We start from the raw sequence: 57,671 nt of genomic DNA on the forward strand, positions 1-57,671 counted from the left end.
AGCCGCCCGCCGCTGCGGCCGCGCCGCCGGCTGAGCAAACGCCGCCGGCCCCTGTTGCTGCGGCAGCGCCGGTGCATAACGCGCTAACCGTCACCATAACCGGGGACTCGAAGCGCGGCGTCCTTCTGAAGGAAGGCTCCGTGCCTTATGAGGAAGGAATGACGGTGATGGACGCGCTCAAGCAGGCAACCAAACAACATAAGATTCAGATGGAATTTCAGGGCAAGGGAGCTTACGCATATGTGCAAGGCATCGATAACTTATATGAATTTGACGAGGGCCCCAAAAGCGGTTGGGTCTACAAGGTGAACGGCAGCGCGCCCGGCGAAGGCGCCGGCGCCTATAAGGTAAAGGCAGGCGACAAGATCGAATGGCTGTACACGCTTGATCTGGGCGAAGACGTGGGAGCGAAGCCGAAATGAACAGCGGCTTCCGGTCCTTTCACCCGTTTCCATGCTTCTTCTATTTTATAGGCGCTATGGTTCTCGGCATGATCGTGACCCATCCGGTTTATATCGCGACCCTCTTGCTCCTTCTGGTCGTGCTGGTTGTCTTGAATCGGGAGCTTCGTACTTTGCTAAGTATGCTTACCTTTTTTCTTCCCATTAGTCTGCTGTATGCGCTGATCAATCCGTTGTTTTCCCATCGGGGGAGTCATATCCTGTTTTATGCGTGGGATCAGCCGGTTACGCTGGAATCGCTCGCGTACGGCTTGTTTGCCACCGTCAACCTGCTGGTGCTGCTGGTCCTGTTCATTTCGTATAATGCGGTGATCACGCCCGCCAGGTTTTTGTATTTGTTCGGGTCGCTGTTTCCGAAAATTGCGCTGCTCATCGTCATGGCGATGCGCTTTGTTCCGCTGCTGAAGCATCGGCTGGCCGGCATTTCGTCGGTTCAGCAGATGAAGGGGATCGATCCCGGTCATGGCAGCCTGCGGATACGGATGACGGACGGCATGAAGCTGCTGCAAATTTTGCTGGCGCTCTGTCTCGAGGAAGCGCTGCAGACGGCCGATGCGATGAAAGCGAAGGGGTACGGCTCCGGCCCCCGCGGACGGTATGAGGAATTTAGAATGCGGCCCCGGGATTGGGGCTTGTTCGGGCTGCTGCTCGGTTTGTTTACAGGCTGTGTCGTGTTCCGGCTTCTTGGTTATGGGACTTACCGGATTTTTCCGTCGCTTGAACCTGTAACGCTGCAGGGCTGGGAGACGTTGTCGTACGGGTGCTTTGCGCTGTTCGCGGCGGTGCCGGTCATCATGGAAACGAGGGAGGTGTGGGTGTGGCGATCCTGGAAATCCAAGATTTAAGCTTTCATTATCCTGCGGGCGAGCAAGCGGTTCTCGACCGGGTCAACCTTGCGGTGGAGCCCGGTGAGTTTGTGCTTCTGTGCGGGACTTCCGGCTGCGGCAAAACGACACTGCTCCGCCATATCAAAAAGGAGCTGGCGCCCTTCGGCGCGAGAAGCGGGGAGCTGCTGTTTCAAGGCAAGCCTCTCTCGTCGTATGACGACCGGTATATATCGAGAAATATCGGCATGGTGCAGCAGAGCCCGGAGAATCAGACGGTGACGGACCGGGTGCTGTCGGAGCTCGTGTTCACGATGGAAAATGTCGGGTTTCCGTCCGATCTGATGCGGAGGCGGGCGGCGGAGCTGTCCCATTATTTCGGACTGGATGCGCTGCTGGGCAAGCATGTCTTTGAGCTGTCAGGCGGGCAGAAGCAGCTCGTGCAGCTTGCTTCCGTTCTGGCTCTGCAGCCGCAGCTGCTGCTGCTCGACGAGCCGACGGCGCAGCTCGATCCGCTGGCCGCGCGGGAGCTGATCCAACTGCTGCACAGGATCAACCAGGATCTTGGCTTGACGATCATCGTCGCCGAGCACCGTTACGAAGAACTGCTGCCTGTCGTGGATCGGGTGATCGCGATGGAGAACGGCGCGATCCGGCACACGGGAACACCGCGTGAAGCGGTCGGGGCGCTCTGGACGGACGCGGATGAGAGATGGAAGGATTTTGTCCCGCCGATTCCGAGTCTGTTTATGCAAGTGCAAGAGACCGACAGCCCGCACGAGGCGGTGCCGCTGACGGTCAAAGAAGGCCGGCAGCAGCTGCGTCGCCTGCCTGGCTTCGGGGCTGCCCGGCAGTCGGCTGCCGCGGATTCGGCGTCGGGCCGTGCGGCGCAAACGACGCGGCCGGAGGGGCCGGTTTTGCTGGAATGCAGGGAGCTGTACCTGCAATACGGCCCCAAGGATGCCGCGCCGGTGCTGAAGCATGCTTCGCTTCGCGTGTATGCCGGCGAGGTGCTGGCGATTCTGGGCGCGAACGGTTCCGGCAAAACGACGCTGCTGAAGGCCATGGCCGGTATGCTGAAGCCGCAAAAGGGAAAGCTCTTTTTTCAAGGGAAAGACCTGGGCAAATGGAAGCCCCATGAACGCGCCGCGCGGATCGGATTTCTCGATCAAAATCCGCTAACGTATTTTATCGAGGACACGGTGGAGCTGGAGCTTCGGCAGGCGGCGGCCCGTGCGGTACACAGGGGGACCGGCTCAGCCGAAGACACCGCGGACATCGTCAACAGGCTGGGACTGGGACGCGTGCTGGAGCGGCACCCCTACGATCTAAGCGAAGGGGAACGTCAGCTTGCGGCGCTCGCCGCGGTGCTGCTGTCAGGCCCCGATCTCCTGCTGCTCGACGAGCCGACCAAAGGGCTCGATCCCGCGGCCAAGCGCCGCTGGGGAGAGCGGCTCCGGGAGCTGCAGCAGCTGGGCAAAACCGTGGTCATGGTTACGCACGACGTGGAATTTGCCGCGGAATACGCGACCCGGTGTGCGATGATGTTTGACGGGATGCTCGCGGCCGATGAAGCGCCATCGTTGTTTTTTCGCGATAACTTGTACTATACGACGGCGATGTGCCAGCTGCTGAGGGAGGTTTAACATGGCGCGCGTCCGTTTCGCTTCGGCTGTCGTCATCCTCTTGTTTTTCGGCTCGCTCGCCTATATGGCGTGGGCGAACGATGAGCAGTATTTGCCCATCGCCTTATTGTTGGTGTGCGCATCGATTGTGCCGTTCTTCCTTCGCTATGAGAGTCGGTCCCTTCAGGCAAGGGAAATCGTGCTGGTGGCCGTACTTTCCGCAATTGCCACCGTCGGGCGCGTTCCTTTCGCCGCTTTGCCGAGCGTGCAGCCCACATCGTTCGTGATCATCGTCTCCGCTCTCGTGTTCGGTTCCGAGACGGGCTTCATGGTCGGGGCGGTGGCCGCGCTGGTCTCCAATATGTTTCTGGGACAAGGTCCCTGGACGCCTTGGCAAATGTTCAGCTGGGGCATGATCGGCTGGACGGCCGGTATGCTGTATCAGCGGGGCTGGCTGAAAAACCGGTACATGCTGATCGCCTTCGGGTTCGTCTGGGGCATCTTGTTCGGGTGGATCATGAATATTTGGCTGCTGGCGGGCATGGGGCAAGATTTGACCTGGGCCTCGGCTCTGGCCGTCTATGCCTCCAGCTTTTATTTCGATTTGGCCCACGCGCTCAGCAATGTGTTTTTTCTGGCCGTCTTGGGTCCGGGGTGGATTAAAATTTTGGAACGGTACAGGTTGAAGTACGGCTTGCTGGATAGCCAGGGCTGGTCATGAAGTCATATACGGCCGCGGACGATGCGTCTGTGGCCTTTCTTCCGCACCCTGGATAATCCGCAAGATACCAAAGTGGATTCCGCAACATCCTTCATAGAATTGCTTGACGGGACGGTCTATAATAGGCTGGGAAAATGGTTGGTTTAACGGTTGTGTTAACGAGGGTTGGAGGAGACTATGTCACAATCAGGACAGAGCATGCTGGTGGAAGCACTTGAATTTCTCTCTGCCAAGAGAATGGACGGTAATGACCCGTGGCCCCAAATATCGGAGCCCTGTGCCGATGTCACTTCTCTCGTATTTATCAAGGGGGGGCGGGGAGAGAGCGTTATCGAGAATGTGACCTACTCCGTCAGAGAAGGGGATATCGTCATCTGCCATCCGCTTGTGCCTTTTCAGCTTCGTTCTTCAGCAGATCATCCGTTAATGATCATTTATTGTACATTCTCGATTCATGTGTCCGGAAAAAACAAAGGACAGCTGCTGGATGCCGGCCAATGTCCGGTCGTACCTCTTCGCAATAACCTTCGCGCGATGGGCAATTATTTCGAAGCCATTGTTCACGAGTATGAGCATCCTTCGGCAGGGTCCAGGGAAATCGTAAACAGTTTAATGAAAACGATTACAATCATGCTGATCCGAATGCTTGAAGCGATGAAAGTCCCCGAATACACGTCGATCACTCAAACCGTAAAAGAATATATCCAGAGTCATTTCGAACAGGAATTAACGCTTAATGATTTGGCTGAGCTGGTATATGTCAGTCCGTATCACCTGGTCCACACCTTTAAGAATGACGTCGGCATGGCGCCTATCCAATATTTGATTCATTGCCGGATCGAAGAGGCCAAGCGTCTGCTGCGGAGTACGGAATTGTCGGTCAGCGACATTTCATTTCGGGTCGGCTACCCTAATTCCAACTACTTTAATCAAATTTTCAAAAAGATGGCGGGAGTCACCCCGGGCAAATATCGAAGCGATGCGAGGCGGTAGCTCCATCACGCGGGCTGCCGGTGCAAGTAAATAGACAGGATGCTGGAGGGCTTTCGGATGCTTGAGCTGCAGGGTATCAGCAAATCGTTCTTAAACAATAAAGCCTTGGATAAAGTCAATTTTTCTTTACAAGCAGGCGAGGTGCATGCGCTTATCGGTCCGAACGGCGCAGGCAAATCGACCTTGATGAAAATATTAACCGGCATGTATGAGCCAGACGAAGGGGCTATCCTGCTCGGCGGACAACCGGTTCAAATTCGGTCTATTCTGGAAGCGCAAAAGCTTGGAATCGCCATTCTTCATCAGGAACCGATGCTCGTTCAGGATATGAGCGTCGTCGATAATATATTTCTCGGTGTCGAACCGCGGATTGCCGGCATGATTCCGAGATTCCGCTATATGAAGGAAGAGAGCAAACGATTGCTCAAAACGTTGGGAGTTCCCCTTCACCCCAATACGCCCGTGAGAAATTTATCGTACAGCCAACAATTCGTCGTTGCCATCGCTAAAGCGCTGTCGTTCAAATCTAAAATTCTTATCATGGATGAGCCGTCTTCCTGTTTATCCGAGTTCGAGAGCGGGCGTTTGTTCGACGTGATCCGCAAGCTGAAACGGGAAGGGGTGGCCATCGTCTATATTACGCACCGCATCAAAGAGGTGATGCAAATCTGCGACCGGGTCACCTTTCTCCGCGACGGAAGACATGTCGCCACGATGGACGTAGCGGGAATGAGCGAAGAAGAAGCGATCAAAATGATGCTGGGAAGAGAGCTGCATCAATATTTTCCTCCAATTTTGGACGAAGCGGGGGAAACGTTGGTCAGGGTACAAGGCCTGACGAAAAAGCCGTTTTTTTATGACATCGATTTTTCATTGCGGGAAGGCGAGATTTTAGGCGTTGCCGGCTTGATTGGATCGGGAACCTCGGAGCTGGCCAAAGCGCTATTCGGCAAAGAGAAGCGGGACCGCGGCAGCATATTTTGGCGCAACCGGGAGCTTCCGTACAAGAAAGGACGGGACGCCTCCGATTTTCGCTTCGGATTCGTCAATCAGGATCGCATTGAGGAGGGCCTGTTTTTGGAGATGGGCGTGAATCGCAATTTAACGATGCCCGGACTGGACAAAATCATGCGGTACCATATTCTAAACGCGAATAAAGAAAATGACGCGGCTTTGGATGCCGTTATCGAAATGGACATCAAAATTCAGCATCTGAATCAAAAGGTGAAATATTTAAGCAGAGGCAGCCAGCAAAAGGTGATGCTCGGGAAATGGCTGGTTCCTCAAAGCGATCTTTACTTGCTGGATGAACCGACACGGGGCGTAGACATTGGAAGTAAAGTTGAAATTTACGCGAAAATTCACGATCTGGCAGCCGCCGGCAAAGGCGTGATCGTCTTTTCGTCCGATTTTGCGGTATTAATGGGGTTGTGCACGCGAATTCTGGTCATGTATCAAGGGCGGATTGCTGCGGAGCTGCATCACAGCGAGGCAAGTGAAAAAAAAATACTGCATTATGCTACGGGAGGATCGCATGATTCGCAAGAAACATAACTTCAAGCCACAATTTTGTTAAGTGTAAGCGGATTCAATATCCAGTATGATAGGCATGTGAGCGCTTATAATAAAGGATTAAAATGAAGCTCGAATAGAAAGGGAGGGTTTATCCTTGTTCAAAACAAAAACCAATTTCCTCATGGTCCTGATCCTGCTGGTTACCGTTGTTACAGCAGGCTGTGGGCAAAATGCCGCTCCACCCGATTCAAATGGCGGGCAAGCCGGCGCCCAGACCGCAGGCAGCGGCAAGGAGGAGGGGCTGGCCAAGCTGCCTCCGCTGAAGGAGGAGGAGGCGCTGGGGAAACCGGCCGGCGTCGATACGCTGGAGCTGACGCCGGAGGAAGCGGCGAAAATCAAAGAGATGAAGCCTGTGATCGGTTATTCCGTTCATTTTGGCGACATCGCATCGGAGAAAGTGATTGGCCAGGCGATTAAAGAAACCGTCGAGTCCTATGGCGGAAAGTACATTTTGACGGATGCGCAAAGGAATCTCAATAAACAAATGAGCGACGTCGAATCGCTCATCCTTCAGAAGGTGAACGGGGTTGTGGCCATTGGGGTTGATACGGCTGCTTTTGGCCCGGCTGTTAAAAAATTAAACGACGCGAAAATTCCCGTCGTGCTTGGCGGCGGGCCTCCTAACCAAGGCGATTTCGTGAGCCTGGTAGACCCGGATGGTTACGGCGGCGGTTTTGCGGCAGGCAAAGCATTGGTCAAAGAGCTGAAGGCCAAAGGGATTGAAAGCAAATCTTTAGCGACGATCGGGCTAAGGGCTTATATTTTGACTTGCGAGCAAAGAGTCAGGGGCTTCGAAGACGCTGTCCGGGAAGACGGCTATAAAATCGTGGCAAGAGGTCAGGCAGACACGGCCGATCAGGCCCAACAAGAGTTTGAAAACATTTTGACGGCGCATCCGGACGTTGTCGGAGCCTTCGGCGTCTATGAGACGCCGGCTTTAGGGATGGAAGCGGCGGTTCGGACTTCCGGACGCAAGGATGTTTTCGTCGTTACCCATGATTTGAACGATCACCTTGCCAAAGGAATGGCGGATGGGAATAAAATTGTGATCTTCACCTCGTCCCAGGACTTGTATGCCGAAGGAAAATACAAAGCGTTGGCGCTGTTAAAGGCCGTAGCCGGCGGGCAAGTTCCTAAATATGTGACGGTAGCCACCTTGCCTACCTCTGCGGAGAACGTGAAGGAGATGTATAAGAAAGTATTCAATAAAGACTGGCCCAATTAATTCGTAGCAAACTAGGGTCCCGGGCTGGATACGATCCGGTCCGGGTTCGTCTATAGGGGAGGTTTACTGTGGCTGAGCATGTACTGGAAATGGCCGGAATCACCAAAGTTTTCCCGGGAGTTAAAGCTGTAGACAACGTAAACTTTACCCTGAGAAAAGGGGAAGTTCATGCTTTATTAGGTGAGAACGGGGCGGGCAAAACGACTTTAATGAAAATTCTTGCCGGCGTTTACCGTCCGGAACAGGGGAAAATTGTAATCGACGGGCAGCCCGTTCAAATCAACTCCAGAAAAAAATCCCAAGAGCTGGGCGTCGGCATGATCTTCCAAGAGCTGAGCGTGCTGCCCAATCTCAATGTAGCTGAAAATTTGTTCCTGGCGAAGGAAAAGAAAAAGGGGATGCTGCTCGACAACTCCCTGATGGAAAAAGAAGCGCAAGCGCTTCTCCAAAGCCTGGGCTTATCTATAAGCCCCAATCAGATCGTGAAAAATTTAAGCATGGGTGAACGCCAGGTTATCGAGATCGCCCGAGCGATTTCAAGCGACGCGAAAATTATCGTCATGGATGAACCGACTTCGGCCTTAACCCATGACGAGCAGGAAAAGCTTTTTGAAATCATTCAGAAATTAAAGGCCAGAGGAACTGCCATTATATATGTATCCCACCGAATGGACGAGATTTTCAAAATTTGCGACCGGATTACCGTACTTCGGGACGGCAAGAAGATCGATACGGTGGATACGAAAGAAGCGGACATCAAACAAATCATCAACATGATGATCGGCGATAACGAAGGGTTTCATGAATCGGTCATTGCGAGGAAGCAAACGGGCAAGCAAACGGCCGCTCCGATCTTACAAGTAGACCGTCTCACCGGCACCAAGTTTAAAAATGTCAGCTTTAAGCTTTATAAAGGGGAGATTCTGGGCATTGCCGGGTTATTGGGCAGCGGCAGGACGGAAATATTACGCGCGATCTGCGGGCTGGACCCGGTCTCATCGGGAACGATAACCATGAATGGAACCGTGCGCAGGATCAAATCGATTCAGGACGCTATCCGGCTTGGCATTATTATGGTTCCGGAAGATCGAAGAAATGAAGGGATCATACCGGGCATGTCGATCAGGGAAAATGTAACCTTAACCAATCTTCCCGCTTTTTTCCCCAGCGGCGTCATTAAGTCCAAAACGGAACATACCGTGGCCCGCCGGAACATCACGGATTTAAAAATAGCGCCCGGAGATCCGGAGAAAAAGGTCGGCAAGCTCAGCGGCGGCAATCAGCAAAAGGTCGTCATCTCGAGATGCCTGAATCTGAATCCCCAAATTCTGCTGCTGGATGAACCGACGCAAGGCATTGATATTGTGGCCAAAACCGAATTGTATAAATTGTTTCGTTCATTAGCCGATCAAGGCATGGCGATCATCGTTGTATCATCGGAACTGCCGGAGCTCGTGTCGATCACGGACCGGACGATCGTCCTTTATGACGGGCAAGTCAAAACAACGCTCGAAGACGCTGAGATCAATAACAAGAGCATCTTGTATCACGCTACCGGGGGGCAATAATTCGCAATGGAACTGGGAGGACAAAAAATGGCTGGTCTGGCAACGGAACAAAGCCCCGCGCTCAAGCTGGGAAAACTACTGGGCAAATCAACGGCAATCATTTTTATAGCGCTCGTGATATTGATTGCCATTTTCAGCTATCTTTCGCCGTATTTCTTAACCTTCAGCAATTTTATGAATATTATCCGGCAAATGTCCATGATTGCGATCGTCGCTTTCGGCATGACGTACGTCATCATTGCCGGGGAAATAGATCTTTCCGTCGGCTCGATTATCGGCATCACCGGCATGGTCGCGGCCATCAATATCAAATCCGGCCTCGATCCGGTTGTTGTTATCTTTTTAACGCTCGCTTTAGGTGCTTTGATCGGTTTATTTAACGGGATCATGGTCGTAAAAGTAAGGGTCACCGCCTTTCTGGCCACCCTGGTTTGCATGTCGATATTAAGGGGGCTGTCGTTGGCGTCAAGCCCCGGCTCGGCGCCTGTTACGATCAGCTCGCCGCTTTTCGTCGATTTGACGACGATGAACATCGGGCCGATCCCGATTGTGCTGATTTATCTCGCTGTCCTGCTGTTTATCACGCATTTTGTATTAAATAAAACGGTCTTCGGCAGACATATTTATGCGACGGGCGGCAGCGCTATCGCGGCTTCATTATCCGGAGTTAACGTCAGCCGGGTCAAGATCATGGTGTTTGTCATCAGCGGTTTATTGTCAGCCTTCAGCGGACTCGTGCTGGCCGGCCGTTTGTCCGCAGGCTTGCCCGATTCCGGTACAGGGTGGGAATTGGATGCCATCGCCGCAGTCGTATTAGGGGGAACCAAGTTCAGCGGAGGCAAAGGCACCGTGATCGGCACGCTCGGGGGAGCGCTTATTATCGGCATTCTCAGCAACGGTTTAACGCTGCTCGGCATGACTTATGCTTACCAGTTAATTATTAAGGGGATTATTATTGGAATCGCCGTTATTTTGGATATTTGGGTTCGCAGGGAAGAAGCTTAACATGAAGCTTAACATGCGTAGATGGAGGGAAAGCGATGAGCGGCTTTAGCCATTTGTTCACACCATTTTCAATCGGGAATGTAACGGTAAAAAATAGAATTGTTTTTCTTCCGCATTTTAATGCGCTTAGCAGCGAGGACGGGATGCCGACGGAAAGGGATGCGCTCTATTTTGCCGAGCGCGCCAAAGGCGGAGCGGGACTCATCATCATGTACGGCATTGCCTGTACGTTATCCGGTAAAATGTCGCAAAAATTTATTCACGGCTGGGATCCTCAAATCGTGCCCGGGTTAAGCCAATATGCCGAATTGGTTCATCAGCACGGCAGTAAAATTTTCGGCCAAATCAACCATGGCGGACACACGACCTTGCAAAATCCTCCGCAGCTCTTGTTTGCCCCTACGCAAATGCCGGAGCCTTCGAGTCCATTTAATACGAAAGAAATGGAAATTGAAGATATTCAAGAGGTGATTGAAGGCTTTGCCAAAACCGCTTTGCATTTTAAGATGGCCGGCTTCGACGGGGTAGAAATTAAAGTCGCCCATGACGGTCTCCTGCGTTCGTTTGTGTCGGAGTTTTTCAACCGGCGTACAGACCAATACGGGGGTTCGTTTGAAAATAGATTGCGGTTTCCGCTGGAAGTCATTCAAGCGATTAGAGACGCAGTAGGCGATGACTATCCGCTCGGCATACGTCTTTGTCTGGATGAATATACGTCATGGGGATACGGGCTTGACTTCGGTCTGAAGCTGGCTAAAGCGTTCGAAGAAACGGGCCAAGTCACGTACATCAATACGGATGCGGGAACCTTTTCCAGCTTTTATATGGAAATTCCGCCCGCTGCGGTTCCGAAAGGCTTTGCCGTGCATATGAGCGCTTCCCTGAAGGATACGATCAAGCTGCCGGTTATCGCTTTCGGCCGCATTAACGATCCGGTTCAGGCGGAGAAAATTTTAGCCGACGGTCAAGCCGACCTGATCGGGATGGCCAGGCCGCTGATTGCCGACCCTGAGCTTCCGAATAAAGCGATGCGGGGGGATGCGGATGATGTGCGCGCCTGTATCCACTGCAACGACGGTTGTATTTTTCAAGTGATGCAGGAAAAGGCTATACGCTGTATTCATAACCCTGCGGCAGGCCGGGAGAAGACGCTTGGCATCGGGACTTTAATGCCGGCTGCCGTGAAGAAACGGGTAGTCGTCATCGGTGGCGGCGTGGCCGGTTTGAAGGTAAGCGAAATCGCCGCTCTGCGCGGCCATCAAGTCACGCTTATCGAGAAAAGCGGCCAGCTGGGCGGCCAGGTGCTGCTGGCAAGCAAGCTGCCCTACAGAGATCAGCTGCTTGAAGTTCCTTCGCATCTCATTAAACGGGTGAACCGGCTTGGCGTAGAAGTGCTGTATAACACGGAAGCTACGGAAGCAAGCGTGCGCTCGCTCCAGCCTGATGCGGTCGTCATTGCTACCGGTTCTTATTCCGGCAAATTAAATATTCCGGGCATAGACCAGGACAATGTTTATAACGTATACGACGTGCTTCAAGGGAAAGCGGCCATCGGCGACAGGGTTCTGCTTATCGACCGTGGCGGGCATTATAAGGGCGCGGGCATGGCGGAGCTTCTGGCTTCCCAAGGGAAACACGTCCATATCGTCACCCCCTTATTGTTCGTAGGAGAGAATCTGGAACCGAGCAACAGGGCGCTGCTCTATCAACGCATTTCCAAACTGGATATCGAAATGACGCCTCATGTGGAAGCCGTGTCCATCCATGGGCGGGATGCCGTCATTCAGCATGTATATTCGGGCAAAGAGCAGCGGCTTAGCGGTTATGACACCTTTATTTATGTGACCTATAACCATTCCAATGAAGCTTTGTATCATGCACTCAAAGGAAAATGCAAGGAAGTATACCGCGTTGGCGACAGTGCGGCTCCCCGCATGATCGAGCAGGCGGTATGGGACGGAGAAGAAATTGGCCGCAAACTCTAGGCGATCGGACAGAACGATAACATAAAGGGGTATTCCAAGGTGCAGAAAATTAAAGCTGGATTTATAGGAACCGGGTTTATCGGGCCTGAGCATATCGAGGCCGTGCGGCGCTTGGGGTTTGTGGATGTAGCGGCCGTGGCGGAGACCAGTAAGGAGAAGGCTGAAAAAAGAGCGGCTGAATTCCATATACCTACGGCATACAGCGATTACCGCGACATGTTGGCAGACCCGGAAATCCAGGTCGTACACAATTGTACGCCCAACCATCTGCATTATCAGATCAGCAAAGATATCATCCTGGCCGGGAAGCACGTCATATCTGAAAAACCGCTGGGCATGACCCGCGATGAGACGGCAGAGCTTGTCCGGTTAGCCCGTGAGAACCATATCGTGCATGGCGTAAACTTCAACTACCGGCAGTATCCGCTCGTCCAGCAATTACGGGCGATGATCGCTCAAGGCCAATTAGGGACGGTTCATCTTGTGCATGGAAGCTACCTGCAAGACTGGCTGCTCTATGATACCGACTACAACTGGCGCCTTGAGCCTGGAGTAGGGGGGAACTCGCGGGCGGTAGCGGATATCGGATCACACTGGTGCGATATTGTACAGCATGTCATCGGTCAGCGGATTACAGAAGTGTTTGCCGATTTAGCGACGGTCATCCCTGTAAGAAAGCGCTCGAAGCAAGGGGTTGTCACTTTTGGCTCCCCGTCACAGCAGGAAGCGGAGTACGATGAAGTGCCTGTTGCTACGGAGGATTATGCTACAGTACTGGTTCGTTTCAACGGCGGCGCAAGAGGGGCGTTTACCGTTTCCCAAGTCAGTGCGGGCCGTAAAAACAGGCTTTCTTTTGAAATCGATGGCAGCCTGTCGGCTGCTTACTGGAATCAGGAAGAACCGGAGAAGCTTTGGATCGGACACCGCGACCGCGCCAATGAGCATCTTCTGGCGGACCCTCCCTTGTTACTGCCGGAGGCCAAAGCGTACATCAAGCATCCTGGCGGACATAACGAAGGGTGGCCGGATGGAATGAAAAATATGATGGCCCATTTCTATAGCTTTATTGCCGAAGGCAAAGACCCGCTCAAAGACAGCGCCAATTTCGCCACGTTTGCCGACGGGCATACGGCGATGTGCCTGATCGATGCTATTCTGGAAAGCAATCAGACTCAAGCATGGGTCAAGGTCAAAACCTAACGAAACAAAGCCCTGAACCAATAAAGTTCAGGGCTTCGTCGCATCCATGATTTGTTAGCCGTTCATTAAACGCCTTGCGGTACAGATAATCCGAGTCCTTCTGCGATACGTTGTCCGAACTCCGGATCTGCTTTATACCAGTGCCCGATTTGACGAAGCTTGATTTCGTCTTTTTCGACAGGCTTCATAGCGCCGACAATGTTTTCAACCAGACGCGCACGTTCTTCTTCGCTTAAGAGACGGTATAAGTCGCCAGGCTGCGTGTAATGGTCATGATGGTCATAACCGACGCTATCGGCTTCGCCGGATACGGTGAAGGCGGCAGGCTTATTCTCAGGCGATTCTGTAGGTCCGCCGTAGCTGTTTGGCTCGTAATATACGGAAGCCCCGCCATTGTTATCGGCACGCATTTGGCCGTCGCGCTGATGGTTGTTCACTTCCGCTACCGGACGATTGATCGGCAGCGTATTGTGGTTAGCTCCTACACGATAGCGATGAGCGTCCGAGTAGGCGAACAGACGGCCTTGCAGCATTTTATCCGGTGAAGCTTCGATTCCAGGGACAAACGACCCAGGAGAGAACGTTGCTTGCTCAACTTCGGCAAAATAGTTTTCCGGGTTGCGATCCAATACCATACGGCCTACTTCAATTAACGGATAGTCTTTCTGGGACCATACTTTCGTTACATCGAATGGATCGAAACGGTACGTATTCGCATCTTCCAACGGCATGATTTGAACATACAGCGTCCATGCCGGGAAATCGCCCTTATCAATGGCATTGAACAAATCCTCGATATGGTAATCCGGATTTTCGCCTGCAAGCTGCGCAGCAAGGTTAGGATCGAGGTTTTTAATGCCTTGCTCTGTTTTAAAGTGATATTTCACCCATACGGCTTGGCCTTGGGCATTGACCCACTTGAAAGTATGGCTGCCGAAACCGTGCATATGCCGGAACGTCGCCGGAATACCGCGATCGGACATCAGAATCGTTACCTGGTGCAAGGATTCAGGGGATAAAGACCAGAAATCCCATACGGCGTTCGGGTTTTTCAGATGTGTTTGCGGATGACGTTTTTGAGTATGAATAAAGTCCGGGAATTTAATCGCATCGCGGATAAAGAAAACAGGTGTGTTGTTGCCGACCAGGTCATAGTTTCCTTCTTCGGTGTAGAACTTGACGGCGAATCCACGCGGGTCGCGAACCGTATCGGCCGAACCGAGTTCGCCGGCAACCGTCGAGAATCGGATGAATAGGGGAGTACGTTTTCCTACCTCTGATAAAAAGTTAGCTTTGGTATATTCCGATACATCGTTGGTTACTTCGAAGTAACCGTGCGCTCCGGCGCCCTTGGCATGAACAACACGCTCCGGAACACGTTCTCTGTTGAAATGCGCTAATTTTTCTAGAAGGTGAACATCTTGAATTAATGTCGGACCACGCGAACCGGCTGTCATTGAGTTTTGGTTATCCCCAACTGGAGCTCCCCAACTAGTAGTTAGATTTTTCTTATTTGTACTCAAAATAGCGTCACCTCATCAGAAATTTTTAATATTTCGTACTCTATATACTATGATAACTATTCTCAACAAAAAATCAATACTTATTTATAATTATTATAAATAACGATAGAAAGTTAGACAAAATTCGCGGTTTGTCAGTGTTTTTCGGCAAAGTATGACTTCGAACTCATTTGAAAATAATTCTAATTATACCATGATATGGACCATTAGACGAGTCATAAAAAATCAATTGACAATTAATAGGAGGTCGCACTATATTTATATTATCGTTAATCGATAATCTATATTAGTTATTTGAAAGCGCTTAATTTTGGGAGGAGGTGGCGGTTATGAAGTGAACGATAAAGATCCAGATGTCGGAACCGGGTCATCCAAAAAAGTTGATTGATGAAGGGGTGCACACATTGAAAAAGTCGATTCGGACAACACTGCTTCTATGTATAGCCTCCATGATGATCGTATTGTCAGCTTGTGGAACGAACAGCGGTGACGGTCAAGGCAGCAAAGGCTCCGGAGGCAGCGGCTCAGGCGGTACGGGGGGCGTTATTAAAATCGGGATGGTAGCCGACCTGACGGGGAAGTCCGCGCTTACCGGCGAGTTTAAGAAAAGAGGGGCGCAAATTGCCTTGGACGAAATTAACGCAAACGTCGGAATTAACGGCAAGACGATTGAACTGGTCATTGAGGATGATCGCGGTACGAACGACGGGACGGTATCGTCCTTTCAGAAAATTGTATCGAATCCGGACGTCATAGCCGTACTCGGTCCGATTACGAGCACGAATGCGAAGTCGATCAGCGATATCGCCAAGAAAACCGGCATTCCGGTCTTGATCGGCGGAACCAATGTCGGGTTGACCACAGAGTTGAAAAATCCATGGTTTTTCCGGATCCGACCGCATGACGGATATTCGGCCCAAACGATCGCAGACTTCACCGCAGATAAAAAAGGTCATCAAAAAATCGCGATCATCTACGATACGGATGCATTCGGCACAGCCGGCAAAGACATGCTGATCAGCGAATATAAGAAAAAGGGAATTACGCCTACAACGGTTGAGGGGATTACGGCAGGTACCAAAGACTTCACGCCGACCCTTGAAAGCATCCGCAAATCCGGCGCTGAAGCGATCAATACGATGATGACGGCATCCGCGGACGTCGCACAGCTGGTCATCCAAATGAGGCAGCTTGGGATCAATACCGATTTGGTAGGCTCATCATCGGCAGCCCAAACGACAACCGTGAAATTGGCCGGGGATAAATTGAACGGAATTTACGGGGCTAACGACTTTGCTCTGGATCAGAGCGAGGAAGCCAAGCAATTCGTTGATAAATTCCAGAAGAAATATAATGAGCTTCCGGATCTGTATACGGGATGGGTGTATGATTCCCTACATATTTTAGCCAAGATCATCAAAGATAAAGGAACGGATCCGGAGCAAATGCGGCAAGGGATATTGGCTCTCAAGGGCTTCAAAGGGGTGGAAGGCGAATATAACTTTGACGAAAATGGCGACGGCTTGCATCAATACTCCATCGTGAAGGTCGAAAACGGCAATTTTGTAACACAAAAATAACACAAGGGCCATGGGTTGAATTCGGCGGCGCAGGCTTGGCCGGATTCGACCCATAGAAGAGGAAGGGGAACAATATGGAACAGTTCAATATGCCCCTGCAGCTCCTGGTCAGCGGACTGGCGATCGGCAGCATATACGCGCTGGTAGCACTGGGATTTGTGTTGACTTACGTATCGGTGAATGTGGTTAATTTTGCACAAGGCGACTTTACGATGATGGGGGCTTTCGTAGCATTTACGCTTGTGGTTGGCGGCGGCCTCCCGGTGTGGGCCGGGCTTTTGATCGGGATTGTCATCATCGGGGGAATCGGATATTTGTTTCAGCTCAGCGTGTACCGGCCTTTTGTGAAACGGAACAAAGCTTTTTTGCCGGTGATGATCAGTACGCTTGGGGCGTCGATGATTATTCAAAATATTTTCTTAATCATTTACGGCCCCTACCCGCAGAAGCTGTCTCCGCTTTTTAGCAAGGAAACGATTAAAGTCGGGGAAATCGTCATTTCGGTGCAGTACTTAGCGATTCTTTGCTGCGCCGTCCTCCTCCTCGTGCTGCAGTACTTGTTATTTGAGAAGACGCGCCTCGGCAAAATGATGCAGGCGACTGCCCAGGACCCGACCACTGCCAAATTGATGGGAATCAAAGTCACCTCGATGCAAGCGCTGACCTTTATTTATAGCGCGGCATTAGGCGGAACGGCCGGTATTTTGGTTGCGCCGGTTTTTATGATTAACCATACGATGGGAGCGATTATCGGGCTTAAAGCGTTTGCGGCTTCGATCGTAGGCGGTTTGGGCGATGTGAAGGGAGCCATCTTCGGAGGCTTGATGATCGGGGTTATCGAAACCTTTGCGGCTGCTTATATTTCAGGACCTTATAAAGACGGCTTTGCGTTTTTATTTTTAATTATTTTCCTGATCTTTAGACCGTATGGGATTTTTGGAGAAAAAGTCGGAACGAAAGCCTGATGCCCTGACGAATCCAAATTTCTGGGGAGTGTTGAAATGCAAACCATAAAGCTTAGTGAAGCGAATGTAAGAAGCGGCAAAACGAATAATTCCCTGCTTATCGCCGCCGGTCTTCTGCTGATCGTTATTGCGTTTTGTCTTCCGTATCTGCTGCCGGGCGGGCGGCTCGGCAACTACTATATGACCGAGGTTATTAAAACGACCGTATTTTGTTTGGCTACCCTCGGCCTCACGGTAGGTATGGGCTACGGGGGGCAAATCTCGCTTGCCCAAGCCGCGTTTTTCGGCCTCGGCGCCTATTCGCTTGCGTCGGCCACCGTGCTGTTCGGATTGCCTTATTGGGTGGGAGTGCTGTTGGCCCTTCTCGTACCCGTTGTCTCCGGGCTGCTCCTCGGTGCCATCTCTCTGCGTGTCGTCACTCACTATTTGGCGCTGGTGACCATCGGCTTTCAAATTATCGTCCAGCTGGTCATGCATAACTGGAAAATTGTTTTTGGCGGCGCCGACGGCGTGGGCGGCATCCCTCGTCCCTTCGGCATTGACGATCTGAAGGCTTATTATTGGGTCTGTCTGACGGTTTTACTCGTCTGCATGTTGTTCGTGTACCGGATGAGAAGATCAAGACTCGGACGGGCTTTGTTCGCCTTGCGGGAAGACGAACTGGCGGCCTCGGCCATCGGCATTGACTTGTATCGGACGAAAATGATGGCGTTCTCCGTATGTTCGGCCTTAGGCGGCGTAGGCGGTCTCCTGTATGCCTCCGCTTATCAGTACATCAGCCCGGATGTATTCAGCTTTGAGCAGTCGGTTACCTTCTTCGCGATGCTGATTACCGGAGGAGCGGATTCCATCATCGGCACCCTGGTAGGCACCGTCTTATTGACCTGGCTGCCGGAATGGCTTCGATCCTTTAAAGATTATTACCTGGCGATTTACGGCGGCTTGATTATTGCGGTGCTGATCTTCGTGCCCAACGGGATTTGGGGCATCGTCAGCAGTCTGTATCTGATGGTCATGAAGAAGAAGGGCAGCGGCAATGCGGCTTCGGGAACGATAAAATTTGTAGAAGGAAAAAGACTGTCGTATCTGGAACGGCAGGACGCTCCAGCGATAAAGTCCCGGCAGCCTGTTATTTTCGAGGTGAACGGATTAAAGAAGCATTTTGGCGGAGTTAAAGCGGTTGACGGCGTCGATTTTCACATCCGGAAAGGTGACATCCACGTGCTCATCGGACCGAACGGATCGGGCAAAACGACTGTTATTAACGTTCTGAGCGGACTATACACGGCAACAGAGGGAACGGTCAGCTACCGCGGCAATCCGATCGCCAATTTGCGGCCGCACCTGATTGTCAAGCAAGGCATCGCGAGGACGTTCCAGAACATCCGGTTATTTCCCGAGCTCACCGTGATCGAGAACGTGATGATCGGCCAGCATATCCGGACGAAATCGAATTTGGGGAGCATATTTTTCAATATCAGGTCTTTCCGGGATGAAGAGAAAAAAATTAGAGAACGGGCGGAAGAAGCGCTCGCGTTTGTAGGGTTTGAGAATTACGCGGAAAAGGTAAAAAATTTGGCATACGGTCAGCAGAGATTGGTGGAAATCGCCAGAGCGCTGGCAACCGAACCGGAATTGCTATTGTTGGATGAGCCGGCCGCAGGTATGAATCCGGAAGAGACGCAGGAGCTTGTCAAGCTGCTGAAACGAATGAATGAGCTGGGCATTACGATGCTGCTGATCGAGCATGACATGAATTTGGTGACGCAGGTTGCCGATTCGATTACCGTACTGAATTTCGGCAAAAAAATTAGCGAAGGCTCACTCGAGCAAGTATTGGATGATGCGGAAGTCATTAAAGCCTATCTCGGGGAGGAATTTGTTCGTGCTGAGGCTTAACGGAATCGAAACCAGATACGGTAAAATTGTCGCTTTGAGAAACATGTCTCTGGAGGTTAGAGAGGGAGAAATCGTGGCTCTGCTCGGTATGAACGGAGCAGGCAAATCGACAACCTTGAAAACCATCTCCGGGCTGCTCCGTCCGAAAGCGGGAACGATTGAATTCATGGGCCAGCCGGTTGACCAGCTTTCCCCGGAAGAAATTGTCCGGCGCGGCATTATTCACGTACCGGAAGGCAGGAAGATTTTTCCCGGACTGACCGTGAAGGAAAACTTGATTCTGGGGGCAACCAGCAGAAAAATTTCCATGACTCAGGTGAAACAGGAACTCCAGGAGATTTTGGACATATTCCCCGAACTGATTCCGTTGCTGGATCAGCTTGGCTGGTCTCTATCCGGAGGGCAGCAGCAAATGTGCGCAATCGGAAGAGGTCTGATGGCCAAACCGAAGCTGCTCATGCTTGACGAGCCTTCGCTTGGGCTGGCTCCGTTAATCGTTCAGAACATGTTTCATACGATTCAGAAAATTAACCGGAACGGGACAACGGTGCTGTTGGTCGAACAAAACGCAAGACAAAGCCTGGCCATTGCCCATCGCGGGTATGTAGCGGAAGCCGGTAAAATCGTCGCAAGCGACGAAGCGTCGAATCTGCTTAACGGGATCCATCACGCCTATTTGGGCGCAGCCAAATAAGAGAGCTTACCTTTCAAAAATTATCTTTACAGATTGTGGGTAATTTTGGTAACATCAAATTATTATATTATCGATAATCGATAATTGATAAAAACACGATAAGGGCGTGACGTCATGAATCTTGTTCTGGACTCCTTTGAATTTGGTTTACACACTCAAATTTACTACGGCGTTAATAAATTAAATGACCTCCCTCATCTGATCCGCAGGTACAACTACAGCAAGGTTTTGATATGCACGGATAAAGGGATTGTGCAGTCCGGCAATTTGATTCGACTGGAAAATATGCTGAAAGAAGCCGGGATTGATTTCTTCACCTTCACCGATGTGGAGCCGGACCCGACCATCGAGATCGTCCAGCATGTGAAAAGCTTGTTTATCGAAAACGGATGCGACGCGCTTATCGGCCTGGGCGGAGGCAGCTCGATCGATACGGCCAAGGGCGTTTCCGTTGCCGTAGCGAATCCCGGCGACCTTAGCCAATACGAGGGGAAGGATAAGATTCCACACAAGGGACCCGACCTGATTGCGATTCCAACGACGGCGGGGACCGGCTCCGAGGTCACCCATGCTACCGTATTAAAGGATAAGAAGCGTCAATATAAAATGGGCATTTTAAGCCATACCTTGCATGCCAAGGCGGCTATCCTGGATCCCCAATTGCTGACGACGGTTCCAAGAGGCGTTGCGGCGGTAACGGGGATGGATGCCTTAAGCCATGCCATCGAATCGTACACATCCAATCAGGCGCAGCCGATTACGGAAGCGCTCGGCCTGCACGCCATTCGATTAATCGGCCAAAATTTGCGCCCCTTCGTCGCACGCAGAGCCGATCTTCAAGCCGCCTCCCAGATGATGCTGGCTTCCACCATCGCCGGAGCGGCCTTCATCTGGGGAAGAATCGCCGCCGTCCATGCCATCTCCCATCCGCTCGGCGGTCGGCTCGGGGTCGCGCACGGCATGGCAAACTCGCTGCTGCTGCCTGCCGTGATGCGCTACAACGTCAGTACGAACTACGAAAAATTCCGCGATATCGCGATCGCGCTCGGCGAACCGGTGGAAGGATTAAGCTTGCGCGAGGCTGCAGAGCGCTCGATTCACGCGGTGGAGCAGTTGATTCACGACCTGGAAATTCCGACCACACTGGCTGCTCTTCAACTGCATCCGACCGATGAGGAGCTGGATATCATCGCGAAGGAAGCGATGGATTCCGGGATGACGGCTGCGAATCCGAAGGAATGTACGGTGAAGGATTTACGCAAAATGCTCGAAGAAATTCGATAGGGGGCATGGAGAGATGGGAAATGCACAGCAAACCGCGATTCAAGTGAAAAGCTATATCGGAGGCCGGTGGGCGGCGTCCAAGGGAGAGCCGGTCCAGAGGGAAAATCCGGCCAATACGAATGAAATTGTCGCTGTTGTCAGCAGCGCTACGCAGGAAGACGCGATTCAAGCGATCGAATCGGCTCATGAAGCGTTTCAAACGTGGTCCAAAGTTCCGGCAGTGAAACGAATCGAAACGATTTATAAATTCCTCGAACTGCTGGAGAGAAGAAGACAGGAAATCGCCGAGCTGCTCACCAGGGAGATGGGCAAGCCGATCCACGAAGCGAACGGTGAAATCACGAAAGCGATCAACGAGGTGCGGTTCTCTGCCGGCGAAGCTCTTCGATTGACCGGAGAAACGCTTCCGAGCGAGCGCCCCGGCATTCAGGTGAGAACGGTGCGCGTGCCGAAGGGGGTCATCGCCGCCATCTCTCCGTGGAATTTCCCGCTTGTCACGCCGATGCGTAAAATCGCTCCTGCACTAGCCGCCGGAAATACGGTTGTCTTTAAACCGGCAACGGTGACGGCAGCGATGGGGGCGAAAATTGTGGAATTGTTCGAAGAAGCGGGCCTTCCTGCGGGTGTGCTGAATCTGGTTGTCGGTGCGGGCCGAAGCGTAGGCCATACGCTTGTCTCGCATCCGCTCGTCAAAGGGGTGACCTTCACCGGATCTACGGCGGTCGGCTCCGGCATCTATAAACTGGCTGCGGAGCGCCTCATTGAGGTGCAGCTGGAGATGGGCGGCAAGAACGCCGGTATTATTTATGAGTACCCGGATGTGAAAGGTGCGCTTGACCAGATTTTGTCCGCCGCATTCGCCGCAAGCGGGCAGCGGTGCACATCGATCAGCCGCGTGGTCGTCCAAAGATCGATAGAAAACGAGGTCACAAGCTACTTGAAGGAAAAGCTGGGCTCCTATGTCATTGGCGACGGAATGTCCGGAAACGTCAATATGGGCCCGCTGGTCAGTCAAGACCAACTGGAAACCGTCGAGCACTATGTCCGCATCGGACTGGAGGAAGGCGCTACGCTGGCGGTTGGCGGCAAGAAGCCGACCGGAGTCGAAGGCGGTTATTATTTCGAGCCTACGGTATTCACCCAAGTAACGCCGGAGATGAGAATCGCCAAGGAAGAAATTTTTGGCCCTGTCCTCGTCGTCATCGCGGTAGACAGCTTTGAAGAAGCCGTTCAGGTTGCAAACAACAGCGAATACGGATTGGCCGTATCCTGCTTTACGCACAACATGCAGTACGCGGAGAAAGCGGCCGTGGAAATTGAAGTAGGCATGGTTCATATCAACAACGGGACGATCAGCGAGTCGCACGTTCCATTCGGCGGAGTGAAGGATTCAGCCGTAGGGTCGTACTCGATCGGCTCGACGGGCAAAGATTTTTTTACCGCACTTAAAGTCATTTATTCCAGCCCGAAATAAGGGCGGGCGTTCACGAAACGATTGGTTATTACAACGGGTTGGGAGAGTTGACCTATGAGCTATGAATTAACGGCACAGCAGCTGGAGTGGCAGTCGGTCGCGCGGGATTTTGCCGGGCGGAAGCTGACGCCGGCCAAGCATTGGCTGGAGGGCGAGGAGTTTTGGAATAACGCTAAGATGCTCTCGGAGCAAGGCTTTCTCGGCGTTACGCTGCCTGAAGAATACGGCGGCATGAATCTGGATCTGTTCAGCGCCATCCTTATGATCGAGGAGCTGTGCAGAGTGTGTCCGACGAGCGGCCGCATGGTGTATCACACAGGTCCGGGGATCGCCAACTTCATCAATCACTTGGGGACGCCGGAGCAGAAACGCCAATATTTGCCGAAAATCGTCGCAGGTCAATACTATGTCGCTCTGGGGATGAGCGAGCCGGATGCGGGGAGCGCGGCAACCGATATCCAAACAACGGCCGTGGAAGACGGCGATAACTACAGGTTGAACGGCTCGAAGATCTTTGTCAGCGAAGGGCATATTGCCGATGCCTTTGTCGTGTACGCCAGATTCGGCCATACCGGCAAGCCGTCGGATATCGGCGCGATTCTTGTGGAACGGGGAATGCCGGGCTTTTCCGTAGGCGTAGCCGAAGAAAATATGAGCGGTGAATTCCAGACGGCGCTCTATTTTGACGACGCGATCGTTCCTAAAGCGAATGTATTGGTGAAAGAGCATGCGTTTAAGGCGCTGATGGGCGTTTATAACGGGGTTCGTTTAGGCTATGCCGCGCAAACGCTCGGGATTACGCAGGCCGCTTTCGACCGCACCTGCCAATATGTGAAGGAACGCAAGCAATTCGGCAAAGAGATTTGCGATTTCCAGGGCGTGCAGTGGATGATCGCCGATATGTATTTGCAGCTGGAAGCGGCCAGGACGCTGCTCTACAAGGCAGCGGCTGACGCCCTCGACAGTAAAGCCGATAAAACGTCGGTAAGCATTGCCAAGGTCTACGTCGCGGAAGCTGCGAAAAAGATTACGGATGATTGTCTCCAGCTTCATGGCGGGTACGGTTTCTCCAAGGAATATCCGCTGGAATGGTATTACCGCTGCGTGCGTGCGGCCTCGATCGCCGGAGGAACGATACAGGTTCATAAGACCATGCTTGCTTCATCGGTACTTGGAAAAAAATTTGATCAACGAAAGTAAGTTCCAGTCTGTCCGCGAGGGAGGAGAAAGACATGCCGGAACACACTACGGCAACATTAGTAGAGCAATTGGCCCGGTTTGATGCGGCCATTGTATCGGATTGCCTGGCCGGGAACGAACATGCGATGTCCGCATCGATTAAACCGCTTGACCGCAGCACCCAAATATGCGGGCCGGCGCTGACGGTCAAATGTCAGCCGCAGGATAACTTGATGCTGCATCTGGCGGTAGCTCAGGCGAAACCGGGAGACGTTCTGGTCGCTGTGACGAACCAGCATTACGAAGCCGGTTACTGGGGCGAAATTCTAACGATCGCCGCGATGAAACGCGGTATCCAGGGGCTGGTCATCGACGGCAGCGTCCGGGATATCGGGCCGATTATAGATCTGGGTTTTCCGGTCTTCACCCACTCGGTCTCCATCAAGAAAGCGGAAAAGAAAAATGCGGGTAAACTAAACGTCCCCATCGTTGCCGGAGGCATCACGGTGAATCCGGGGGACATCATCCTGGCCGATGCCAGCGGTGTGGCCGTTGTTCCTTCGCACCGGCTGGAGGAGATCGTGCAAGCGGCTCAGGAGAAGGTGGATTTTGAAAAAATGGTGATCGGGAAGTTGGAGCAGGGGCAATTAACCGTTGATTTGTTCGATCTCCGCAAATATGACTATTAGAACGACGGGAAGGAGGAAAACGCATGCCGGCACCAAGTAGGGGGACAGCGGCCCGCTCCAAAGTCATGACGGCCGAAGAGGCCGTGGCGAAAATTCCAAGCGGCTCGACGATTGCGATCGGGGGCCTCATTTCGATTCTGTGTCCGGAGACGGTCATTGCTGCCTTGGGAAATCGGTTCGAGACGAGCGGGAGTCCTGCGCATGTATCAGTTGTCACCCCCGTTCGCGTCGGTTGGGACAAAGACAACATGACGGGACTCGATCATTTTGCCAGGCCCGGGATGTTAAAGCGCTTGATTAGCGGAAGCTTCAATGTCAAGGAAAGCCCGAGAATTACGGATATGATCCGGAATAATCAAATTGAAGCGTACAGCTTCTCGATGGGAACGTTATTCCAGCTCATACGGAGCATGGCCGGCGGCAACGACGGCATGTTCACCAAGGTCGGCTTGCGGACGTATGTCGATCCCCGTATGGAGGGCGGCAAGCTGAACGAAGCGACGACGGACAATATCAATGAAGTCATCCAGGTGGGTGCAGAGGAATACCTGTATTACCGTCCGCTGCCTATCGATGTCGCGATTATCCGCGGCACGACTGCGGATGAAGATGGCAATGTCTCTCTGGAGCGCGAGCCGGTAACGTTGGCGGGACTCGAAATGGCCATGGCGGCGAAGGCAAGCGGCGGCTATGTGATCGTGCAGGCCGAGCGGCTTACCGCGAAAGGATCGATTTCTCCCCGTTCCGTAGCCATTCCGGGGATATTGGTGGATGCCGTCGTGATCGACCCGGAGCAACAGCAGAGTCTGCTGCCGTACAATCCGAGCTGGACGGGAGAAGTCAAGGCTCCGACCGATGACATGGTGCAGCCCATGGCGCTTGACATGAAGAAGATCATTTTGCGCCGAGCTGCGGAGGAGCTGCTTCCGGGCTCGGTGATCAATCTGGGCGTGGGCATACCGGTTGCGCTGCCGCAGTTATTATTGGAACAACACAGGCTCGATCAAGTGACGTTTTCTTTGGAGCACGGAGCGGTAGGGGGGATCCCTATGGGCGAAGAAGTGTTCGGCGCGCACCGGAATCCGACGGCGTTCTTCACGTCTCCCCAAGTGTTTGATTATTACCATAACGGAGGCTTGTCGGCGACGCTGCTGGGTTTTGCCCAGATCGATGGTTCAGGCAATGTGAACGTGAGCAAGTTTAACGGGATTTTTCGCGGGTCCGGCGGATTTATCGATATCACGCACCGTACGAAGAAAATCATGTTTTGCGGGACGTTGACCAGCGGAGGCCTGGACATCGGCATTCAGGACGGCAAGATGACCATTGTGAAGGAAGGCAGGCATAAGAAGCTGATCCGGCAGGTCGAGCATTTGACGTTTAATGCGGAGGCCGCGAGAGAAAAGGGACAGGAGCCTGTCTATATTACGGAACGAGCCGTATTCCGGTTAGGGGACAACGGTTTAGTGCTGACCGAATACGCGCCGGGCATCGATGTGGAGAAGGAGATTTTGCCTTACATCGATTTCAAAGTCGACATTGATCCGGACGTCAAGCCTATGTCCCCCCATCTTTTTGTTTAGACGCTGAAGGCTCGCAAGCAACTTGACAAAGGAGACCATACCATGTCCAAACGCAAGATCGCTAGAGAAATATACACGGATGTACTCGTTGTCGGAGGGGGCGGGGCGGCATCGCGCGCGGCGCTTTCCGCGAAAGAAGCAGGGGCCGATGTGCGGATGGCGGTCAAATCCAAGTGGTTAAAAAGCGGTTCTACGGCCACGGCTTTCTCCGAATTGCTTTCGATTGCCGCGGCTATCGGCCACGGGGATGAGCGGGACCATCCGGAAATCCATTATGCCGATACGATGGAATCGGGCGTCGGGTTTATCGATCCCGACCTCGTGTGGGGATTGGCTCATGAAGCCCCGGAACGGATCTATGACTTAATCGCTTTAGGCCTGGAGTTCGATAAACAGCCCAACGGCAAATTGGTTCAAGGCATGAGCGATTTCGCCACGTACCCCAGAACGTGCCGGGTCAATGGCGTCACCGCAAGGCATATCCTTAACATTTTGGCGAAAAGAATCCAAGAATTGGAGCTGCCTGTGGATGAGGATATGATGATTTTCGAAGTGTTGACAGACGGGAACAACCAAGTGACCGGCGCTCTGGGGTGGCACCGGGAGACGAATGAAATGGTGCTGTACCGGACACCGGCTGTCATTTTCGCCTGCGGCGGTTCCCACGGCATTTATAAATATGGGGTAGGCACGCCCGACATGACCGGCGACGGTTACGCGATGGCTTATAAACTCGGTTTGCCGCTGATCAATATGGAGTTTGTGCAGATCGGGCCGGCTGCCTTATTCCCGTCGATTACACTGCTGTCCGGACCGGTCTGGAAAACGAATCCGGTGCTGACGAACGGCAAGGGGGAACCTGTGTTTGACGGCATTCTTCCGGAGGGAGTAACCGTTGAAGAGGTCTACAAGGAAAAGGTGTTCCCGTTCTCCGTGTCTAACGTTTCCTTCTATCTGGATACCTCCATTCAACGGGAATCGGAGAACAATCCGACGCCAAGAGGCGCCGTCTGGTATCGTAAAGGGCCGGGCACCGACGAATTGATTGAAGCAAAAATGCCGAAAACGAAGCGCGTGCTGAAAAGCAAAGGCATCGAGCTGGACCGGGATCGATTCGAGATCGGACTCATTTCCCAGTGCAATAACGGCGGCGTGCAAATTCGTAACATGAATGGCGAGACGGAGGTCGCGGGACTGTATGTCGCCGGAGAAACGGCGGGCGGCCTGCGCGGACCGGACCGGCCGGGCGGCAACTCGCTTGCGGAAGGCCAAGTGTTCGGACACAGGGCGGGCGCGGCTTCCGCGCAGTATGCCCTGCGGCAGGCAGAGAAGCCGAACCCGTACCCTCAAGCCGCCGCCAAGCTGGACGGCTATCAGGACTGGCTGCGAAAGAGCGCCGATGGAACAAGGAGTATCCAGGAGGCCGCTGATTCGGTTAGGGCGCTCATGCACAGAAATTGCCTGGTCATCCGAAGTGAGAAGCGGCTGTCGGAAGCCTGGGACGTGCTGTGCAGCCTGGAGACGAAGCTGTTCAACGGCGAATTTGAGATCGATGACAGCCGCTTCGTTCAAGCCGTAGAACTCCATCATATGCTTGTTTCCGCCAAGCTGATCGTCCTTTCCGCGCTTGAAAGAAAGGAAAGCCGAAGCTGTCATTACAGGGAGGACTTCCCCGAGAAGAACGACAAGGACTGGACCAAAAGCATCCGGGTCCAGCAGAAGGACGGTCAAATGACGACGGAATTTTATGTCTGGCCTACCCGGGCCAGCAGGCAAGGGTGATGATCCTATGTTCGTTAAAACCGAAACGGTCGCTGACGGCATTACGAAGGTTACGCTGGCCAATCCGCAACTGAACCTGTTATCCAATCAGGTGAAAAAAGAACTCAAAGATACGTTTTCCCTGATCGCCCAAGATTCGAGTGTCCGTGTTGTTGTGTTTGAAACGGAGGGTCCGCATTTTTGCTGCGGCGCCGATTTGAAAGAGTTTCCCGCGCGCATCGAGACGAAAGCGGCCCGGATCGTATGGGATGAAGGTCATGCCATGCTGCAGTCGATCCTGCATACGCCGCAGCCGACCATCGCCTGCATCCAGGGAAAGACGCTCGGCGGTGGCGCCGAGCTGGCGGCGGCTTTCGATTTTCGGATTTTTGCCGATAACGTCCAGATCGGTTTTCCTGAAGTGTTTCGGGGCGTGTTTCCGGGAAATGGCGGATTGGAACGAACGATCGACATCGCGGGCGCCGGCAAGGCGATGCAGCTGATGATGACGGGCAGCGTCATCTCCGCGGCGGAAGCGAAGCGCATAGGCATGGCTTCCGAAGTCGTGCCGCCGGCCCGGTTATATTCAACTGCTCATGAGCTGGCGGCAGAGCTCACCTCCCTGCCGGCGGCAGCCGTACAAGCGGTGAAACAAGCTGTGATTCAGTACGGTCTCTCCAAGCACGATTTCAATCGGATCGGACGCGAGCTTTTCTATCAGGTTCATGAAACCGAGGACGTTAGAGAAGGCGTGCAAGCCTTTATGGATAAGCGAAAGCCGGTGTATAAGCACCGTTAATCGCGTAAATACCACATCAAATCGGGGAGGGGATCGACTTGAAAATCTGGGTCTGCTTGAAGCAAACGTTTGATACGGAAGACAAAATAAAACTGGATCACGGGAACGTCGTGGAAGACCAGGCGAATTGGATTATGAATCCTTATGATGAATATGCGGTGGAAGAAGCGGTGAGGCTGCGCGAACGGTTCGGCGGAGAGGTGGCCGTTGTGACGATCGGTCCCGAGCGGGCAGAGTCTTCGCTGCGCCATGCGTTGGCGATGGGCGCGGATCAAGGGGTGATCATCAGCGGAGTGGAGGGCGATGAGCATGTCATCTCCCGAACGCTTGCCTGCTATTTCCGGGATAAGGACATCGATCTTCTTCTTACGGGCAATCAATCGATCGATAACGGAGCGGGACAAGTAGGCGTTCGCCTGGCCGAGGAGCTGAGGCTCCCTCACGTCACCTCGGTTATTCAATTCAACATCGAGCAGGGCCGGGCCGAATTGGAGCGGGATGTGGAGGGCGATATATATAAAATCGAAGGAAAGCTGCCGCTGCTCGTCACCTGCCAGCAGGGGCTTAACGAGCCGAGGTATCCTTCTCTGCCTAACATCATGAAGGCGAAGAAGAAACCGATTACGACGATCCAGGCCGATCAATTGCCGGGACTGGACAGAACGGCCAAGACCGTAACGGTGGACCGGTACTTGCCTCCGAAAAGGCAGGCATGCCGGTTTATCGACAATAACGATTTGCCGCATGCGGCAGGTGAGCTTGTCGACATTCTGTTTGAGAAAACATCGATTTTTTAGGGGGGAGGACGTACGATGAATCGAAAAGTTCTCGTTATTACAGAAATGAAAGGCGCCGCACTTCGTCAAGTATCTTTGGAGGGGGTGTCCATCGGCAAAAAAATGGCCGGCAGCGGCACCTTGATCGCGGCGGTGTTCGGAAGCCAGGCGTCCCCGCATGTAGAAGCCTTGGGCGAGCATGGCGCCGATCAAGTCCTGCTGTTCCCGGACGCCCTGTTCGATGCGTATCATTCGGACATCTACTATCAGGCCTTCGTCCAAGCGATTCAAGAAACGAATCCGGATGTTATTATCGCGGGACATACGGCGAATATGAAGGATGTCGCGCCGAGGATTGCTTCCCGTTTCGGCTATGGCTTGGTCACGGACTGCACGCATGTGGAGTTCGAAGGCGACGAGCCGGTTTATGTACGGCCGATATATGCGGGTAAAGCTTTCGAGAAGAAACGGTTCACCTCGGACACGATGTTTGTGACCATCCGGCCGAACAACTTCAAGGCCGAACCATTACGGGAGCGGGCGACACCGGAAGTGATTCCGTGCGAGGCGGGCAGCGTAGACCTGAGAACCGTGATCCGCGACATTGTGCTTAAATCGACGGGCGCGATCGATTTGGCGGAAGCCAAAATCGTCGTTTCCGGGGGACGGGGGATCAAGAGCAAGGACGGATTTCAGCCTTTGCAGGAACTGGCCGCCGTGATCGGCGGAGCGGTAGGGGCTTCCAGAGGCGCTTGCGACGAAGGGTATTGCGATTACGGCCTGCAAATCGGTCAGACGGGCAAGGTCGTGACTCCCGATCTGTATATCGCATGCGGGATTTCCGGAGCGATCCAGCACGTTGCCGGCATATCGAACGCCAAAACGATTATTGCGATTAATAAGGACCCGGAAGCTCCGATCTTCCAAATCGCGGACTACGGCGTTGTAGGCGACTTGTTCGAGATCGTGCCTTTGCTAACGGAGGAATTCAGAAAAAAACTGGCCATTTAGGAACCGGGAGCACGGAAATGAAACCCGGGCGGTGTGTATCCTATTGAAGGAACCGGATATTGTTGTTATTATGAATCCGTATTCAGCTAGAGGACAAAAGGTTTATATAAGGAAGTGACCACTATGAAAAAAACCGTTGTATACAAATCGCTTTCCGAGCAGGTCTACGAGGCGATTAAAGACTCGATTATCAGGGCGGAGCTGAAGTCCGGGGACCGCATCGTCGAGCTGGAGCTCGCAAGAACGTACGGCGTCAGTCAAAGCACGGTGCGTGAAGCTTTAGCGCTGCTGCGCAAGGATGAGTTAGTCGTAACGCACGGCAACAAAGGAACGTATGTTTCGAACTTCTCGAAGAAAGACGTGGAGGAAATGTACAGCTTCCGCGAAGTGCTCGAAACGTTTGCCATCAGCAGGGCTATCGAACGTATTACGGACGCGGATATCGCTGAATTGGAGGCCATCTATAACGAGATGGTGACCGCCGGCCAAACCGACGATATTGAAAAAATGAGAATCAGCGATGTTGCTTTTCACAGCGTTATTTATAAAATCGCCGATCATTCCTTCGTCTATCAGGTTTGGCAGGATGTGACCAATAAGATGAATCGCGTCTGGTATTTCACCAACCAGTTTTATTTCAGCGATTTGCTGGAGCTTGCCTACATGCATAAACCGATCCTCGATGCCTTTAAGAACAAAAACAAAGAAGAAGCGTGCGCTACATTCATTACCCATTTGAATTATGTGAGACATCAATTCCTGGGTCCGGCCAAACATGAAGATGATGCTCAATAAATAGGAGAGGTTATTATGGGGGCTGCCATTCCGTTTTTGGTGTTTTTAGGGGTAACGGGGCTCGCGCTTTATTTATTGATGAAGGTTCTTTACACACGTTACCTCTATATTCGTTTGGGTAAGCCTGCATCCGCTCCGTTATATTCCAAAGAACGCCTGATAAATTTTCTGGGCGAAGTTTTCGGCCAGAAGAAGCTGTTGAAGGATCGGAAAAGCGGATGGATGCATATCGTTATTTTTTATGGGTTCATCATTTTGCAGGCAGGCGCCATCGATTTGATTTATAAAGGACTAGCGGGCAAGCCGCTGCCGATCCCGGGATATTCCGCGTTCTCGTTGGTACAGGAAATTACCGTTCTCCTCATCCTGGGGGCGGCCGGCTACGCAGGATACCGAAGGTATATCGAGAAGGTTAAACGTCTTAAACAAGGGTGGAAGCCTGGTATTGTTTTGTTTTTCATCTTCTTTCTGATGCTCTCCGTTTTGTTTACGCTTTCCTTTGAACGTGTCATGCTGCAGCATGATTTCGCATGGCATGCGCCCGTCTCATCCGCTATTGCCCTCCTGTTCGGAGGCTTATCCTTGCAGTCGTCCGTCAACTTGTTTTTTACGTGTTGGTGGATTCATCTATTGATCCTGTTGGCATTTGCGGTTTATGTCCCGCAGTCGAAGCATTTTCATATTATAGCGGCGCCGGTCAATTTATGGCTGAAGCGAAGCGAGCCGCCCGGAAAATTGAAAACGGTTGATTTGGAAGATGAGAATGCCGAATCGTTCGGCGTTGCGAAAATAGAAGATTTCACGCAAACGCAAATGCTGGATTTTTACGCCTGCGTGGAATGCGGGAGATGCACCAACGTTTGTCCGGCTTCCAATACCGGAAAGTCGCTGTCCCCCATGCATATGATCGTCAAGATGCGGGATCATTTAATGGAGAAGGGCCACAGCTTGACGTCCAAATCGCCGTGGGTGCCCGGCTTTGTGTTCGGCTATGAGGGAGCGCATGCTTTCGATCATGCGAATCGGCCCGGCACATTCCCGGAGCAGGACGTAACCAATATCGGACCCACCATGCAGCTGCAAAAAACGGGCTGGGCCGTAACCGGTAAGAACATTGAAGACGTCCAGTTAATCGGCGATGTCATGAGCGAAGAAGAAATCTGGGAGTGCACCACTTGCCGAAATTGCGAAGACCAATGTCCCGTCGGCAACGAGCATGTCGATAAAATTATTGATTTGCGCCGGCAGCTTGTTCTTATGCAGGGCAGCATTCCTGCGGGCGGACAGCGTGCGCTTCAAAACATTGAGAGACAAGGCAATCCATGGGGATTCAGCAAGAAGGACCGTTTTCAGTGGAAAGAAGAAGCGGGGGACCTGCACGTGCCGACGGTGAAAGAGAACCCCGGGTTTGAGTATTTATTGTTTATTGGCTCGATGGGTTCCTATGATGCGAGAAACAACAAGGTGACGCGTTCTCTTGTGAAGCTGTTGAACGAAGCGGGCGTCAATTTTGCCGTGCTCGGAGAAGAGGAGAAAAATTCAGGGGATACGGCGCGAAGACTGGGCAATGAATTTTTGTTCCAGGAGCTGTGCAGAGAGAACATCGAGCTGTTTAAAAAGTACAAGGTCCAACAAATCGTGACCGCCTGCCCGCACACCTTCAACACGTTGAAAAACGAATACCCGGAATTCGGCCTGGAGGCGGAAGTGTATCATCATACGGAATTGCTCGATCAGTTGGTCACAGAGAAGAAGTTAATTCCTAAACGCGAAATCAAAGAGCGGATTACGTACCATGATTCTTGTTATTTGGGGCGCTACAACGACGTTTACGACCAGCCGCGGAACATTCTGCGCTCGATACCCGGCGTCGAGCTGGTGGAGATGGAGCGGGCGAAGGAGAACGGGATGTGCTGCGGCGCCGGGGGAGGGATGATGTGGATGGAGGAGACGGCGGGCAAACGTGTGAACGTCGCCCGTGTCGAACAGGCCATCGCCGTCCATCCTACCCTGATCAGCAGCGCATGTCCCTACTGCCTTACCATGATGAGCGATGGGGCTAAACTGAAGAATGTGGACGAACAAGTCAAGACGAAGGATATCGCTGAAATTTTAGCGGAATCCGTTCTGTAAACCAGCGATATTTGATCAGGTCATCTTCGTTTAGAGGGTGGCCTTTTATTCGTTCACACGAAGCAGCCGCCATTCGGAGAACCCGCCTTCCAATCAACATGTCAGCAATAAACTATAATGATTCAGCAAGATCGGTTGTATTATTTTTCGGTATGCCTCGTTTACACTTAGACTAAAGTTTCGGTGGAACAATCGAGGTGGACGATGTCGCTTCTTAAACTGAGAAATATTAGCAAAATGTTCTATGGCGTTCAGGTGCTCCATGAGATCAATTTGGAATTGAGAGCCGGAGAAGTCCATGCGCTTGTCGGAGAGAATGGGGCCGGTAAATCAACGCTCGTCAACATAGTCGCAGGCGTACATGAACTAACCTCTGGCGAAATCTATGTGGACAATCGGAAGGTGCACATAAAGTCGCCTTATCACGCCAAGAAGCTGGGAATTTCTATTGTGTATCAGGAACCTTGTCTGATTCCGGATATGACGATCGCCGAGAACATATTTATCGGGGCGCAGCCTTCTTTCTTAGGTATTTTCTCCAATTACATGAACATGAAAAAGAAATCCAGGGAGCTGTTGAAATCGCTCGGGAGCCATCTTCATCCGGCTGCGCTTGTCCGGTATCTTTCCCCGGCAGACCGGTATCTTGTAGCGATCGCCCAGGCAGTCGCGCATAAACCGAAAATATTGATTATGGATGAACCCGGCGATTATTTGAACGATCATGAACGCTCGCATCTGTTCCGGCTGATCAAGAGCTTAAAGGAACAAGGGATTGCGATCCTATATATCACCCACCGGCTCAAGGAAATTGCTGATCTGTGCGACCGGATCACCGTGTTGCGCGACGGCCGGCATGTGATTACATGTAAGGTGAACGGACTATCGGAGCGGGATATGGTCCGGCTCATGCTGGGACGCGAGCTTCACACTTTATTTCCGCCCGTTAACGAAGTATTGGGTAAAGAATTGCTGCGGATTGAGCGTTTATCGAAGGAACCCTGGTTCCATCATGTAAGTTTCAAGCTGCACGAAGGTGAAATATTAGGCTTGACCGGTCTGGTAGGATCCGGACAAACGGAATTGGCCAGTACCATCTTCGGAGAAACCAAGAAAGATTTCGGCGTAATTTACTGTAAAAATATAGAGTTCGATGCAGCTAATCCTCACCAAGCGGTGAAGAAGCATTTTGGCTATGTGCACGAAAACCGGATCGAGTCAGGACTGCTGATGGACATGAGCGTATCCAGTAATTTATCCATTTCGAGCTGGAACAGGCTTTCCCGCCGTCACTTTATGTACAAGGACGATGAGCGGGACCTGGCGATCGATAAAGTGATGGAGCTGGACATCAAAATTCATCATGTTGACCAGGAAGTAAAGTATTTAAGCGGCGGGAATCAGCAGAAGGTCATGTTGGGCAGATGGCTTGCAGCCGACAGCGAGATCTACCTGTTGGATGAACCGACACGCGGTATGGATATGGGCTCGAAGGCCGAGTTGTATGTACTGATTCATGAACTGGTCAAGAAAGGCAAGGGGGTTGTCTTAATTTCTTCGGATCTGCAGGAGCTCCTGGGTCTATGTACGCGCATCTTGGTCATGCATCATGGAAAAGTAGCGGGCGAGCTGCCTCGTCATGAAGCGACGGAAGAAAAGATTTTAAATCTGATGCAATAGTTTCATCAATAATAGCGTGAAGAGGTGTTACGATTTGCAACAGGGACAGAAACAAGGATCTATGCCAGAAATCATTTCTCCGTTTGCCAACATGCGTGTATCGAAACGAAGCCTTTTTCGTTACTTGGGAAGTCTGGGACTGCTTGCCGTGATCCTCATTTTTTGTGCAGTTCTCACCATGCTTTCGCCCGTCTTTTTTACGGCGACGAATTGGGTCAACCTGCTTCTTCAATCGACGATTCTTGCTGTGCTTGCTATGGGATTAACCTTTGTTATGATGACGGGAGGAATCGACCTTTCGGTTGGAGCGGTATTGGCGGTTTCGTCTATGATCGGTCTTGACCTGATTGTCGACCATCAAGCTCCTGTCCTCGTGGGAGTTGCAGCTTCATTGCTGATCGGCATCCTTTTCGGCTTGGTTAACGGGATTATGGTCACCCGAGTGGGAATCCCTCCGCTTATCGTGACTTTGGCCACAATGGGAGTTGCGCGCGGGATCGTCCTTATTTATTCGGATGGAGCTAAAGTAACGAAAATTCCGGACAGCATTATTTATTGGGCCAATGGGGAAATAGAGGGGATTCCCGTACTGCTTCTCATCGTCGGGTTGTTGGCGATGATCGCCCATATCCTTCTTTCACACACGATATACGGACGATCCCTCCGTGCCAGCGGCGGGAATGAATTAGCAGCGAGACTGGCAGGAGTCCGGACCAAGGGCGTCATCACGGGCGCCTATGTGCTGTCGGGAGCGACGGCGTCCATCGCAGGCCTTCTGCTTGCAGCCCGGCTGGAATCGGCGGGTCCGAACGCCGGATTGGGCATGGAACAGACCGTCATTGCGGCTGTCGTCATTGGCGGCACCAGTTTATTTGGCGGACAAGGCCATATAGTGGGCACCCTGCTGGGCGTTCTCCTGATTTCCCTTGTTTCCAACGCGGTGAATTTGTTGAATGTACCGCCGGCATGGGATCAAGTGGTGAAAGGCTTAGTTATTCTTATCGCGGCGTTACTCGATGTGTACCGAAGGAAATATTCGCAGGACGGTTACTCCAAATAACGAAGGGGGATCGCAGGCTGCGCGCATAGCCAATAAACGGATTGGGGAAAATACGGTTGATTCCTATTAAGTGCTAGCAGAAGAAAGGCGAAAAGAGACCCATGCCATATGCAGAAGTCAACGGAACTACGTTGTATTACCGTGTTAAGGGATCGGGGTTGCCGATCATTTTCGTTCATCCTCCCTTGCTGGAGGGCAACAACTTCGACGATCAGTTGGAACAGCTGTCCGACACTTATCAAATTATAACCGTCGATGTTCGTGGTCATGGCAGGAGCCCCTATTCCAAGCAGCCGCTGACCATTCCGTTGATAGCCGGCGATATTCGCGGGTTAATGGACGCGCTCGAGGTGAAGAAGGCTTGCATTTGCGGCTATTCGACCGGCGGCTCGGTGGCGCTTGCGGCCATGCTCGCTTATCCGGACCTGTTCCACGGGGGAATCCTTATAAGCGCTATGTCGGAGGTCAGCGATCTTATGCTGAGAAGCAGGTTCTGGGCTGCGATTTATACATCGGGCCTTCATGCCAAACGAGTTCTGACCGCAGCCATCACCTGGGGCAATGCGAGCTCACCGGAAAACTTTAAGAAGCTCTATAGTGCTGCCCTAAGAGGAGACATCCGCAATCACAAGCAATATTACAAAAGCGGATTGACTTATAGCTGCACGCAGCGGCTGAAGGAGATTCCCCTGCCGACCCTGCTGCTCTACGGTAAGAAAGATTCCGGCTTTCACAAATATGCGAAAATGCTCCACCGGCAATTGCCGAACAGCACGTTGCATTTCATCCCTAAAGCGAAACACCAGCTGCCAACCAAATGGGCAGGCCCGACTAACAGGCTGATTCGACAGTGGATCGAGGCGCAGCCGTTTGCAACAACGGGTCGTCGCATCCTTCGCGACCTCCAGGAGACGCACGTTCCTATCCCTGTATTTGAGCCTGGGACGATTCAAGAAGAGCCTGATCAACAAGCATAAAAAGATACTTGCATACATCACTTTAAGGCTGTTGAGCATGGTCAACAGCCTTAAACCGTTCGCCGCGACAGGCTATTTTTCTACGGTTGTAGATTTTCGAAAGGTTAGCAGCTCGGATACCGTAACGAATCGGTAGCCGCGTTCCTTCAATTCGGGAAGCACTTGCTTCAAGGCTTCCAGCGTTTGGCTTTTTCCTTCGACATAATCGTGGAATAGAACAATGTCGCCGTTACGCGCGTTTTTCAAAACTTTGTTGACGATTTTATTTACGCCCGGCTTGTTCCAGTCCTCGGTGTCCTGATGCCATGACCACATGACGACCAGATAACCGTTTTTTTTCGAAGCATCCACTACATTTTCGCTGTAATAGCCTCCAGGAGGTCGGAACAGATGCGGTTTCTCCCCCGTTGTCGTGAAGATGGCTTGTTCGGCCTTTAGTATTTCATTTTGAATTTTTTCCCCGCCCATCCTTTTTCTGAAATAACTGTGACTGTAGGTATGGTTCGCAATTTCATGGCCTTCGACGATTTCCCTCTTTGCCAGCTCGGGGTACATTTCAACGCGCTTTCCGACTACAAAGAAGGTTGCTTTCGCCTCATATTGTTTCAGAAGGTCTAAAATTGCCGGGGTATCCGCAGGATCGGGACCATCGTCAAAGGTTAGAGCTATTATTTTTTCGTCGCTGGGTACTTCCCACACAATATCCCCCCGGGCTTCATAATATTCCCGATTTTTGTTTTGCGGCGCGGCCTGACCATGGTTCAGCAATGTGGCGGAGAGTAAAGCAGTTGCAACCAGTGAACTGCAGATGATGCGCATCTTATTCCTCCTTCAATGTAACATCCCTATAATAACCATCTTGTTGGCATCCTATGTTCACATTATTATCCTGTCATTGTTTTCTTTATTTATGTAGAAAATGAATGCTGACAAACTAATAGGGAAGTGGGCCAAGTGAAGCAAATGAACAAACAACTTATCATCCTGACGATTTGCGCCAGCGCCATATTTGGGCTGCCTCAAATTCTGTTCGCTGAACAGCTGCTGGAGCAAGGGGGGCTCCCAAAGGCGGTCATTGTGATCGATGATTTGGGGAACAACATGACGGGGACGGAAGAAATGCTCAATTTGCCTTATCCGATTACGGTTGCGATTATGCCGTTTCTACCGTCAACCAAGAGTGATGCGGAAGCGGCTCATCGTAAGGGACACGATGTTATTGTTCATTTGCCGATGGAGCCGTTGAAAGGGAATCGGAGCTGGCTCGGCCCAGGCGCAATTACTTGCGATTTAAGCGATGAGGAAATCCGTAAACGGGTAAATGCGGCCATCGACGATGTTCCGCACGCGATTGGAATCAATAATCATATGGGATCGAAAGCGACCGTTGACGAGCGTGTGATGAACATCGTGTTGACGGTTTGCCATGAAAGAGGACTATTCTTTCTGGACAGTCATACCAATTATCGGAGTATTGTCTCGAAAGTGGCCCGACAGATCGGTGTTCCTTGCATAGAAAACCACATTTTTTTAGATGATATAAAAAATAAAAAACATGTGATGAAGCAGCTCCGATTATTGCAGCAGCATTTAACGGAACACGAAAAGTGTGTCGCAATCGGACATGTTGGAGCAGGGGGAAAGGGGACGGCCGAAGTTATTAAACAAGTGCAGGCTCAAGCGCGTGATATCGAATTCGTAGGTATTTCCAAGCTGATCGAAGGCCAAGGCATTCAAGAAAATCCATTGCAATTCCATCCCAATTAAAAAGGAGCGAGTTTCGAATGTTCATCCAAACAGGTAAAGGTATAGCCCTGCTGGCCCTCTCATTGTCCGTGTTCGCCGCTGGCTGCACGAATAAAACAACGAATCAGGTAAGGCAGCAGGCGGCTCCGCAGCCAGCTCAAAACGCACCGTTAACGAATGCTGAAAACCGTGTCGAAATCGCTAAAAATGCGGCTGACAAGATTGTCCGATTGAATGGCGTCAAGCAAGCCAATGTGCTGGTTACCAGACGCAATGCTTATGTAGCGGCGGTCGTGGACACGCCTCAAACGGAAATCCCGCAACAGCTGGAAGAACAAATCGCCAATGAGGTTCGTTCAACCGATCCGAATATCCAGCACGTTTATGTGTCCACGAATCCCGAATTTGTAGACCGGGTTAACCGGTACGTTCAAGATATAGGGCAAGGAAGACCGGTAGCCGGTTTTGTTGAAGAATTCAGTGCGATGATCCAGCGTCTTTTTCCAACGGCCCGTTAAATTAAAAAGGTAAATATAAAAGGAACAAATAAAAGGAGCCGGCGCGGCTCCTTTTATTTGTCCTTGTTTAATAAGTATTATAAATGTTTTCGCACTCTTCGGCGGTGGGTTCATAGAAGCAATGTCTTTTATACCGTCCTACCAAAGGCTGGTTATACCAAGTCGGAGGACAATCACCGGGAGGTCTGAAATACCACAAACTGAATTTCGCCGGCCAATGTCTCTCGCCATCGACCGATCTTTTGGCCAGACGTTTTTCCCGATCACGTGCTTTTTGGTAGAAATATCCATACAATGTCGCTTCGAAAGCGTGTGGCTGAAATACCATTTGCGGAATCGTACGAATGTCTTTAAAGTCGGAGCAATTGGCCCGGACCCGGTTAATTCCGACGTTCCCGACAAGCAGCATGCCCTGTTCGCCTTCGCCTTCCGCTTCAGCCCGAAGCAATCTGGCCAAGAGTGCAATATCCTGTTCTCTGGCTTTAACAACCGCCATGATTTCACCTCTTTATTTTGGAGATATGGGGGTAACGGTTTTTGACAATACATACTATTCAAACGCGGAATTTATGTGACGTTCACCCATCAGGGTGTCAGCAAGCCGGGTTCACGAGCTGGAATTCGCTTTGGCGACAGGACGTCGCTTACGGTCCCTATATGCAATCCTTTGTGCTGCAAAGCCTGAATCATCCCGTCAAGCGCCAGGCTGGATGAACGGGTGGGATGCATCAGAATCAATGACCCGTTCCCGGCTTTAGTCCCAATCTTATGGATGAGGGATTGCGGACTCGGATTTTGCCAGTCCACCGTATCCAAAGTCCATAACACGGTGTTCAGCTTCAAGCTTAACGCGATTTCTACGGTTTGCTTATCGAAATCACCGGAAGGGGGAGCGAACCAGCGGTTCTTAACCTGCAAGTGCGTTTGAAGCAGCTGCTCGGTTTTTGAAATTTCCAGGAGAGCCTGACTTTTGCTTAATTGGCTCATATTTTTGTGGGAATACGCGTGATTGGACAGCTCATGGCCGCGGCTTCCTATCTTTTGTGCGGTGACCACATTTTTTTTCAACCAGGAACCGTCAAAGAAAAAGGTCGCTTTCACTTTATGCTTGTCCAAGGTGTCGAGAATTTTGGGAATGAATTCTTCGCCCCAGGCTACATTGATCATAAAAGCGGCCATCGGTTTTTGAGGGTTGCCGCTATAGATCGGCTCCGCTCCCAAATTATCCAGATTCACACTCGGCGAGGTTTCGTTATATACATATTGAATCGGGCTGCCGGCAGGCTTGTTCTTATTGAGCTCGTAGGTTCGTTCCGTATCGACCTCAAGGCCATTATAACCCGGTATGGCGCCCCACACGCGATCGACCCTCGCGTCAACGGGAGGAATTCGCTTCTTCGGAGCTTCCTCGATAATTCGGGTCATCACGGCATCCAGACCGAGAGGCGGCGCAGAGAATCCGGTGATGAGAGGCAGTGCGCAAAGCGCCAGGGCATAACAACGTTTGAACTGAAACATTTCGTTCATAACTCCTTTCCTTTGTCTCCATGATTTCATTGACTTTGTTCACCGGTATCTTTTTGGGGCTTAAACTGAACAATCAAAAAGAGCAGCGGGATATAGGCGTATACAAAATAAAAACTGAAATTGTCGTATAAATCGGCAAATTGCCTGATAAGTCTGCGCTCGTCCAAGACGTTGGACAATACGAAGAACAGAATTAGAAAAACGATCAGGCTTGAGCGCTGCTTGATAGGGGAGATTCTCTCTCTCCAACGCCAGTTTGAATAATCCGAATCTTGGGATGATGTTGATGGATGGTCTGTTCCAAAAATAAAATGTTTTTAGTTTCGGTCAGATCTATTTCAGGCGGAGCATCTTTGATCTGGCAATTCAAGATAAAATCGATTTCGTTCGTAATTGAAATTTGCACAAAATCGCTGGATTTTTTAGTTTTCTCAAACAAATGCACAATATGTTGTTGAGGATTTGCTGCTTGTTTCTTATTTATTCTTGAACAGCCATGGCCGGAATAACATAATAGGGTCACCTCACCCATTAGCATCTATAGAAGGTTAAATTTCTATTCAATGAAAAGCCGAAGGGCCACTCCTTATCAGGAATGGCCCTCTTGCTATGGATGGGATTATTCGAATATTCCACTAGTTCTTATTTCTGCAAGGCTTGTTTGACCGTATCCTTCAAAGGCGTCAAGGTTCCGATCAGCTTGACCAGATCATCCGATGTTTTAGATGTCTCGCCCACGGAAACCGCATGATAAATACCCGCCATAAGTACGGCAATAGGCTCAGGCAAGCCGGCGTTCAAGAGTATATTTTTTTCTTCTTCGAAGGAAACGGACTGGTGAACGATTTTTTTACCGGTAACCTCAGAAACGATTTGAGCCAAATCGTCAAAGCTCCAGGTTTGATTGGAAACAAGATTATACGTCTTGTTCTCATGTCCTTCACCTGCAAGAACGGTCGCTGCAGCCAAGGCCAGATCGCTGCGGGTCACGGAATTAACGGTTCCGCGACCTGTATTCGTCACAATGGCTCCATGCTCTACGGATGCGCCAAGTCCCGGATTTATAAATACTTCGGTGTACAGAGAGTTGCGAAGGAACGTATAGGGAATGCCGGTGGTACGGATCGCATGCTCCGTAGCCAGATGGACCTGGGCTAGAGGGACGATCGATTCCTCCCCAAAGGCATATCCGGTATAGGCAATATGTCGAACGCCGGCATCCCGCGCCGCTTTGACGACATTCGCATGTTGAACGACGCGCAGCGTATCGTCGGAGTCAGGGCTTGAAATAAAGAGCAGCTTGGAGGCGCCGGCGAAAGCTTGTTGAAGGGATTCCGGTTTCGTGTAATCGCCATAACGAACTTCAATTCCGAGCCCGGCGAGCGAAGAAGCTTTCTCCACATTGCGGACGACGGCTGTGATTTGAGCTGCAGGAACTTTTTTGAGCAGATGTTCGATGACAAGGCCTCCGAGTTCGCCTGTAGCGCCGGTAACAAAAATGGACATGAGATTTCTTCCCTTCTTCTGATCAATTTTTCGAGAATGGCAACATTGTAACTGATTATGTTACAACGCATGCAAAAAAAATTAGAAGAACATAGAACCAGCTACAGACCACATGAACAAATCAGCTCATTAAAGAGCGGTTTTCTTGCTTAGTTCAGTCACCAGTTGATTCAGCGTTACTTGAGCTAGTTGACGCTCCATGGCAGACTGAGCTTCAAGCATGTTCGTTCGAAGAACGGATTCGATGTTAGCCCCAACCGGACAAGCAGGGTTAGGGTGTCCATGGAAATTAAAAAGCTCACCTTTCTCGACGACTTCAACCGCCCGATAAACGTCCAGCAGCGTTATTTCATCCAGCTCTTTGCGCAGGTAAGCTCCGCCGGCACCGGCCTTGACATGCACGAATCCGGCTTTTTTGAGGCTGCTGATAATTCTGCGGATCACGACCGGGTTCGTATTTACGCTGGCCGCTATGAAATCCGATGTACATGGCGATGGACTTATAGCTATAAGAGACAAGATGTGAACAGCGATGGAAAAGCGGCTGCTAATTTGCTTCATGTCGTTCACCTCTCGGGTGTAATCATTATAGTTACAACAAAAAATGAAGTCAAGGGGATGTATCTTCTGCAGCTGCTCTTTGCGCAGAAGCCTGTCTTATATCTGATATCCTCTTTTTACCCCATTCATACATCATTTCTATAATGGGCAGCAGCGTCATGCCAAGCTCCGTCATGGAATATTCCACTCTCGGAGGCACTTCAGGAAATACCTCGCGATGGACAATGCCGTCATCGATTAATTCCTTCAGCTGGCTCGTTAACATTTTATGCGTAATTTTAGGCAATAACCTCTGAAGCTCGCTGAAGCGCTGCGCTCCCTCTCTTCCCAGATGCCAAAGGAGCACCAGCTTCCACTTTCCTCCAATAATAGCCAGCGTCAATTCTTTCTCGCAATTGAAATCCCCATTCTTGATTTTATCCAATATTTCCTCGCGCAGATCGGACATTTTATTCTCCTAACTTCTCATAAGTTACTTTTTTGTAACCAGCGCACAAAAAAGTGCATTCTTTTATAATTTCTTCACAGCGTATACAATCTAGCTTGTAAACAACTACGTTGCAAGGAGAGGTGATACGAGTGTCTAAGAAGGTATTGATTTTGACAGGGGATGCTGTCGAAGCGTTAGAAGTATACTATCCCTATTACCGCTGTCTGGAAGAAGGCTTTGAAGCGGTGATCGCTTCCCCTACAGAACAGAAGGTGCTGCATACCGTCGTCCATGATTTTGAAGGATGGCAAACCTTCACGGAAAAACAAGGCTATAACATCGAGTCGCATGCTTCTTTCGAAAATATTAACCCTGAGCAATTTGATGCGTTAATCATTCCGGGGGGACGTGCGCCGGAGCATATTCGCCTTCATCCGGATTTTGCCAGACTTGCCGGCCATTTCTTCGAAAAAAATAAACCCATAATGATCCTATGCCATGCCAGTGTAGCTCTAACGGTAATTGCAGATCATATTAAGGGCCGCGAAATGACTGCTTACTATGCTTGCCGTCCGGAGGTTGAAGCGGCGGGCGCCAAATATATTGAGACTCGCTGCCACGTCGACCGTAACCTGGTCTCCGGGCATGCTTGGAACGACCTTCCACAGCTCATGAAAGAATTTGTTAAGCAAGTCCATGCAGTAAATTAAGCTGTAGATACACTATTATACCAAATAAACAAACTATTAAAAACAAACACCAAAACCATTCATGAAGAGGAGCGAATTAAACATGGAATTGCAATTAGCGTTGGATCTCGTAGACATCCCCGGAGCAAAGAAACTGGTGAAAGAAGTTGAGGCGTATGTAGATATCGTAGAAATCGGTACGCCGGTCGTCATTAACGAAGGCCTTAGAGCCGTAAAGGAAATTAAAGAGGCATTCCCTAATTTGAAAGTATTGGCTGACCTGAAAGTCATGGACGCGGCCGGATACGAAGTTATGAAAGCATCCGAAGCCGGCGCCGATATCGTCACCATTCTCGGTGTTGCCGAAGATATGACGATCAAAGGTGCCGTGGAAGAGGCTAAAAAACAAAACAAAAAAATTCTGGTCGACATGATCGGCGTTAAAGATATCGCTGGACGCGCGAAAGAACTCGATGCCTTTGGCGTAGATTACATTTGCGTCCACACCGGTTACGATCTTCAGGCAGTCGGCAAAAACTCCTTTGAGGATCTGAACACGATCAAAAGCGTCGTGAAAAATGCAAAAGTGGCAGTTGCAGGCGGCATTAAATTAGAAACGCTGCCGGAAGTCATTAAAGCAAAACCGGATCTTGTTATCGTCGGCGGCGGTATTACCGGTGCGGAAGATAAACAAGCTGTCGCAGCCGAAATGCAAAAATTGATCAAACAAGGTTAATTTATGAGCACTTCTTATTTAGCTGAAATCATAAAAGAATTAAATCGTACGGCCGACTTCGTCGCTGATCGGGAAGTTGAAGATTTGGTCGATCGTATCCTTCAATCCAAGAAGGTGTTTGTGGCCGGCGCGGGCAGATCCGGGCTGATGGTACGGGCTTTCGCCATGCGCATGATGCAAATGGGCATTGAAGCTTATGTAGTCGGCGAAACCGTAACCCCTAATTTGGAGAAGGGCGACACCTTAATCATCGGATCCGGTTCAGGAGAGACGCGAACTTTAATACCGGTAGCCGAGAAAGCCAAAAGTCTGGGGGGATCGGTCGCCGTGATTACCATTTCCCCGGAATCCACGCTTGGCAAGCTATCGGATATTACGGTGAAAATGCCCGGCTCGCCGAAAGAGCAGGAGGGCAGCGCCTATCAAACCATACAGCCGATGGGGGCATTATTTGAACAATCCCTCTTACTCGTTTGCGACGCCGTCATATTGAAGATGATGGAGAAGCAAGGACTTGATTCCCGGACGATGTTTGGCCGACATGCCAATTTGGAGTAGCTGAAAACTCGTACACAACTGAAAATAGTCCTCGCTGTTCGGCGAGGACTATTTATCAGACATCAGCATTTTCCTCGAAAGGCTCCGATCAGGAGCTTTTCTTAAATATAGATCCGTCAGGAATCGGAATTAAAGGGGGGAAAGAATCATGGATCCAATTACTTTTGTTTTGTTTGGATCGACCGGGGACTTGGCGAAAAGAAAAATATTCCCGGCGCTGTACAACTTATTTTTGGAGCAAAAATTACCCCAATCTTTTTCGGTTATCGGCTTGGGACGAAAAACGTTTACGGATGCCGAATTTCAACATTATGTCGAGCAATCTTTACGCACCTTTTCCAGACGCAAGCCTGAAGCGCAGGAGCGGCTGGAGGAATTTCTGGACTGCATCCGCTATTATGCTTTGGATGTTACGAACAAGGAAGGATACGTGGGGCTGCTCAAGCTCATTCAAGAGCGGGAAGAGCAGTTAAACATTCCTGAAAATCGGATGTTTTACTTGTCTGTCGCCCCCGAATTTTTTGACGTAATTGCTTCCCGTATCAAGGAGAGCGGTTTAGGCGAGACCAAAGGCTGGAAGCGTCTTATTATTGAAAAACCTTTCGGGCACGACTTACAATCGGCCCGCGAATTAAATCATAAATTAAGCCAATCTTTTGAAGAAGATGAAATTTTCCGGATCGATCACTATCTTGGAAAGCCTATGGTGCAAAATCTCGAAACGCTGGTGGCTGCCAATCCGCTGCTTAAAGCGTTATGGAGCAATCAATATATTGCCAATATCCAAATTACGGCGAGCGAAACGGTCGGCGTCGAAGAGAGAGCCGGCTACTACGAAACTGCCGGAGCGATCCGGGATATGTTTCAGAACCATATGCTGCAGCTGCTGATGATGACGGCTATGCACCTGCCTGCCCGAATCACGGAGAAAAATGTTCGCCAGCAGAAGATTCATTTATTGAAATCGTTACGCCGCCTATCCAAAAAGGATGCGGCAAACCACGTCGTCCGGGGTCAGTATGGCGCTGGAGACATTCAAGGCCAAGCCGTTGCTGCCTATCGTGAAGAGCCTGGGGTTGACGCTTTCTCGATGACCGATACGTTTGTTGCCGCGCGGCTTTGGATTGACGACTTTTTCTGGAATGAGGTTCCGATTTACATTCGGACCGGCAAAAGAATGAAGGAAAAGTCGACACGCATCACCGTTGAATTTAAAGACCGGTTCAAGGAACCGTACGGGAATGCCAACCAGGCCGTTCCGAACCTGTTGACGATTCAAATCAATCCGGATGAAAAGATAACGCTGCAGCTGAATAGTAAAAATCTGCTGCACAACGGACAGATGGAACCTGTCATGATGGACTTCTCGATGGATGCCAGTCAGATGCCGGAAGCTTACGAGCTTTTAATATTCGACGCGCTGAGAGGCGATGCGACGTTCTTCGCCCATTGGGAGGAAGTGGAGCTGGCCTGGGAGTGGGTGCAGCCCGTTCTCGAGGCTTTTGCCGAAAACCAGCTGCCTCTACACTTGTATCCATCGGGTTCGTACGGTCCGGCGGCGGCCCACCGTTTATTGGAGGAGCAAGGGTTTCGCTGGTGGCCGGATGAAGAAGCGGTGGATGTCAGGGAAATGACGCTGCACGTCACAGCTTCAGCACCATAACAGGAGAACGACCCGAATCTTGACATCAGGAGGATAGCGTCATATGAAAATCGGATTAGTCGGTTTAGGTAAGATGGGTTTAAATTTGGGCAAAAATTTAATGGATCACAAGCACGAAGTGGTTGCTTTTGATTTAAATACGGACGCGGTGGCCGAAATGAAAAGCTACGGGGCACAGGGCGCATCCGGGCTGCAAGAGCTTGTTCAAGCTTTGCCGGTTCCGCGGATTGTATGGATTATGGTGCCCCATTCGGCGGTGGATACCGTCATCGGTCAAATAACGCCGCTCCTGTCCCAAGGCGATATTGTCATCGAAGCGGGGAATTCGCACTATAAGGAATCGATTCGCCGATACAATCAGTTGAAAGAAAAAGGGATTCACTTTATGGATGCCGGAACTTCCGGAGGTATGGAGGGCGCCCGGCACGGGGCCTGCTACATGGTTGGCGGGGACCCGGAAGCATGGCGTGTAGTGGAGCCCATCTTCCGCGACACCGCCGTGGACCAAGGCTATTTGTATGCGGGTAAAGCCGGGAGCGGCCACTACCTGAAGATGGTTCATAACGGAATCGAATACGGCATGATGGCCGCTATCGGTGAAGGCTTCGAGGTGTTGGAGAAAAGCGGGTTTGATTTCGACTATGAGCAGGTGGCCCGGGTCTGGAATCACGGCTCCGTCATCCGTTCCTGGCTGATGGATTTGACGGAACGCGCTTTTTCCAAAGATGCCAAGCTGGATGAGATCAAAGGTGTGATGCATTCCTCCGGCGAAGGCAAATGGACGGTGGAGGAAGCTATGGATCTTCAGACAGCGACGCCGGTCATTGCCATGTCTCTGCTGATGCGCTACCGTTCCCTGGATCACGATACGTTCACAGGCAAAGTCGTAGCCGCTCTGCGGAACGAATTTGGCGGGCATGCCGTGGAGAAAAGCACCGTTACGGTGTAGGACGCGTTTTGAAGGATTTTATCGAAAAGCGGAATAAAAAAATCACGGGTTACGATGTCGTAACCCGTGATTTTTTTATGAGTTCAAACCTCCGAAAAATCATGTACGCGTCATAGCAGCATGCAATTTCTGCAGCCCGGCGGCGTTCACCAGAACGATGCCGAATATGATGAGGATGCCCCCTGCCGCGGTAAGCCAGGATAAGGCTTCGTTATACAACAGGCTGCCAAGCGTCATGGCAATCAGCGGTGAAACATACAGCCACGTTGACGGGAACACCGGGTTCGTCCTGGAGACGAGCCAATAGAACAAGCTGTGCCCGACCATGGAGCCGATGACGGTCAAGTACACGAGTGAGCCTGCGCCGGAAAGCGTGGCGTAGGGCGCGAGATCGATCCGCTCCGTGAGCAGGGACAAGATCAGGAGCAACGCGCCGCCGTGCATCATCTGTGCAGCATTGAGCGCGATCGGCGACGTATCGGGAAATCGGGTGATCACTTGTTTGGTGTACAAGGCTCCCGACGAATAGCTCAGCTCGCCCAGTAAAATCAGTACACAGCCCAGCACCCACAGCATGCTCATCCCCAGCGATAAGCCGGGCAGCAGCAGCAGGACGACGCCGGCAAAGCCGATCGCACAGCCGGCAGCGGATGCGGCGGTTGGCTTCTGGCGGTGCAGGAGCGCTTGGAGCAGCAGCATCATGATCGGTCCTGTCGCCGAGAGCACGGCGGCCAGACCGGATGCGACATATTGCTCGGCCCAGTACAGCGTTGAGAACGTACCGAATGTAAGGCCCGTGCCGGTAAGCAGCGTTTCTTTACGCCACAGCAGCGACAGCCGGGTTCGGCGCTTCCCCAGCATATACAGAAACAGAATCAGGCCCGCAGCCAAGAAGCGGATGCCGGCCGAGAAGAAGGGAGCGGCTCCCGCATCGATTCCCGCCTTAATAACTAGAAACGTTGTGCCGAAGATGGCGCACATGAACAAATAACCGAACAGGATCATCGCGGTTCCTCCTTTTGATCCATCGTACAGGAGGAAGCGTAGAACAGATGAAATGGAATAGAACAGATGGGCCAGGAATGAGGTACAATAGGAGAAGTTGAACCAAAGGATGTGGCATGGATGCCGAGACAATCTTATTCAACCGGTCAATCGTACCGGTTATTCGAGCAGGTGTACGATCACATCGAGAACCGGATCCGGCGCGGCGACTGGAAGGAGCATGAGAAGCTGCCGTCCATCCGGCAGCTTGCCCAAGAGCTTCAGGTTCACCGGCTGACCGTATTTCGCGCTTACCGGCTGTTGGTGGAGCAGGGAAAAGTATATGTCAAGGACAAGTCGGGTTACTTCTTACAGCCAAGTGGTTCTCAGATGCCGGAGGCCGTGGACGCGCTGGTGCCCGCTTATGAGACGGTGAATCATTTGTCTGAAATTCATCGCATCCCGGTCGCTTACCAATTGTCCGAGGCGATCATTGATCCGAACCTCCTTCCGAATATGTATTTGACGGATTATGTAAAGAGGGTGTTCGATCTGTATCCGAAGGTGCTGGCCACCTACTCCCCGGTACAGGGGGATGAGGAGCTGCGGGAGGCGTTGTGCCGGTATTTCACGAAGCGACACCTGTTTCATCTGACAGCGGATGAGATCCTCATTACATCTGGAGCGCAGCAGGCGATTAATCTGATTGCCCGTATCCTGGTGAAACCGATGGATACGATATTGCTGGAGAGGCCGACGTATAGCGTGGCCTATGATATTTTCCGCCAGCAGGGGGCGCAGATCATTCCTGTGGACATTCACCCGGACGGTTATAATCTCGAGCAGGTGGAGGGGTGCATGCGCCGGTATAAGCCTCGTCTGTTCTATATGAACCCGACGTTCCACAATCCGACGGGTTATACGGTTCCGGTCGAACAGCGCAAAAAACTGGTGGAGCTGGCGGAACGATACCGGTGCTTGCTGGTGGATGACGATACGTGCTACGACATTTATTTCGACCGGGAGCCGCCGCCGCCGTTGTTCACTTATGACACGGAAGGCTGCGTGATCTACATCCGCGGGTTTAGCAAATATGTCTCCCCCGGGCTTCGGGTTGCCGCTGTTATGAGCAGACCGCCGCTCATGAAGCCGCTGCTGACCGCCAAGTCGTTATCGGACAACGGCTCTCCGCTGTTGAACCAGAAGATGTTTTTGCATTATTTTACATCGGACCGGCTGCAGCAGCATCTCAAGAAGCTTCGTATCGCTCTCCAAATCCGTAAAGAGATCGTGGAGGAGGAGCTTGCGGCTACCGATTGGCAATGGATCAGCCCGCAGGGCGGATTGAATTTGTGGGTGCGCCTGTCTGGCGGCCTATCGGCCGAGAAGCTGCTGGCCGCAAGCATGCGGCAGTCGATTTCCTTTGTCCCCGGTATCATCTGCGATCCGAAGCGGGAGCTGACCTCCTGGGCGCGCGTCAGCTACTCCTATGCGAACGAGCCGCAGCTGAGGGAAGGGATGCGGAAGCTGATTGCTCTTGCAGGTTCGATGGACTCATGGAGCATCAATCGTGGCGGTGGACGGTCTAAAGCAGGCGGAAAAGCATAGCGGTTAAGTGCCGGCAAGCCGACATGGGGCGGCTGGCTGAAGCTCAAGCGAGAAGAAGACAAACAGACGCTGCGCCCGAGGCGCAGCGTCTGTCTGTCTGGGGGGACAGTTACTTGTTGACGTAGAGGTACGGTGTCCGGATCACGCTGTAGGTTCCTTCAATCATTTCCTCGGTAATAATGTTCGCTTTAAGCAAGGCGGAAATTTTCGCTTGATCCGGTTTTGATACGTTCTTCCATAGCTGCGGATCCGGCAGCGCGTCGAATAACAGGTGGTCGACGAATTGCTTTTTCTCTTGATAAATGACTTTTACCGTGTAGTCGTTGACGTGCAGCTCCGCGCTTTCCGGGTACATCGAGAGGATGTCTCTGCGAATCGATTCGAGCTCGTCTTCTATTTTTTTGTGCTGATCCTTCAGTTCGCAATAACGCGCCAGTTTATTAAAGTCCATGGGGATTACCTCGCTTTTGCCTCGATTTATACTTCATGACTATGCAGGAGACAAGCGTATTAGACTCAAATGGCAAACTTTGCGCGGAGGCGTGACGCCTGTTCAGGATCGCCGCAAAAAGCGCCTATCGGGGCACGACTCCGTCTTGGACGGGTTTGTGTTCCGGCAGGCGCTTCTTTGCGCACTTCCTAGAGGACGTTAATCTGCAGCTCGCCCAGCTTGCGCTTGAAATCGGCCTTCAAGATCCGTTTCTCGCGAGGCTCCAGGAAGGCCGCATCCACGCCGTTCATAACGATCGCGGCCAGCTCGTGCAGCGTAAAATGAAACTTCTCTGCGATCGTTTGGTACTCTTGCGTAATCGTCGTGCCGGATACGGTCGGATTATCCGTATTGACGGTCAGCGTCAACCCCTGCTCGAAGTACTGCTTGATCGGATACGCCTCCCAACCGGATACGGCCTTCGTCTGGATGTTGCTGACCGGACAAAGCTCCAATGGGACGTTCCGCTCTCTGACAATCTCCAATACTTCCGGGTTTTCCTGCAGACGCACGCCGTGCCCGATCCGAACGGCGCCAAGCCGGGTAACGGCCTCATAAATGTTGGCCGGTCCCGCCGCTTCGCCGGCATGGATCGTAATCGGAATGCCGTGTTTGCGGGCTAACGCGAACGTATCGCGGAATAACTCCGCCGGGAACGAAGCTTCATCGCCCGCAAGGTCGACGGCGACGACGCCTTGGCCGAGGAAGCGGGCCGCGGCTTCCACGACCTCGCGATTGGCCTGCTGCGAATGGTTGCGCATGCAGATCGCGATGGCGCGCGCTTTGACGCCGCAGCGCGCTTCTCCCTGTTTGAGCCCTTCGGTCACCCAGTACATCGTTTCGTCGACGGATAAGCCCATCTTCCGGTGAAGCTGCGGCGCGAAGCGAACCTCGATATAACCGCAGCTGTGCTCGGCGGCTTGCTCGACCGCCTCGCGGGCGACGCGCTTTAAGGCGTCTCCCGTTTGCAGAAACGGCGTCGTAAAGTCGAACTTGCTTAAATATTCCTTCAAGCTTCCGCAATCGTCGGTCACCTGCATATAAGGCAGCAGCAGCTCCTTCTCGGAGGCAGGCAGCGGAATGCCCAGCGTACTGGCCAGCTCGAGCGCCGTTTCCGGTTTGACGCAGCCGTCCAAGTGCAGATGAAGGTCGACCTTCGGCAGCTTTCGTATCAATTCCTTGGTGATGACGGTATCCATAACGCTTGTTCTCCTTTCGATTTATAGAAGGAAATAGACATTCAACGGGAATGTCTATCGGCATAGGAACGACGATCTTCAGTTAACGGACGGAAGCTGGACATGATCCGTATCGCAAGAAACGGTTTCGCAAGAAAAGCTGCCGCCAAAACACGAACGCATCTTCCTCGAAAGTGCTCCGACCAGAAGCTTTTCTTAATACTATACGTACGGTCATGGTTTATGTCAATAATCATAACAACAAAACATAAAATAAGGGTTTTTCAATTAATATATTACACAAACATAACATAAATAATTGCAAATTGTTGAACACGGCCGTTCAATTTCGGATGTTTCCAGCGTTCTCTCGTTAGGGGACGGTTCGGATCATTGGATTGCGAAATGCTGAAATACTAGGTTTTACTGGATTTATTGGAGGGTCAGAGATTAGGGGCGGGTGTAAAGGAGGCAACATCGGCAGCCCAATTTATGAAAATTTATCGATTTGACGGTTTACATAAAATTGTATTTAGTGTTATATATTATTACATAAACAAATATTAATATAACATATAATGTTATATTTTGCGTTTTTTTGGCGCGGAGGGTGGGTTCTATGAATATGACGGTCGAACAGGCGTTATCGGTATACCCGCTGTCGGAAGGGCGTTTGATCGCCGGGAGGGATGGGGCCGCACGCATCGTGAAATCGGTCAATGTGATGGATGCGCCGGATATTACGGAATGGATCAAAGACGGAGAGATGCTGTTCACGACGGCTTACGTGATGAAGGACCGGCCTGAAGAAGCGATCGATTTGCTGCGCAAGCTCCATGCGAGAGGCTCTGCGGGGCTGGGCATCAAGCTCGGCCGTTTTTGGACGAATGTGCCCCAGTCGATTGTGGAGGAGGCGGACCGGCTCGGATTTCCGCTGATCGAGCTGCCGTATCAGTTCACCTTTTCCGATCAGATGAACGGGTTGTTTCATGCGGAGCTGGAGCGAAATACGCGATCGCTTCAAAGATTGCTGGAGAAGCAAAAGAAGCTGATGCAATTTGCGCTGGGCGCGCAGTCGGATTCGATGTTTTTTGAACAAGTGCAGGCGATTGTAGAGACGCCGTTCGCCGTGGTGAGCTCGCGCGGCCATTTGATTTACAATGCGACGTCGTACGGCGATAAGCAGCTGCTGGAAGGTTGGCCTTGGCGCGAAGGGGTCAGGCGCTTGCGGGCGGGAGGAGGCGAAATGTACCGCGTTCCCGTCGAGTACAAACGGGAATGTATCGGGTACGCGGTCTTCGGCCGGCATGAGGTGGCGCTTATGAAGGAAGAAGAGGGACTGTTCGTGCAAACGGCGGAAATTCTCGCGCATCACTTGAGCTGCATTTATCGCGATGAGCTGGAGCGTTCGCTGAATCGCGATTTGGGCGGGATGTTTGCCCGCTATTTGAGTCAAGACGTGCCGGTCGGGATGCTTACGGCGCAGATGGAGGATCTGGGCATTCGCGTGCTGGGCGGTTCCTATCAATGTGTGCTGACGAAGGTGATGTCAGGGGTGGACGGGGCGCACCGGGAGGTCATCAAGGCCGTTCGGGAGGAGCTGGAGTACAACCCGGCTTTTCGCGAGCTGGAGGTTGTGCATTTCGTGGTGGGGAACGGGGTATTCTCGATTTTTCGGGGCGACGAATGGGCAGTCTCCGGCAAGCTGCCGGACATCATGAACCGCGCGCTCGGCTGTATGTTGGACAAAGGGATTTTGCCGCAAATTCGAATGTCCGTTAGCAATAAGAAAACGAAGCCTGCTGTTCTCCGGCAAGCTTACATGGAGTGCTCGGAGGCGTTCGAGCTGGCGGAGCGGCTTGGCGTCGCCGACAAGGTCGTGCGCTTCGAATCGGTGGAGCTGGCCTATGTATTCCGCCACGTGCCGACGAACGAGATGCGTACGTACGGGCAAGAGGTGCTGGCGGAGCTGTTGGCCAAAGACCCGGATTACGCACACGAAATGCTGCGGACGCTGGAAGCGTTCCTGGAGCATGACGGCCAGGTGAACGAGGCGGCGAAGCATTTGTTCGTGCATCGCAACACGGTGGCCTACCGGCTGGAGAAGATCGGTGAAATCCTCGGGGCCGATTTCAAAAAAATGAACGATTTGCTGAGGCTGAAGCTGGCGTTTATGTTCCGGCGCATGCTTGATGAGCGGGATTCGGAGTAACGGTCTTATAAGTTGAAAGGGGGTGGTGGTATGGAGTTCCACGAGGTGCTGGACGCATGGGACGAAACGCGCGGGAATGCTGTACTGGCCACAGTCATCGGAGTGGAGGGTCATGCCTACCGCAAGGAGGGCGCTTCGATGCTGCTTTATGCCGACGGCCGCCGTGTCGGGGCGATCAGTCCGGGCTGCCTGGAGGCCGACGTCATGGAACGGGTGCCGGACATTGCGGCCGGCGGTCCCCCGCAAACGGTTGAGTACGACATGAGGGATGCCGACGATTGGGCATGGGGAGAAACGGTCGGCTGCGGCGGAAAAATCACGGTGCTGCTGGAATCGGTGGAAGGAAGGCTCGCCGACGCGCTGACCGAGCTGCTGTCGCGATTGCGGCTCGGCGAAGCGTGCTGCTTGGTGCGGCGGCGGCAATCGAAGGCCGCCCGGTCTGCATTCATGAGCGGCACTGGTGCGGCGGGCGCGCCGGAAGGGCTTGGCAGGCACGAGGAATCGGGAATGCCGGGGCTGCCGGGAGAGTCGAGGGGGCCGGAAATGTGGGGAATGCCGGGAGTGCTGGATGCGAGCCTGGAGTACGAAGTGGAAGCGGTAAGTTCCGGGGAGGCGGCGACAGGCTGGGAAGACGATGGCTTCCGCTTGCTGTGCGAACCGAAGCCGCGTTTGCTTATATTCGGCGCGGGTGCGGATGCCGAGCCGCTCGCTGCGCTGGCTGCTGCGTCCGGGTTTCGCGTCGTCGTGGCCGATTGGCGGGAATCGCTTTGCTGCCCGGGGCATTTTCCCGGCTGTGGGACGTTCGTCGGCTCGCCGGTGGAGGCGGTCGAGCGGCTCGGCGTAAGCGAATCGGATTACGTTGTGGTGATGAGCCATCATCCGGGCCGCGACCGTCAATGCTTGCAGGCGTTGTGGCCGCGGGCTGCCCGTTACGTCGGAGTGCTCGGCTCGAAGGCGCGGACCCGGCGGTTGCTGGAAGGAATGAACCCGCCGCCATGGCTGCACTGGCCTATCGGGCTGGCCATCGGGGCGGTCGGGCCGCAGGAGATCGCCGTCAGCGTCGTGGCGGAGTTGATTGCCGTGCGCAGGCGGGCAGATATACGCGGGGAAAGGGGAAGTGCGCTTGAAGGCGGCGGGGCTGTATTTGGCAGCCGGTCAAAGCCGGCGAATGGGAGTCCCCAAGCTGTCCATCCCGCTCGGGGATAAGGGTCCGCTTGGCGGTATGGCGCTGCGGGAGGCGGCTCAATCCGGGTTGGATGATATCTTCGTTGTTACGCGTTCAGGGGAGCGGCCGGACTGGTATCCTTTTGCAGAGGGGGAGGCCGCGGGTGAACGCTGCTTCCTCATTCCCGCGCCCGAGGCGGAGCTCGGAATGGCGCTCTCGATTCGAGCGGGCTTGTCGGCTGCGGCCGACAACGGTCCGTATGATGCGGTTGTTGTCCTGCTGGCGGATCAGCCGCTGCTGCGCGCGGACATGATCGACCGGCTGTTGGCGGCATACAGGGCCGATCCGTCGCTTGAATTCGCAGCCTGGGCGGATCGGGGAGAGGCGCGGCCGCCGGTGCTGTTCGCAGCGTCCGTATTTGACACGCTGCGCCGTTTGGCAGGGGACGAGGGGGCGCGCAAGCTGCTGACGGGCTCGCGGCTGCGGGGGAAACTGCTGGAGGGGGAAGCGGCGTGGTTCACGGATTTGGACACGCCGCTTGAAGTGAAGCTTTTCATTGAACGTTACGTGCGCAGCGGATAAGTCGGTGAAGGGGCTGGAAGGAGAGGTGGAAGTAAATAGCGGAACTGTAAGGGGCATCGTTATGCTGGAGGGACCGAGCTGCGAGGTTTAGGCGAATCGCGCATCGTGGTTACGTTATTTTCGAATGAAAGCTCCGCTATTTGCGCGAGACGGGTCCGGCTGAGCGGGTTTGGGCGCAGGGAGGACTGCATAGGACGGCGAATACACGAGGAAGCTCCATGTTGTGTCAACTATATGTTATGTATATACCGATAAAGGTGATTATTTCACAAAAACAGCGCATCTTTTTAGCACAAAAAACAAAATAATGTCATATTAATTGACGTATACATGCCGCTGACTTATAGTGAAATTACTTCAAAGACAACGATGGTGCCCAAGTAAACGAAATGATCTAAATCATGTATGCGGAGGAGAGCGCAATGAGACTGACTCAGGTATGGACGGCGGCATTGATGTTGATTTTGGCCATGATTGTGGGGGTGGCCGGTTGTTCGCAAGAAAGTGCGAAACCGGCTGCGACAGGGACGACTGATCCGAAGCCTGCGGATACGGCGGCGAAGCCGACAGAGACAAAGGCACCGCGCGTCGCATTCGTCTACATCGGACCTCCAGGTGACGGCGGTTGGACGTACGAGCACGACCAAGGGCGTTTGCAGATGGAGAAGGAGCTGGGCATCAAGGCTGACTTCGTCGAGAACGTACCGGAAAGCGCCGATGCCGAGCGGGTGATCACGGAGCTGGCGCAAAACCACGACCTCATTTTTACAACAAGCTTCGGTTACATGGAATACACGCTGAATGTCGCCAAGAAGTTTCCGAAGGTTATCTTCATGCACGCATCCGGCTACAAAACGGCCGACAATATGGGCACCTATTTCGGACGCAATTATCAGGCCAGCTATTTGGCAGGCATCTCCGCCGGTAAAATGACGAAAAAGAACGTGATCGGTTACGTCGGCGCGTTCCCGATTCCGGAAGTCATTTATAACATCAACGCGTTCACGCTGGGTGCGCAAAGCGTCAATCCGGACGCGAAAGTCAACGTCGTGTGGAGCAACACCTGGTACGATCCGGCGACGGAGCGGCAAGCCGCCGTCAGCTTGCTGGACAAAGGCGCCGACGTCATCGCCGCTTACCAGGACTCTCCGGCCAGCCTGCAGGCGGCTCAAGAGCGCGGTGCGTTCGGCATCGGCAACGATTCCGATATGTCGCGGTTCGCACCGGAAGCGTACATCACGTCCCCGGTATGGAAGTGGGGCCCTTACTACACGCAAGTGGTCAAGGAAGTCATGGAGGGCAAATGGAAGCCCGGCCAATATTGGGGCAGCATGAAGGACGGCATCGTCGATTTGGCGCCGCTCGGCAAGAACGTGCCGGACGACGTGAAGAAGCTGGTCGAGGATGCCAAGGCCAAGGTGATGAGCGGCGAGCTTGACGTATTCAAAGGGCCGATCTACGATGCGGCGGGCAGTGTGAAGGTGGAAGAAGGCAAGACGCTGGCGGATGCGGATATTTTAAGCAC

The 57,671-nt window shown here is 52.2% G+C and carries 52 protein-coding genes (1 of these 52 running past the window's edge); 41 read left to right on the forward strand and 11 right to left on the reverse strand.

The window, feature by feature from the left end:
- The 11 genes from PVA01S_RS12160 to PVA01S_RS12210 form a co-directional block, all read left to right on the forward strand.
- On the forward strand, positions 1–422 hold a 422-nt coding region (locus PVA01S_RS12160; protein WP_164751809.1), incomplete at its 5' end, for a DUF4430 domain-containing protein.
- A complete protein-coding gene (locus tag PVA01S_RS12165; RefSeq protein WP_127607847.1) occupies positions 419–1,306 on the forward strand; it encodes an energy-coupling factor transporter transmembrane component T family protein in 888 nt (295 codons plus the stop codon). The genes PVA01S_RS12160 and PVA01S_RS12165, both read left to right, overlap by 4 nt.
- Positions 1,279–2,931 carry an ABC transporter ATP-binding protein gene (locus tag PVA01S_RS12170; protein WP_244932942.1) on the forward strand — a complete coding sequence of 551 codons (1,653 nt, stop codon included), beginning with the start codon at positions 1,279–1,281 and terminating at the stop codon, positions 2,929–2,931. The genes PVA01S_RS12165 and PVA01S_RS12170 overlap by 28 nt, the downstream gene beginning before the upstream one ends.
- Position 2,932: 1 nt before the next feature.
- A complete protein-coding gene (locus PVA01S_RS12175) occupies positions 2,933–3,631 on the forward strand; it encodes an ECF transporter S component (protein WP_127607849.1) in 699 nt (232 codons plus the stop codon).
- A 177-nt stretch (positions 3,632–3,808) separates the two neighbouring features.
- Positions 3,809–4,624, forward strand: a complete 816-nt coding sequence (locus PVA01S_RS12180) for a helix-turn-helix domain-containing protein (protein WP_127607850.1) — start codon at positions 3,809–3,811, stop codon at positions 4,622–4,624.
- Between the two features lie 57 nt (positions 4,625–4,681).
- Positions 4,682–6,178, forward strand: a complete 1,497-nt coding sequence (locus PVA01S_RS12185) for a sugar ABC transporter ATP-binding protein (RefSeq protein ID WP_164751810.1) — start codon at positions 4,682–4,684, stop codon at positions 6,176–6,178.
- A gap of 115 nt (positions 6,179–6,293) precedes the next feature.
- On the forward strand, positions 6,294–7,424 hold the full coding sequence (locus PVA01S_RS12190) for a substrate-binding domain-containing protein (protein ID WP_127607852.1): 1,131 nt from the start codon (positions 6,294–6,296) through the stop codon (positions 7,422–7,424).
- A gap of 68 nt (positions 7,425–7,492) precedes the next feature.
- Positions 7,493–8,992, forward strand: coding sequence for a sugar ABC transporter ATP-binding protein (locus PVA01S_RS12195; RefSeq protein WP_127607853.1), 1,500 nt, complete (start codon positions 7,493–7,495; stop codon positions 8,990–8,992).
- A gap of 27 nt (positions 8,993–9,019) precedes the next feature.
- A complete protein-coding gene (locus tag PVA01S_RS12200; RefSeq protein WP_054797166.1) occupies positions 9,020–9,997 on the forward strand; it encodes an ABC transporter permease in 978 nt (325 codons plus the stop codon).
- Between the two features lie 35 nt (positions 9,998–10,032).
- A complete protein-coding gene (locus tag PVA01S_RS12205; RefSeq protein ID WP_127607855.1) occupies positions 10,033–11,982 on the forward strand; it encodes an oxidoreductase in 1,950 nt (649 codons plus the stop codon).
- A 39-nt stretch (positions 11,983–12,021) separates the two neighbouring features.
- Positions 12,022–13,182, forward strand: coding sequence for a Gfo/Idh/MocA family protein (locus PVA01S_RS12210; protein WP_127607856.1), 1,161 nt, complete (start codon positions 12,022–12,024; stop codon positions 13,180–13,182).
- A 65-nt stretch (positions 13,183–13,247) separates the two neighbouring features.
- Here PVA01S_RS12210 and katA read toward each other — a convergent pair whose 3' ends face one another.
- On the reverse strand, positions 13,248–14,705 hold the full coding sequence (katA, locus tag PVA01S_RS12215) for a catalase KatA (RefSeq protein WP_127607857.1): 1,458 nt from the start codon (positions 14,703–14,705) through the stop codon (positions 13,248–13,250).
- 404 nt (positions 14,706–15,109) lie between these two features.
- Here katA and PVA01S_RS12220 point away from each other — a divergent pair, with 404 nt between their 5' ends.
- The 18 genes from PVA01S_RS12220 to PVA01S_RS12305 all read left to right on the forward strand — a co-directional run bounded on the left by PVA01S_RS12220 (position 15,110) and on the right by PVA01S_RS12305 (position 37,044).
- On the forward strand, positions 15,110–16,285 hold the full coding sequence (locus PVA01S_RS12220; RefSeq protein WP_164751811.1) for an ABC transporter substrate-binding protein: 1,176 nt from the start codon (positions 15,110–15,112) through the stop codon (positions 16,283–16,285).
- Between the two features lie 74 nt (positions 16,286–16,359).
- Positions 16,360–17,250: a branched-chain amino acid ABC transporter permease gene (locus PVA01S_RS12225; RefSeq protein WP_127607859.1), complete on the forward strand. Its 891-nt coding sequence runs from the start codon at positions 16,360–16,362 to the stop codon at positions 17,248–17,250.
- Between the two features lie 36 nt (positions 17,251–17,286).
- Positions 17,287–19,149 carry a branched-chain amino acid ABC transporter ATP-binding protein/permease gene (locus tag PVA01S_RS12230; RefSeq protein ID WP_127607860.1) on the forward strand — a complete coding sequence of 621 codons (1,863 nt, stop codon included), beginning with the start codon at positions 17,287–17,289 and terminating at the stop codon, positions 19,147–19,149.
- Positions 19,136–19,843: an ABC transporter ATP-binding protein gene (locus PVA01S_RS12235; protein ID WP_127607861.1), complete on the forward strand. Its 708-nt coding sequence runs from the start codon at positions 19,136–19,138 to the stop codon at positions 19,841–19,843. Before PVA01S_RS12230 ends, PVA01S_RS12235 begins: the two co-directional genes overlap by 14 nt.
- 114 nt (positions 19,844–19,957) lie before the next feature.
- On the forward strand, positions 19,958–21,127 hold the full coding sequence (locus tag PVA01S_RS12240; RefSeq protein WP_127607862.1) for an iron-containing alcohol dehydrogenase: 1,170 nt from the start codon (positions 19,958–19,960) through the stop codon (positions 21,125–21,127).
- Between the two features lie 13 nt (positions 21,128–21,140).
- On the forward strand, positions 21,141–22,601 hold the full coding sequence (locus PVA01S_RS12245; protein ID WP_127607863.1) for an aldehyde dehydrogenase family protein: 1,461 nt from the start codon (positions 21,141–21,143) through the stop codon (positions 22,599–22,601).
- Positions 22,602–22,655: 54 nt separating this feature from the next.
- Positions 22,656–23,801, forward strand: a complete 1,146-nt coding sequence (locus PVA01S_RS12250; protein WP_127607864.1) for an acyl-CoA dehydrogenase family protein — start codon at positions 22,656–22,658, stop codon at positions 23,799–23,801.
- Between the two features lie 32 nt (positions 23,802–23,833).
- Positions 23,834–24,469, forward strand: a complete 636-nt coding sequence (locus tag PVA01S_RS12255) for a 4-carboxy-4-hydroxy-2-oxoadipate aldolase/oxaloacetate decarboxylase (RefSeq protein ID WP_127607865.1) — start codon at positions 23,834–23,836, stop codon at positions 24,467–24,469.
- 23 nt (positions 24,470–24,492) lie between these two features.
- Positions 24,493–26,052 (forward strand): acyl CoA:acetate/3-ketoacid CoA transferase, encoded by a 1,560-nt coding sequence (locus PVA01S_RS12260; RefSeq protein WP_127607866.1) that lies wholly within the window; start codon positions 24,493–24,495, stop codon positions 26,050–26,052.
- Between the two features lie 42 nt (positions 26,053–26,094).
- Complete coding sequence (locus PVA01S_RS12265; RefSeq protein ID WP_127607867.1) at positions 26,095–27,834, forward strand: FAD-binding protein; 1,740 nt, start codon at positions 26,095–26,097, stop codon at positions 27,832–27,834.
- 7 nt (positions 27,835–27,841) lie between these two features.
- Positions 27,842–28,612, forward strand: coding sequence for an enoyl-CoA hydratase/isomerase family protein (locus PVA01S_RS12270; RefSeq protein WP_164751812.1), 771 nt, complete (start codon positions 27,842–27,844; stop codon positions 28,610–28,612).
- A 38-nt stretch (positions 28,613–28,650) separates the two neighbouring features.
- Positions 28,651–29,409 carry an electron transfer flavoprotein subunit beta/FixA family protein gene (locus tag PVA01S_RS12275; RefSeq protein ID WP_127607869.1) on the forward strand — a complete coding sequence of 253 codons (759 nt, stop codon included), beginning with the start codon at positions 28,651–28,653 and terminating at the stop codon, positions 29,407–29,409.
- Positions 29,410–29,424: 15 nt separating this feature from the next.
- Positions 29,425–30,399: an electron transfer flavoprotein subunit alpha/FixB family protein gene (locus tag PVA01S_RS12280; protein WP_127607870.1), complete on the forward strand. Its 975-nt coding sequence runs from the start codon at positions 29,425–29,427 to the stop codon at positions 30,397–30,399.
- A 123-nt stretch (positions 30,400–30,522) separates the two neighbouring features.
- Complete coding sequence (locus PVA01S_RS12285; protein ID WP_127607871.1) at positions 30,523–31,194, forward strand: GntR family transcriptional regulator; 672 nt, start codon at positions 30,523–30,525, stop codon at positions 31,192–31,194.
- A 15-nt stretch (positions 31,195–31,209) separates the two neighbouring features.
- Positions 31,210–33,327, forward strand: a complete 2,118-nt coding sequence (locus PVA01S_RS12290; RefSeq protein ID WP_127607872.1) for a (Fe-S)-binding protein — start codon at positions 31,210–31,212, stop codon at positions 33,325–33,327.
- 204 nt (positions 33,328–33,531) lie between these two features.
- Positions 33,532–35,007, forward strand: coding sequence for a sugar ABC transporter ATP-binding protein (locus tag PVA01S_RS12295; RefSeq protein ID WP_127607873.1), 1,476 nt, complete (start codon positions 33,532–33,534; stop codon positions 35,005–35,007).
- Between the two features lie 34 nt (positions 35,008–35,041).
- Positions 35,042–36,067: an ABC transporter permease gene (locus PVA01S_RS12300; protein WP_127607874.1), complete on the forward strand. Its 1,026-nt coding sequence runs from the start codon at positions 35,042–35,044 to the stop codon at positions 36,065–36,067.
- 101 nt (positions 36,068–36,168) lie between these two features.
- Positions 36,169–37,044, forward strand: coding sequence for an alpha/beta fold hydrolase (locus PVA01S_RS12305; RefSeq protein WP_127607875.1), 876 nt, complete (start codon positions 36,169–36,171; stop codon positions 37,042–37,044).
- A gap of 72 nt (positions 37,045–37,116) precedes the next feature.
- Here PVA01S_RS12305 and PVA01S_RS12310 read toward each other — a convergent pair whose 3' ends face one another.
- Positions 37,117–37,863 carry a polysaccharide deacetylase family protein gene (locus PVA01S_RS12310; RefSeq protein WP_127607876.1) on the reverse strand — a complete coding sequence of 249 codons (747 nt, stop codon included), beginning with the start codon at positions 37,861–37,863 and terminating at the stop codon, positions 37,117–37,119.
- A 144-nt stretch (positions 37,864–38,007) separates the two neighbouring features.
- Here PVA01S_RS12310 and PVA01S_RS12315 point away from each other — a divergent pair, with 144 nt between their 5' ends.
- Together PVA01S_RS12315 and PVA01S_RS12320 are read left to right on the forward strand one after the other, a co-directional pair.
- Positions 38,008–38,811 (forward strand): divergent polysaccharide deacetylase family protein, encoded by an 804-nt coding sequence (locus PVA01S_RS12315; RefSeq protein ID WP_127607923.1) that lies wholly within the window; start codon positions 38,008–38,010, stop codon positions 38,809–38,811.
- A gap of 17 nt (positions 38,812–38,828) precedes the next feature.
- Positions 38,829–39,308: a YhcN/YlaJ family sporulation lipoprotein gene (locus PVA01S_RS12320; RefSeq protein WP_164751813.1), complete on the forward strand. Its 480-nt coding sequence runs from the start codon at positions 38,829–38,831 to the stop codon at positions 39,306–39,308.
- A gap of 67 nt (positions 39,309–39,375) precedes the next feature.
- Here the strand turns inward: PVA01S_RS12320 and PVA01S_RS12325 are convergent, their stop codons facing one another.
- From PVA01S_RS12325 to PVA01S_RS12350, 6 genes are all read right to left on the reverse strand, one after another.
- Positions 39,376–39,804 (reverse strand): cell wall hydrolase, encoded by a 429-nt coding sequence (locus tag PVA01S_RS12325; RefSeq protein WP_127607878.1) that lies wholly within the window; start codon positions 39,802–39,804, stop codon positions 39,376–39,378.
- Positions 39,805–39,893: 89 nt separating this feature from the next.
- Complete coding sequence (locus tag PVA01S_RS12330) at positions 39,894–40,826, reverse strand: polysaccharide deacetylase family protein (protein WP_244932944.1); 933 nt, start codon at positions 40,824–40,826, stop codon at positions 39,894–39,896.
- 214 nt (positions 40,827–41,040) lie between these two features.
- Positions 41,041–41,367 carry a hypothetical protein gene (locus tag PVA01S_RS12335; RefSeq protein WP_127607880.1) on the reverse strand — a complete coding sequence of 109 codons (327 nt, stop codon included), beginning with the start codon at positions 41,365–41,367 and terminating at the stop codon, positions 41,041–41,043.
- A 110-nt stretch (positions 41,368–41,477) separates the two neighbouring features.
- A complete protein-coding gene (locus tag PVA01S_RS12340) occupies positions 41,478–42,341 on the reverse strand; it encodes an SDR family oxidoreductase (protein ID WP_127607881.1) in 864 nt (287 codons plus the stop codon).
- Positions 42,342–42,470: 129 nt separating this feature from the next.
- A complete protein-coding gene (locus tag PVA01S_RS12345) occupies positions 42,471–42,902 on the reverse strand; it encodes an Rrf2 family transcriptional regulator (protein WP_127607882.1) in 432 nt (143 codons plus the stop codon).
- A 49-nt stretch (positions 42,903–42,951) separates the two neighbouring features.
- Positions 42,952–43,350 (reverse strand): winged helix-turn-helix transcriptional regulator, encoded by a 399-nt coding sequence (locus PVA01S_RS12350; RefSeq protein ID WP_127607883.1) that lies wholly within the window; start codon positions 43,348–43,350, stop codon positions 42,952–42,954.
- A gap of 131 nt (positions 43,351–43,481) precedes the next feature.
- On the opposite strand from PVA01S_RS12350, the gene PVA01S_RS12355 reads away from it, so the two are divergent.
- From PVA01S_RS12355 to gnd, 5 genes are all read left to right on the forward strand, one after another.
- Positions 43,482–44,042, forward strand: coding sequence for a DJ-1/PfpI family protein (locus tag PVA01S_RS12355; protein ID WP_054799737.1), 561 nt, complete (start codon positions 43,482–43,484; stop codon positions 44,040–44,042).
- A gap of 82 nt (positions 44,043–44,124) precedes the next feature.
- Positions 44,125–44,757, forward strand: coding sequence for a 3-hexulose-6-phosphate synthase (hxlA, locus tag PVA01S_RS12360; RefSeq protein WP_127607884.1), 633 nt, complete (start codon positions 44,125–44,127; stop codon positions 44,755–44,757).
- Positions 44,758–44,760: 3 nt separating this feature from the next.
- Positions 44,761–45,315 carry a 6-phospho-3-hexuloisomerase gene (gene hxlB / locus PVA01S_RS12365; protein ID WP_127607885.1) on the forward strand — a complete coding sequence of 185 codons (555 nt, stop codon included), beginning with the start codon at positions 44,761–44,763 and terminating at the stop codon, positions 45,313–45,315.
- Positions 45,316–45,463: 148 nt separating this feature from the next.
- Positions 45,464–46,978 (forward strand): glucose-6-phosphate dehydrogenase, encoded by a 1,515-nt coding sequence (zwf, locus tag PVA01S_RS12370; protein WP_127607886.1) that lies wholly within the window; start codon positions 45,464–45,466, stop codon positions 46,976–46,978.
- Positions 46,979–47,021: 43 nt separating this feature from the next.
- Positions 47,022–47,927, forward strand: coding sequence for a phosphogluconate dehydrogenase (NAD(+)-dependent, decarboxylating) (gene gnd / locus PVA01S_RS12375; protein WP_054797197.1), 906 nt, complete (start codon positions 47,022–47,024; stop codon positions 47,925–47,927).
- Between the two features lie 99 nt (positions 47,928–48,026).
- Here the strand turns inward: gnd and PVA01S_RS12380 are convergent, their stop codons facing one another.
- Positions 48,027–48,932: a DMT family transporter gene (locus PVA01S_RS12380; protein WP_127607887.1), complete on the reverse strand. Its 906-nt coding sequence runs from the start codon at positions 48,930–48,932 to the stop codon at positions 48,027–48,029.
- A gap of 120 nt (positions 48,933–49,052) precedes the next feature.
- On the opposite strand from PVA01S_RS12380, the gene PVA01S_RS12385 reads away from it, so the two are divergent.
- Entirely contained in the window at positions 49,053–50,519 is a 1,467-nt protein-coding gene (locus PVA01S_RS12385; RefSeq protein ID WP_127607888.1) for an aminotransferase-like domain-containing protein, read from the forward strand.
- Positions 50,520–50,628: 109 nt separating this feature from the next.
- On the opposite strand, the gene PVA01S_RS12390 is transcribed toward PVA01S_RS12385, so the two are convergent.
- On the reverse strand, positions 50,629–50,970 hold the full coding sequence (locus tag PVA01S_RS12390) for a hypothetical protein (RefSeq protein WP_127607889.1): 342 nt from the start codon (positions 50,968–50,970) through the stop codon (positions 50,629–50,631).
- 188 nt (positions 50,971–51,158) lie between these two features.
- Positions 51,159–52,208, reverse strand: a complete 1,050-nt coding sequence (gene add, locus PVA01S_RS12395) for an adenosine deaminase (protein WP_127607890.1) — start codon at positions 52,206–52,208, stop codon at positions 51,159–51,161.
- A 598-nt stretch (positions 52,209–52,806) separates the two neighbouring features.
- Between add and PVA01S_RS12400 the strand changes: the two genes are divergently transcribed.
- From PVA01S_RS12400 to PVA01S_RS12415, 4 genes are all read left to right on the forward strand, one after another.
- A complete protein-coding gene (locus PVA01S_RS12400; protein WP_127607891.1) occupies positions 52,807–54,399 on the forward strand; it encodes a PucR family transcriptional regulator in 1,593 nt (530 codons plus the stop codon).
- 30 nt (positions 54,400–54,429) lie between these two features.
- Positions 54,430–55,605: an XdhC family protein gene (locus tag PVA01S_RS12405; RefSeq protein ID WP_127607892.1), complete on the forward strand. Its 1,176-nt coding sequence runs from the start codon at positions 54,430–54,432 to the stop codon at positions 55,603–55,605.
- Complete coding sequence (locus PVA01S_RS12410) at positions 55,544–56,146, forward strand: nucleotidyltransferase family protein (RefSeq protein WP_127607893.1); 603 nt, start codon at positions 55,544–55,546, stop codon at positions 56,144–56,146. The genes PVA01S_RS12405 and PVA01S_RS12410 overlap by 62 nt, the downstream gene beginning before the upstream one ends.
- 422 nt (positions 56,147–56,568) lie before the next feature.
- A protein-coding gene (locus PVA01S_RS12415; protein ID WP_054799741.1) for a BMP family ABC transporter substrate-binding protein crosses the window boundary here: on the forward strand, positions 56,569–57,671 show its 5' portion. Its footprint extends 43 nt past the window's final position; 1,103 of the gene's 1,146 nt are visible here — the first part of the coding sequence; the start codon lies at positions 56,569–56,571; its stop codon lies beyond the right edge, outside the window.

The sequence above is a fragment of the Paenibacillus validus NBRC 15382 genome, from assembly GCF_004000985.1.
Classification (GTDB): domain Bacteria; phylum Bacillota; class Bacilli; order Paenibacillales; family NBRC-103111; genus Paenibacillus_G; species Paenibacillus_G validus.

Bases quoted from the DNA above. Each gene is read 5' to 3' on its own strand.
- PVA01S_RS12165 (WP_127607847.1), top strand. From the start codon at position 419: ATGAACAGCGGCTTCCGGTCCTTTCACCCGTTTCCATGCTTCTTCTAT.
- PVA01S_RS12175 (WP_127607849.1), top strand. From the start codon at position 2,933: ATGGCGCGCGTCCGTTTCGCTTCGGCTGTCGTCATCCTCTTGTTTTTC.
- PVA01S_RS12180 (WP_127607850.1), top strand. From the start codon at position 3,809: ATGTCACAATCAGGACAGAGCATGCTGGTGGAAGCACTTGAATTTCTC.
- PVA01S_RS12185 (WP_164751810.1), top strand. From the start codon at position 4,682: ATGCTTGAGCTGCAGGGTATCAGCAAATCGTTCTTAAACAATAAAGCC.
- PVA01S_RS12200 (WP_054797166.1), top strand. From the start codon at position 9,020: ATGGCTGGTCTGGCAACGGAACAAAGCCCCGCGCTCAAGCTGGGAAAA.
- PVA01S_RS12205 (WP_127607855.1), top strand. From the start codon at position 10,033: ATGAGCGGCTTTAGCCATTTGTTCACACCATTTTCAATCGGGAATGTA.
- PVA01S_RS12225 (WP_127607859.1), top strand. From the start codon at position 16,360: ATGGAACAGTTCAATATGCCCCTGCAGCTCCTGGTCAGCGGACTGGCG.
- PVA01S_RS12230 (WP_127607860.1), top strand. From the start codon at position 17,287: ATGCAAACCATAAAGCTTAGTGAAGCGAATGTAAGAAGCGGCAAAACG.
- PVA01S_RS12240 (WP_127607862.1), top strand. From the start codon at position 19,958: ATGAATCTTGTTCTGGACTCCTTTGAATTTGGTTTACACACTCAAATT.
- PVA01S_RS12245 (WP_127607863.1), top strand. From the start codon at position 21,141: ATGGGAAATGCACAGCAAACCGCGATTCAAGTGAAAAGCTATATCGGA.
- PVA01S_RS12250 (WP_127607864.1), top strand. From the start codon at position 22,656: ATGAGCTATGAATTAACGGCACAGCAGCTGGAGTGGCAGTCGGTCGCG.
- PVA01S_RS12255 (WP_127607865.1), top strand. From the start codon at position 23,834: ATGCCGGAACACACTACGGCAACATTAGTAGAGCAATTGGCCCGGTTT.
- PVA01S_RS12260 (WP_127607866.1), top strand. From the start codon at position 24,493: ATGCCGGCACCAAGTAGGGGGACAGCGGCCCGCTCCAAAGTCATGACG.
- PVA01S_RS12265 (WP_127607867.1), top strand. From the start codon at position 26,095: ATGTCCAAACGCAAGATCGCTAGAGAAATATACACGGATGTACTCGTT.
- PVA01S_RS12270 (WP_164751812.1), top strand. From the start codon at position 27,842: ATGTTCGTTAAAACCGAAACGGTCGCTGACGGCATTACGAAGGTTACG.
- PVA01S_RS12280 (WP_127607870.1), top strand. From the start codon at position 29,425: ATGAATCGAAAAGTTCTCGTTATTACAGAAATGAAAGGCGCCGCACTT.
- PVA01S_RS12285 (WP_127607871.1), top strand. From the start codon at position 30,523: ATGAAAAAAACCGTTGTATACAAATCGCTTTCCGAGCAGGTCTACGAG.
- PVA01S_RS12290 (WP_127607872.1), top strand. From the start codon at position 31,210: ATGGGGGCTGCCATTCCGTTTTTGGTGTTTTTAGGGGTAACGGGGCTC.
- PVA01S_RS12295 (WP_127607873.1), top strand. From the start codon at position 33,532: ATGTCGCTTCTTAAACTGAGAAATATTAGCAAAATGTTCTATGGCGTT.
- PVA01S_RS12305 (WP_127607875.1), top strand. From the start codon at position 36,169: ATGCCATATGCAGAAGTCAACGGAACTACGTTGTATTACCGTGTTAAG.
- PVA01S_RS12310 (WP_127607876.1), bottom strand. From the start codon at position 37,863: ATGCGCATCATCTGCAGTTCACTGGTTGCAACTGCTTTACTCTCCGCC.
- PVA01S_RS12315 (WP_127607923.1), top strand. From the start codon at position 38,008: ATGAACAAACAACTTATCATCCTGACGATTTGCGCCAGCGCCATATTT.
- PVA01S_RS12320 (WP_164751813.1), top strand. From the start codon at position 38,829: ATGTTCATCCAAACAGGTAAAGGTATAGCCCTGCTGGCCCTCTCATTG.
- PVA01S_RS12325 (WP_127607878.1), bottom strand. From the start codon at position 39,804: ATGGCGGTTGTTAAAGCCAGAGAACAGGATATTGCACTCTTGGCCAGA.
- PVA01S_RS12330 (WP_244932944.1), bottom strand. From the start codon at position 40,826: ATGTTTCAGTTCAAACGTTGTTATGCCCTGGCGCTTTGCGCACTGCCT.
- PVA01S_RS12335 (WP_127607880.1), bottom strand. From the start codon at position 41,367: ATGGGTGAGGTGACCCTATTATGTTATTCCGGCCATGGCTGTTCAAGA.
- PVA01S_RS12340 (WP_127607881.1), bottom strand. From the start codon at position 42,341: ATGTCCATTTTTGTTACCGGCGCTACAGGCGAACTCGGAGGCCTTGTC.
- PVA01S_RS12345 (WP_127607882.1), bottom strand. From the start codon at position 42,902: ATGAAGCAAATTAGCAGCCGCTTTTCCATCGCTGTTCACATCTTGTCT.
- PVA01S_RS12350 (WP_127607883.1), bottom strand. From the start codon at position 43,350: ATGTCCGATCTGCGCGAGGAAATATTGGATAAAATCAAGAATGGGGAT.
- hxlA (WP_127607884.1), top strand. From the start codon at position 44,125: ATGGAATTGCAATTAGCGTTGGATCTCGTAGACATCCCCGGAGCAAAG.
- hxlB (WP_127607885.1), top strand. From the start codon at position 44,761: ATGAGCACTTCTTATTTAGCTGAAATCATAAAAGAATTAAATCGTACG.
- zwf (WP_127607886.1), top strand. From the start codon at position 45,464: ATGGATCCAATTACTTTTGTTTTGTTTGGATCGACCGGGGACTTGGCG.
- gnd (WP_054797197.1), top strand. From the start codon at position 47,022: ATGAAAATCGGATTAGTCGGTTTAGGTAAGATGGGTTTAAATTTGGGC.
- PVA01S_RS12380 (WP_127607887.1), bottom strand. From the start codon at position 48,932: ATGATCCTGTTCGGTTATTTGTTCATGTGCGCCATCTTCGGCACAACG.
- PVA01S_RS12385 (WP_127607888.1), top strand. From the start codon at position 49,053: ATGCCGAGACAATCTTATTCAACCGGTCAATCGTACCGGTTATTCGAG.
- PVA01S_RS12390 (WP_127607889.1), bottom strand. From the start codon at position 50,970: ATGGACTTTAATAAACTGGCGCGTTATTGCGAACTGAAGGATCAGCAC.
- add (WP_127607890.1), bottom strand. From the start codon at position 52,208: ATGGATACCGTCATCACCAAGGAATTGATACGAAAGCTGCCGAAGGTC.
- PVA01S_RS12400 (WP_127607891.1), top strand. From the start codon at position 52,807: ATGAATATGACGGTCGAACAGGCGTTATCGGTATACCCGCTGTCGGAA.
- PVA01S_RS12405 (WP_127607892.1), top strand. From the start codon at position 54,430: ATGGAGTTCCACGAGGTGCTGGACGCATGGGACGAAACGCGCGGGAAT.